Source organism: uncultured Mailhella sp., from assembly GCF_944324615.1.
Lineage (GTDB): Bacteria > Desulfobacterota > Desulfovibrionia > Desulfovibrionales > Desulfovibrionaceae > Mailhella.
The window spans coordinates 1-57,206 of the sequence record NZ_CALUWY010000009.1 but is presented as its reverse complement, the minus strand read 5'-3'; the positions used below and the strand labels follow the sequence as shown (position 1 = coordinate 57,206).

General features: G+C 57.4%; 52 protein-coding genes and 2 tRNA genes (1 of these 54 running past the window's edge). 34 read left to right on the top strand and 20 right to left on the bottom strand.

Annotated elements, in window-relative coordinates:
- On the bottom strand, positions 1-1,413 hold the 5' portion of the coding sequence (locus tag Q0K07_RS03945) for a hypothetical protein (protein WP_294556726.1). 219 nt of this gene lie to the left of the window's left edge; 1,413 of the gene's 1,632 nt are visible here — the first part of the coding sequence; the start codon lies at positions 1,411-1,413; its stop codon lies beyond the left edge, outside the window.
- A 703-nt stretch (positions 1,414-2,116) separates the two neighbouring features.
- Here Q0K07_RS03945 and Q0K07_RS03940 point away from each other — a divergent pair.
- Positions 2,117-2,599: a DUF1653 domain-containing protein gene (locus tag Q0K07_RS03940; RefSeq protein ID WP_294556723.1), complete on the top strand. Its 483-nt coding sequence runs from the start codon at positions 2,117-2,119 to the stop codon at positions 2,597-2,599.
- 244 nt (positions 2,600-2,843) lie between these two features.
- Positions 2,844-3,410 (top strand): Fic family protein, encoded by a 567-nt coding sequence (locus tag Q0K07_RS03935; protein ID WP_294556720.1) that lies wholly within the window; start codon positions 2,844-2,846, stop codon positions 3,408-3,410.
- Between the two features lie 50 nt (positions 3,411-3,460).
- Here Q0K07_RS03935 and Q0K07_RS03930 read toward each other — a convergent pair whose 3' ends face one another.
- From Q0K07_RS03930 to Q0K07_RS03915, 4 genes are all read right to left on the bottom strand, one after another.
- Positions 3,461-4,369, bottom strand: coding sequence for a hypothetical protein (locus Q0K07_RS03930; RefSeq protein ID WP_294556716.1), 909 nt, complete (start codon positions 4,367-4,369; stop codon positions 3,461-3,463).
- Between the two features lie 63 nt (positions 4,370-4,432).
- Positions 4,433-5,080, bottom strand: a complete 648-nt coding sequence (locus tag Q0K07_RS03925) for a GIY-YIG nuclease family protein (protein ID WP_294556713.1) — start codon at positions 5,078-5,080, stop codon at positions 4,433-4,435.
- Between the two features lie 913 nt (positions 5,081-5,993).
- Positions 5,994-7,460, bottom strand: coding sequence for a catalase (locus tag Q0K07_RS03920; protein ID WP_294556710.1), 1,467 nt, complete (start codon positions 7,458-7,460; stop codon positions 5,994-5,996).
- Positions 7,436-7,735, bottom strand: coding sequence for a hypothetical protein (locus tag Q0K07_RS03915; protein ID WP_294556708.1), 300 nt, complete (start codon positions 7,733-7,735; stop codon positions 7,436-7,438). The genes Q0K07_RS03920 and Q0K07_RS03915 overlap by 25 nt, the downstream gene beginning before the upstream one ends.
- A 345-nt stretch (positions 7,736-8,080) precedes the next feature.
- Here Q0K07_RS03915 and Q0K07_RS03910 point away from each other — a divergent pair, with 345 nt between their 5' ends.
- The 6 genes from Q0K07_RS03910 (at position 8,081) to Q0K07_RS03885 (ending at position 14,928) form a co-directional block, all read left to right on the top strand.
- Positions 8,081-8,647 carry an FRG domain-containing protein gene (locus Q0K07_RS03910; protein ID WP_294556705.1) on the top strand — a complete coding sequence of 189 codons (567 nt, stop codon included), beginning with the start codon at positions 8,081-8,083 and terminating at the stop codon, positions 8,645-8,647.
- A gap of 75 nt (positions 8,648-8,722) precedes the next feature.
- A complete protein-coding gene (locus Q0K07_RS03905) occupies positions 8,723-9,082 on the top strand; it encodes a hypothetical protein (RefSeq protein ID WP_294556703.1) in 360 nt (119 codons plus the stop codon).
- Between the two features lie 910 nt (positions 9,083-9,992).
- Positions 9,993-10,376: a type III secretion system chaperone gene (locus Q0K07_RS03900; RefSeq protein WP_294556701.1), complete on the top strand. Its 384-nt coding sequence runs from the start codon at positions 9,993-9,995 to the stop codon at positions 10,374-10,376.
- Between the two features lie 14 nt (positions 10,377-10,390).
- Complete coding sequence (locus tag Q0K07_RS03895) at positions 10,391-12,937, top strand: hypothetical protein (protein ID WP_294556698.1); 2,547 nt, start codon at positions 10,391-10,393, stop codon at positions 12,935-12,937.
- An 879-nt stretch (positions 12,938-13,816) separates the two neighbouring features.
- Positions 13,817-14,554 carry a sulfite exporter TauE/SafE family protein gene (locus Q0K07_RS03890; RefSeq protein ID WP_294556695.1) on the top strand — a complete coding sequence of 246 codons (738 nt, stop codon included), beginning with the start codon at positions 13,817-13,819 and terminating at the stop codon, positions 14,552-14,554.
- An 86-nt stretch (positions 14,555-14,640) separates the two neighbouring features.
- Positions 14,641-14,928 carry a DUF1653 domain-containing protein gene (locus tag Q0K07_RS03885; RefSeq protein WP_294556692.1) on the top strand — a complete coding sequence of 96 codons (288 nt, stop codon included), beginning with the start codon at positions 14,641-14,643 and terminating at the stop codon, positions 14,926-14,928.
- A 471-nt stretch (positions 14,929-15,399) separates the two neighbouring features.
- Here Q0K07_RS03885 and tsaA read toward each other — a convergent pair whose 3' ends face one another.
- A complete protein-coding gene (gene tsaA, locus Q0K07_RS03880; RefSeq protein ID WP_294556690.1) occupies positions 15,400-16,077 on the bottom strand; it encodes a tRNA (N6-threonylcarbamoyladenosine(37)-N6)-methyltransferase TrmO in 678 nt (225 codons plus the stop codon).
- Between the two features lie 156 nt (positions 16,078-16,233).
- On the opposite strand from tsaA, the gene Q0K07_RS03875 reads away from it, so the two are divergent.
- Both Q0K07_RS03875 and uraA read left to right on the top strand, forming a co-directional pair.
- Complete coding sequence (locus Q0K07_RS03875) at positions 16,234-16,881, top strand: flavodoxin family protein (RefSeq protein WP_294556688.1); 648 nt, start codon at positions 16,234-16,236, stop codon at positions 16,879-16,881.
- Between the two features lie 261 nt (positions 16,882-17,142).
- Positions 17,143-18,393 (top strand): uracil permease, encoded by a 1,251-nt coding sequence (uraA, locus tag Q0K07_RS03870; RefSeq protein WP_294556686.1) that lies wholly within the window; start codon positions 17,143-17,145, stop codon positions 18,391-18,393.
- A gap of 194 nt (positions 18,394-18,587) precedes the next feature.
- Here uraA and phoU read toward each other — a convergent pair whose 3' ends face one another.
- From phoU to Q0K07_RS03850, 4 genes are all read right to left on the bottom strand, one after another.
- Entirely contained in the window at positions 18,588-19,268 is a 681-nt protein-coding gene (gene phoU, locus Q0K07_RS03865) for a phosphate signaling complex protein PhoU (RefSeq protein ID WP_294556684.1), read from the bottom strand.
- A gap of 450 nt (positions 19,269-19,718) precedes the next feature.
- Positions 19,719-20,477, bottom strand: a complete 759-nt coding sequence (gene pstB, locus Q0K07_RS03860) for a phosphate ABC transporter ATP-binding protein PstB (protein ID WP_294556681.1) — start codon at positions 20,475-20,477, stop codon at positions 19,719-19,721.
- Between the two features lie 35 nt (positions 20,478-20,512).
- Positions 20,513-22,288 carry an ATP-binding protein gene (locus tag Q0K07_RS03855; RefSeq protein ID WP_294556678.1) on the bottom strand — a complete coding sequence of 592 codons (1,776 nt, stop codon included), beginning with the start codon at positions 22,286-22,288 and terminating at the stop codon, positions 20,513-20,515.
- Positions 22,289-22,290: 2 nt separating this feature from the next.
- Entirely contained in the window at positions 22,291-22,980 is a 690-nt protein-coding gene (locus Q0K07_RS03850) for a response regulator transcription factor (RefSeq protein WP_294556675.1), read from the bottom strand.
- 204 nt (positions 22,981-23,184) lie between these two features.
- On the opposite strand from Q0K07_RS03850, the gene Q0K07_RS03845 reads away from it, so the two are divergent.
- The 5 genes from Q0K07_RS03845 (at position 23,185) to Q0K07_RS03825 (ending at position 27,141) form a co-directional block, all read left to right on the top strand.
- On the top strand, positions 23,185-24,003 hold the full coding sequence (locus Q0K07_RS03845; protein WP_294556672.1) for a phosphate ABC transporter substrate-binding protein: 819 nt from the start codon (positions 23,185-23,187) through the stop codon (positions 24,001-24,003).
- Positions 24,004-24,178: 175 nt separating this feature from the next.
- Positions 24,179-25,057: a phosphate ABC transporter permease subunit PstC gene (gene pstC / locus Q0K07_RS03840; protein ID WP_294556669.1), complete on the top strand. Its 879-nt coding sequence runs from the start codon at positions 24,179-24,181 to the stop codon at positions 25,055-25,057.
- Positions 25,058-25,164: 107 nt separating this feature from the next.
- Entirely contained in the window at positions 25,165-26,037 is an 873-nt protein-coding gene (gene pstA / locus Q0K07_RS03835; protein ID WP_294556666.1) for a phosphate ABC transporter permease PstA, read from the top strand.
- A gap of 184 nt (positions 26,038-26,221) precedes the next feature.
- Positions 26,222-26,662 carry a MarR family transcriptional regulator gene (locus tag Q0K07_RS03830; RefSeq protein WP_294556664.1) on the top strand — a complete coding sequence of 147 codons (441 nt, stop codon included), beginning with the start codon at positions 26,222-26,224 and terminating at the stop codon, positions 26,660-26,662.
- Positions 26,663-26,760: 98 nt separating this feature from the next.
- Positions 26,761-27,141, top strand: coding sequence for a cupin domain-containing protein (locus Q0K07_RS03825; RefSeq protein ID WP_294556661.1), 381 nt, complete (start codon positions 26,761-26,763; stop codon positions 27,139-27,141).
- 395 nt (positions 27,142-27,536) lie between these two features.
- Here the strand turns inward: Q0K07_RS03825 and Q0K07_RS03820 are convergent.
- From Q0K07_RS03820 to Q0K07_RS03800, 5 genes are all read right to left on the bottom strand, one after another.
- A tRNA-Pro gene (locus Q0K07_RS03820) sits at positions 27,537-27,613 on the bottom strand.
- 172 nt (positions 27,614-27,785) lie between these two features.
- Positions 27,786-28,994, bottom strand: a complete 1,209-nt coding sequence (gene hydF, locus Q0K07_RS03815; RefSeq protein WP_294556658.1) for a [FeFe] hydrogenase H-cluster maturation GTPase HydF — start codon at positions 28,992-28,994, stop codon at positions 27,786-27,788.
- On the bottom strand, positions 28,987-30,261 hold the full coding sequence (gene hydE, locus Q0K07_RS03810) for a [FeFe] hydrogenase H-cluster radical SAM maturase HydE (protein WP_294556655.1): 1,275 nt from the start codon (positions 30,259-30,261) through the stop codon (positions 28,987-28,989). Before hydE ends, hydF begins: the two co-directional genes overlap by 8 nt.
- A 3-nt stretch (positions 30,262-30,264) precedes the next feature.
- The gene (locus Q0K07_RS03805) at positions 30,265-30,513 is read right to left on the bottom strand and encodes a TM1266 family iron-only hydrogenase system putative regulator (protein WP_294556652.1); all 249 of its coding nucleotides are present in this window, start codon (positions 30,511-30,513) and stop codon (positions 30,265-30,267) included.
- 270 nt (positions 30,514-30,783) lie between these two features.
- A complete protein-coding gene (locus Q0K07_RS03800) occupies positions 30,784-31,305 on the bottom strand; it encodes a nitroreductase (protein ID WP_294556650.1) in 522 nt (173 codons plus the stop codon).
- 305 nt (positions 31,306-31,610) lie between these two features.
- On the opposite strand from Q0K07_RS03800, the gene Q0K07_RS03795 reads away from it, so the two are divergent.
- The 4 genes from Q0K07_RS03795 to Q0K07_RS03780 all read left to right on the top strand — a co-directional run bounded on the left by Q0K07_RS03795 (position 31,611) and on the right by Q0K07_RS03780 (position 36,103).
- Positions 31,611-32,096, top strand: coding sequence for a CvpA family protein (locus tag Q0K07_RS03795; RefSeq protein WP_294556647.1), 486 nt, complete (start codon positions 31,611-31,613; stop codon positions 32,094-32,096).
- Between the two features lie 39 nt (positions 32,097-32,135).
- Entirely contained in the window at positions 32,136-32,987 is an 852-nt protein-coding gene (mazG, locus tag Q0K07_RS03790; protein WP_294556644.1) for a nucleoside triphosphate pyrophosphohydrolase, read from the top strand.
- 134 nt (positions 32,988-33,121) lie between these two features.
- Complete coding sequence (locus Q0K07_RS03785) at positions 33,122-34,645, top strand: dienelactone hydrolase family protein (protein ID WP_294556641.1); 1,524 nt, start codon at positions 33,122-33,124, stop codon at positions 34,643-34,645.
- A gap of 294 nt (positions 34,646-34,939) precedes the next feature.
- Positions 34,940-36,103 (top strand): MFS transporter, encoded by a 1,164-nt coding sequence (locus Q0K07_RS03780; protein ID WP_294556638.1) that lies wholly within the window; start codon positions 34,940-34,942, stop codon positions 36,101-36,103.
- Between the two features lie 139 nt (positions 36,104-36,242).
- Here the strand turns inward: Q0K07_RS03780 and Q0K07_RS03775 are convergent, their stop codons facing one another.
- Together Q0K07_RS03775 and Q0K07_RS03770 are read right to left on the bottom strand one after the other, a co-directional pair.
- Entirely contained in the window at positions 36,243-37,268 is a 1,026-nt protein-coding gene (locus Q0K07_RS03775) for an ADP-ribosylglycohydrolase family protein (RefSeq protein WP_294556635.1), read from the bottom strand.
- An 86-nt stretch (positions 37,269-37,354) separates the two neighbouring features.
- Positions 37,355-37,954 carry a hypothetical protein gene (locus tag Q0K07_RS03770; RefSeq protein WP_294556632.1) on the bottom strand — a complete coding sequence of 200 codons (600 nt, stop codon included), beginning with the start codon at positions 37,952-37,954 and terminating at the stop codon, positions 37,355-37,357.
- 164 nt (positions 37,955-38,118) lie between these two features.
- Between Q0K07_RS03770 and Q0K07_RS03765 the strand changes: the two genes are divergently transcribed.
- A complete protein-coding gene (locus Q0K07_RS03765) occupies positions 38,119-39,351 on the top strand; it encodes a peptidase U32 family protein (protein ID WP_294556629.1) in 1,233 nt (410 codons plus the stop codon).
- 51 nt (positions 39,352-39,402) lie between these two features.
- Here the strand turns inward: Q0K07_RS03765 and Q0K07_RS03760 are convergent, their stop codons facing one another.
- Positions 39,403-40,209: an ADP-ribosylglycohydrolase family protein gene (locus Q0K07_RS03760; protein WP_294556626.1), complete on the bottom strand. Its 807-nt coding sequence runs from the start codon at positions 40,207-40,209 to the stop codon at positions 39,403-39,405.
- A gap of 265 nt (positions 40,210-40,474) precedes the next feature.
- Here Q0K07_RS03760 and Q0K07_RS03755 point away from each other — a divergent pair, with 265 nt between their 5' ends.
- Positions 40,475-40,939 carry a pyridoxamine 5'-phosphate oxidase family protein gene (locus tag Q0K07_RS03755; RefSeq protein ID WP_294556623.1) on the top strand — a complete coding sequence of 155 codons (465 nt, stop codon included), beginning with the start codon at positions 40,475-40,477 and terminating at the stop codon, positions 40,937-40,939.
- A 182-nt stretch (positions 40,940-41,121) separates the two neighbouring features.
- Here Q0K07_RS03755 and Q0K07_RS03750 read toward each other — a convergent pair whose 3' ends face one another.
- Positions 41,122-41,670 carry an NADPH-dependent FMN reductase gene (locus Q0K07_RS03750; RefSeq protein WP_294556620.1) on the bottom strand — a complete coding sequence of 183 codons (549 nt, stop codon included), beginning with the start codon at positions 41,668-41,670 and terminating at the stop codon, positions 41,122-41,124.
- A 367-nt stretch (positions 41,671-42,037) separates the two neighbouring features.
- On the opposite strand from Q0K07_RS03750, the gene Q0K07_RS03745 reads away from it, so the two are divergent.
- From Q0K07_RS03745 to Q0K07_RS03695, 11 genes are all read left to right on the top strand, one after another.
- Positions 42,038-42,113, top strand: a tRNA-Ala gene (locus tag Q0K07_RS03745).
- 853 nt (positions 42,114-42,966) lie between these two features.
- Positions 42,967-44,754: a hypothetical protein gene (locus Q0K07_RS03740; RefSeq protein ID WP_294556617.1), complete on the top strand. Its 1,788-nt coding sequence runs from the start codon at positions 42,967-42,969 to the stop codon at positions 44,752-44,754.
- A gap of 25 nt (positions 44,755-44,779) precedes the next feature.
- Positions 44,780-45,235, top strand: coding sequence for a type III secretion system chaperone (locus tag Q0K07_RS03735; RefSeq protein WP_294556614.1), 456 nt, complete (start codon positions 44,780-44,782; stop codon positions 45,233-45,235).
- Between the two features lie 596 nt (positions 45,236-45,831).
- Positions 45,832-47,004: a metallophosphoesterase gene (locus Q0K07_RS03730; RefSeq protein ID WP_294556612.1), complete on the top strand. Its 1,173-nt coding sequence runs from the start codon at positions 45,832-45,834 to the stop codon at positions 47,002-47,004.
- Positions 47,005-47,403: 399 nt separating this feature from the next.
- A complete protein-coding gene (locus tag Q0K07_RS03725; protein WP_294556609.1) occupies positions 47,404-48,156 on the top strand; it encodes a GntR family transcriptional regulator in 753 nt (250 codons plus the stop codon).
- 43 nt (positions 48,157-48,199) lie between these two features.
- Entirely contained in the window at positions 48,200-49,159 is a 960-nt protein-coding gene (locus Q0K07_RS03720; RefSeq protein ID WP_294556606.1) for a tripartite tricarboxylate transporter substrate binding protein, read from the top strand.
- 54 nt (positions 49,160-49,213) lie between these two features.
- On the top strand, positions 49,214-49,645 hold the full coding sequence (locus Q0K07_RS03715) for a tripartite tricarboxylate transporter TctB family protein (protein WP_294556603.1): 432 nt from the start codon (positions 49,214-49,216) through the stop codon (positions 49,643-49,645).
- 143 nt (positions 49,646-49,788) lie between these two features.
- Positions 49,789-51,303: a tripartite tricarboxylate transporter permease gene (locus Q0K07_RS03710; protein ID WP_294556601.1), complete on the top strand. Its 1,515-nt coding sequence runs from the start codon at positions 49,789-49,791 to the stop codon at positions 51,301-51,303.
- Between the two features lie 13 nt (positions 51,304-51,316).
- Positions 51,317-52,969: an FAD-binding protein gene (locus Q0K07_RS03705; protein ID WP_294556598.1), complete on the top strand. Its 1,653-nt coding sequence runs from the start codon at positions 51,317-51,319 to the stop codon at positions 52,967-52,969.
- Positions 52,969-54,066 (top strand): NAD(P)-binding protein, encoded by a 1,098-nt coding sequence (locus Q0K07_RS03700; protein ID WP_294556595.1) that lies wholly within the window; start codon positions 52,969-52,971, stop codon positions 54,064-54,066. The genes Q0K07_RS03705 and Q0K07_RS03700 overlap by 1 nt, the downstream gene beginning before the upstream one ends.
- Positions 54,067-54,301: 235 nt before the next feature.
- Positions 54,302-54,718 (top strand): hypothetical protein, encoded by a 417-nt coding sequence (locus Q0K07_RS03695; protein WP_294556592.1) that lies wholly within the window; start codon positions 54,302-54,304, stop codon positions 54,716-54,718.
- Positions 54,719-54,804: 86 nt separating this feature from the next.
- Here Q0K07_RS03695 and Q0K07_RS03690 read toward each other — a convergent pair whose 3' ends face one another.
- Positions 54,805-55,047, bottom strand: a complete 243-nt coding sequence (locus tag Q0K07_RS03690) for a hypothetical protein (protein ID WP_294556589.1) — start codon at positions 55,045-55,047, stop codon at positions 54,805-54,807.
- Between the two features lie 109 nt (positions 55,048-55,156).
- Between Q0K07_RS03690 and Q0K07_RS03685 the strand changes: the two genes are divergently transcribed.
- Both Q0K07_RS03685 and Q0K07_RS03680 read left to right on the top strand, forming a co-directional pair.
- Positions 55,157-56,332 carry a M20/M25/M40 family metallo-hydrolase gene (locus Q0K07_RS03685; RefSeq protein WP_294556739.1) on the top strand — a complete coding sequence of 392 codons (1,176 nt, stop codon included), beginning with the start codon at positions 55,157-55,159 and terminating at the stop codon, positions 56,330-56,332.
- Positions 56,333-56,405: 73 nt separating this feature from the next.
- A partial coding sequence (locus Q0K07_RS03680) for a hypothetical protein (RefSeq protein ID WP_294556586.1) occupies positions 56,406-57,206 on the top strand: 801 nt, incomplete at its 3' end.

Sequence of the window (57,206 nt, the reverse complement as noted above, 5' to 3'; positions counted from 1 at the left end):
GTCGCTTTTCGGCTGCTCCCTGCCTTCCGTACTCTCCCCTGTCTGACCGGGACGGACGAAGACGATGGTCCGCATGGAGTCCAACCCCTGAAAGATGGTCAACGTCTGACCCATGCCCGCTTTCAGCTCCAGGACTTCCCCGCCTTTCAGCGTATACCGTTCCGTCAGCGGTGAATCCTCACTTTTCAGCCACACCTCGCCGTCGAACGGTCCCCGTACATAAAGCAGCGTTCCGGGCCGGACGCCTTCCAGCAGGTCGCCTTTCAGTTCGTTTCCCTTATGATCCGTCACTGTCACCCCGGGAGGGGAAGTCGCCCGATCAAGGGGCTGCCGGATAAAGTAGTCATAGCGCAGGACATGTGAAAAGCGCCCTAGTTGAAGAAGAGGCGCATCCGAAGTGCCCGAAACCAGCTGTTTCCGTATTCCGCAGGCAAAGCGGATAAGGCGTGCCGAGTCCCGATGGACGATCTCCGGCAACGGCACCCGAGGAAAAGACTGTACACTTACGTTTTCCCCTTCAAGAAAGATGAAAAGCTCGTCGGCATTGTGATAAATAAGGTGCGGCGTGCGAATGACGACGGGCCACAGAGGAAAAATAAGCGGCGCCTGTCTCTTGAGGTTCGCCCTGAGACGAAGAAAAAAGCTCGCCGCCTCCCGGCTGAAAGACAGGGTCTTCACCCGGTATACATCACAGTTGAACCAGCCGTGTACCGATCGGGGTATCAGGGTGACGCGCACATTAAAGCAGTATCCGGGATCAAAACGTTCACGAAAGACCGCAATATATTCCCTGTTTACCTGAACATCAGGAAAAAAGGGCAGACGACGCCCGGTCTCGGCCTCAAACAGTGTCACATCGGCCAGTCCGTCTGCAGATTGAGGCCAGAGAGACGGCAACGCGGAGTGATCGTCGAGGGAAAGTCGGAAAATTTTTGAAGGATAATCCCCCGCATCAAGCCATGTCAGCCGATCGGGCTGGAGACGGTCCTTCAGGTTGTACCGGTATGTTTCCCCCCTGTCATTCTCAATGCAGAGCAGTTTTCGGGTACATCCCTCCAAAACGGCTTTCTGAAGTGCCAGCAGGCCAAGTTCCAGCCGCCAGCGCCCCGGTCCTTCTGTCCTCAGTCGAAGAGGCAGCGTACATATCCGTGCAGAAAAAGAAGAAAACGGCAGGTTATATCCGTATGTCTGGGAACGATCCTCGCAATCCTTATTCTGAGCTGCCTGGTCATGACGGAAATGTCGGATGCGTTCTCTCCCGGCAGTGAATGTTACACCCTGTCCGCAAATACCGCAGACAAAAATCTTGCTTCGTGCAGAAACAGTGTACGGGCAGTCCCTCGCTGCATCATACTCCGTTACCGGTTGATACCCATACTTATCCGACCACATGAGAACATGGGAAAGTGACATCTTACATCCTGAAAAGCTGTGTATCGTTTGAGATTAAACTATCAATACTATATTCCATTCCAAATTTCCATATTTACCAGTTCCTCCTTAGTAACTCTCCATTTTTAATATTTTTATTTAGTGAATTTAGATAGTTAACCGCCATACCCAGCCTAATATATAAGTGACTTTACTATTTCACTATTTCCACAATGATTTTACAGTAAAATATAATTATCCTGTTATATCAATTCTATACTAAAAAAATAGTACTATATGTAATATAAAAAGTATCATATATATTTTGATATTTCAATATAATTTATTTTAACAAATATTTATTTAATCAATATATTTGTTATAGTTAAAAATATATTTTTTCTTATATTGTTTATACACAACAACATAGCTTTTAACTAATATATCGTCATCATTAATTTAAAAAGATACCTCCCACAATAACACAAAAATAAATAATTATGCTAACATATCGACATATTAAGAAAAATTTCATAAAATACGCTTTAATTGATTACAACAGATACTTCCATCTTGTCGACTATCTGCTTTCCATTTAAAAATTGGGTCAGAGGTAACTCGCTATATTCGAACTTAAATATGTATATCCTGATCAGTTTCCATGCAGAACTCCGATAAAAGACTAAAAGTTCAAACAAAAACATAGGATGTCGTGTGCATATACTACTGCCATAAATCTATAACCATGGTCATTCTTCAAAAAAGTGTCCCCCTTTCAAAATTTAAAGGTCAAAATAAAGTTTCACCTCTTGGAGCTCATCTCCCGCGCTTGTCAATCAATTTTTCCCCTGCTATCCCAAAAGAAAAATATACTCCGATCCTGCCAACAGTCATTACCCTCATGATCGAAGCACTTTCTTTTTTAGGAGCCTCTCAGTCAGAGTCAGACCAGCGTTTCCCCTTCAAACCAGGCGACATCGTTCGGCATTTCAAGCATGAACACTACCCTGCCGATTCTCCCATGTACACCTACAAAATCCTGGGATATGCAACTCACTCCGAGACCAGAGAAACTCTCGTCATCTATGAGGCGCTCTACGACCTGCACGATGGAGATACACTCAAGGTATTCGCAAGACCGCTCGATATGTTCATGTCAAAGGTGGACAAAAAGAAGTATCCCGACATCCGGCAGGAATACCGCTTCGAGCTTCTGAGCAGAGCGTAACGGGAAACTTCCTTTCTTGCCTGCACATGTTCCCTCTGCTATTTCTGAGCAGAACATACAGGCGGAGCATCTCATGTCACTGACGGAATCACTCTCTCGAATCGACGATCTTCAGGAGCAGATCAAAAGTCTGCCTCCCCTGAGAGATGCATAAATTACCTCTCTGCGCGCATATTACAAAGTCAAGCTAACTTACAGCAGCAATGCTCTGGAAGGAAATACGCTAACGGAGTCGGAAACCAAGGTGGTTCTGGAAGACGGGCTCATCATCGGTGGACGGCCTTTACGTGATCACCTCGAAGCCGTCGGCCATGCCACCGCCTTTGACTACATATACTCGCTCCAGCGCGGCACGGGACTCTCCGAACTGGATATCCTCACCCTGCACAAACTGTTCTTCAGCAAGATTCAGGAAGAACAGGCCGGTGTCTACAGAAAAAGCCGCATCTTCGTGACGGGGGCTGCCCACAAGTTTCCGAACCCCGAAGAAGTTCCAGCTCTCATGAAGGAATTCGTGGAGCAGGTTCCGCGATGGAAGGAACAATACCATCCGGTCGAATACGCAGCTCGCCTTCATCAGCGGCTTGTGGCCATCCATCCTTTTGTTGACGGCAACGGCCGAGTAGCAAGGCTGCTCATGAATCTGGCCCTACTCCAGAGCGGCCATCAGGTCACTGTTATCCCTCCCGTTCTCCGCTTGGAATACATTGGGACTCTGGAAACGTCCCATCGACACATGATGCCTTTCATTCTGTTCATCTGCTGCCAGATTGAAGCTCAAAACGAATACCTGCGGTTGCTGAAGGACTAACCTTCGTTAAAATTTCAGAAAGTTTAGTAATGCAATAAAACACACTTAATTTACACCAAATGATGCGGGACTCCAGAAGCAGAGCTTGTAATTTTTCTTTTTTCGGTATCACGAATTTTATCAGCTATTTTTTGAATTTTATTCGTTATCCACATATATGCTGTAGTTCCCTCAGAATAATCAGCTTCTGCATACATATCAACTCGACCATCTTCACGCATTTGTTCTACTTGCTGCATTGCTTTCAAGTCACCTTTTGGATATATAGCAAATGTTGCACCACCATTTTTCTTTATTACAGAAAAAGCTGGAATATCACTTGGACCATCAGCAATATAAATCATATTTTCAAAGTGAACTCTTCTATTTACTTCTGGAATTTTAGAATTAACATCAATACCATCAATCTTACCAATCCCTTTATTAATTTCAAAAATAGCTCTTGTTTTTGTAGTATTATCAATTGCATAAAGTACTTCATTTATAATAGGTTTTCCCTCTGCATCAGGAGCGTCCAACAGTTCACATCCCCAAATTCCATCGACAAAAGGCATTAATTTTGAACCACGAATAACTTCTGCAAATCCAGTGCTAACAATATAATGTTCAACCTGAATACCATATTCTGCATAAGTTTTATCATTATCTAACATACTCTTAGTTTTTTCAAATATATCAGGAATTCCATTATAGAATTTTTGCTGTTCACCATATTGACGAAGTTTTTGATTATTTAATCCTCTAAATTTACCTTCATGGGCACATTTAATAAAATAATTTAAATAATATGTATCTTTATTAATACGAATATTTTGTTCTTCATATTGTTTTGGAATTGTATTAACTTGCTCCCAAAAATATGAAGGTGAAATTTCATATTCTTTAAAAATTGGATCTTGCATATATCCATCTATTAATGTTTTATCACAATCCCAAATTATAGCTATAATATTAGCCATATGACTACTCCTTTTTATACATTAAAATAAAAATTTATCATATTTTAAAGTAATTTTACACACTTATTTTTTACGAATGTCATTCAACCATTTTCCCTTATATTTAAAATATTTTGGACCTGCAATATGTTTTTGACCAGTAAGTAGCTTTGCCAGTGCTGTAAGCGTCATTGTTTTACCCTCAAATTCAACTTTATTATCACTTACAACTGTAGCTTTAATATTTGAATTTTTTCCATATTCAATTTGCTCGCCTATAGCAATTCTACATTTAGAAAACGAAAAATTTGAAGCTCTTTCTTTCTGTATATCATCAACCTCTCGTGCATTTTTTTCTTCCTGTTCTTCTTCTATAGTTGCAGGAATACGCCTAAGTCTATCTTTAGTATTATGTATTTCTGCCATTGCTTCAAGAATTTGGTAAGCATCTTCTGGTGACACAGCATAAAATTCACGTTTTCTTTGCTTTCCATTATAAAGTTCAACAGATCTAAGATCTGGATTTAATTTATCTATGATGCTATGTAAATTTTGATCAGATAGGCATGAATCAACTCCATATAATGCATATACACGAAATGCATATGGTGTACACTCACTACTATTAAGTTTTTTAAGACGTGTGTTGATATCCTTAGCGTAACCAATTTTAATATAATTAGGAAATGATGGATTAGTAAGTATGTAAATTACTCCTTCAGACTTATCCATAACGATCTCCACTACCATATCTTTTTGATGAAATAGCGTATTACAAAAAAATAAATTATGCAAGCAGTACGCAGATTCTTCTTCAACTTATTATAAGCATCATCCATCCCCCTACTCCGTTTTTCAATAAAAAACGTACTCATCATCGCGGAAAAACATATTGCCACGGCCTCAGATTTAGGCTACTGATGAAGCACGAACGAGTTGCAGCGGTAAAATAAATCTAAATATTTGGCATAGTTAGGATAAAATCTCTTCCTCTCCGCCAGATATTTCCAAGGGGTTGCATTGAAAAATGCGACCCCCTTTTTCGTTAATGAATATTCATGACTGGTGATTTTCGTAGTGATGCGGACAAGTGTGCTTATGAAAGACGCCTGGGACTGCATGCAAGCGCAGGATTGAGGAGTCGCAGAGCAACGAAAACAATGCCTTAAAAAGTCACACAGAGCATAATTTTGACACAACAAATGTCTGCCCTTCTCTGTGTCCGGTGCCGTTCCTGCTTTCCGTCCGGCATGCCACAACTTTTGAGCGCTGGCACAGTTCCATCGCCCGGCACCCGCTCCCGACACTTTCGGACTGATTCCGAAAGACACAGCTTTTCAACCGGTTCCTTTTCGTCCGGACTATGGACTGCTCACTCCCCGGGCAGCTCTTCTTATGGATACAGAGGAAAAAAGCTCAGAAAGGCACCCATACGGAAATTCCGGAAAACGTACACCTCTGCCATGCCCCCCATCCTTACGGAATCTGTCCATCGTGCACCAAGAGACAAAAAACAGGCATGCCCCATTGCGGAGCATACCTGCTTTTTATTCAGATCTTCCACATCATCGCATGGCAGGAAGATCCGTCCGGCTATCAGGACAGACTTACCGCCTGCCATCACCGTGTTAACAACAATACCTCTTTATTCCTCACCCATTTCACTCAGCGGGATGCCGCACGCGCGGGCCACGCCTGCACCATACGCAGGATCAGCCTTGGCACAGTGGCGGATATGACGCAGCTTGATTTCCCGGGGAGCATCGCCCAGGGATCTGGCCGTATTGCCGAACAGCGCCTCCTTCTGTTCAGGACTCATCAGACGGAAAAGCTTGCCGGGCTGCTCGAAGTAATCTGCATCATCGCACGGGTAGTCCCAGCGGGCCGCATCTCCGCTGATCTTCAAAGGCGGTTCCGCAAAATCCGGCTGTTCCTTCCAGGCACCCATGCTGTTGGGCTCATAGCTGGTATAACTGCCGTAGTTGCCGTCTACGCGCATGGCGCCGTCACGATGGAAGCTGTGATACGGACAGCGAGGCCGGTTGACCGGAATCATGTTATGGTTGACCCCCAGCCGATAGCGCTGGGCATCGCCATAGGAGAACAGCCGCCCCTGCAGCATCTTATCGGGGGAAACGCCGATACCGGGAACCAGATTGGCGGGGTTGAAGGCCGCCTGCTCCACTTCGGCAAAGTAGTTTTCAGGATTACGGTTTAATTCCAGCACGCCCACCTCAATCATCGGGCAGTCCTTGTGATACCAGACCTTGGTCAGATCAAACGGATGATAGGGAAGTTTTTCCGCATCTTCCTCGGGCATCACCTGGAAATATAAGGTCCAGCGGGGGAAATCCCCTTTTTCAATATGCTCGTACAGGTCCCTCTGGTGACTGTCCCTGTCCCGCCCGATAAGCTCCTGCGCTTCGGCATCCGTCAGATTTCTGATTCCCTGCTGAGTCTTGAAGTGAAACTTGACCCAGAAACGTTTGTTCTCCGCATTGATGAGGCTGTAGGTGTGACTGCCGAAACCGTGCATGTGCCGGTACGAGGCCGGAATCCCCCGATCACTCATGAGCACCGTAATCTGATGCAGCGCCTCGGGCAGAAGCGTCCAGAAGTCCCAGTTGTCTGCAGCGCTGTGCATATTGGTGCGCGGATTACGTTTGACCACATGGTTCAGATCGGGGAACTTAAGCGGATCACGCAGGAAAAACACCGGCGTATTGTTGCCCACCATGTCCCAGTTGCCCTGATCCGTGTAGAATTTGACGGCAAATCCACGGATGTCGCGTTCCGCATCTGCGGCACCACGCTCACCCGCCACAGTGGAGAAGCGGACAAAGACCTCCGTCTTTTTCCCTACTTCGGCAAAAAGCGATGCCCGGGTGTACCGGGTAACATCATGGGTCACGGTAAACGTTCCGTACGCTCCGGAACCCTTGGCGTGCATACGCCTCTCGGGAATGACTTCCCTGTCAAAATGAGCCAGTTTCTCCTGAAACCAGACATCCTGCATCAGCATGGGGCCGCGCGGACCGGCGGTCAGCGCATGGTTGTTGTCGGCTACCGGGGCACCGGCACTGGTCGTCAGACGATCGTTTTTATCAGCCATATGCGTTCTCCAGGTTTGCGCACCGACGGGTGCAGTGAGTAAACCTTCCCAGAAGGGAACACCTGAGAGAACCATGGCATACTCTTTGCTTTCTGTAAATAGTAAAAGTTATTATTATTATTTAATTTCTGACAGTCTGGGCAGACAAGCAGCTTCAACGAAGCGGCACCGCGCCCCTCTGCCCTTCCCTGATCTTCCCGGGCGGAACAAAGCGTCTGCCCTGCCGTACTGCCCTGTATCGGGCCGGTGCGGATAAAATGAGACAGGCTGATCATACTTTTGCTGCATTCAGACACAGGCAAGCGCATCCGTCTCACAGGATGGCACCGCCCAGCCCACCATGAGTCCACCATAAACGCTCCGGAAACTGTTCCGTTTTACCCCGGATGCCTCAGCCCAGGAAGGACGACGCTAAGGAAGACTCCACTCAAGTTCTGAACTCCACGGATTACGCCTTATTCAAGCATAAAAGATAAGAAAGTCATCATAAAACGCTGCTGGGAGTGAATGGACAGATTTTGTATCCTCGGTATAATTCTAAAAAATTTTATTTCACACAAAACAGACTAGAAAAATTTATTAAAATAGTTTATAATTACATAAATTTTGGAGTATAGTCTATGAATATTGAATTTGAATCGCAATTTATCAAAAAATATTATTTTGATAAAATAGAAGAGTTTTATACATATATTCAATTTAACTGCTATTCAAATAATAGCAATATAAATTTATTAAGAGATTGTATTTTTAGAGGTATAGGACGCACAGACTATACACTAACACCAACAATTCTTAGAAATCTTCCTCAAAATTTCACTTTTGAAAATCAATTTTTAAAAGAAACATCTTATCTTCATTTTTTTTGTAAATATTGCAATGAAAACGGACTACCCATTCCATATGAGTTAGACATTTCAGACATCTATTTTACTGATATTACAGATACAAAACGATGGCACCGCCAAGACCAAAGAAATGAAGACATACAATGGGGTATATCTCGATCAGAAATATGGCCACCTAAAAATATTATGAATCTTTTAGCGTTAGCACAACATTATGGATTACCGACAAGACTTCTTGATTGGACACAAGATATTTTTGTAGCCATGTATTTTGCAACAATGAGTGCAATTAATAATTCATCAAAAAAAGATAATAATTGTAATAGATTTTCTATATGAGCTTTTAATGTAAAACAGTTTCAATTAATTAATAAAGGAATAAATAATCAAATACCACTTAGAGTATTTGTTCCTATGTATGCTGACAACCCCAATACTAAAGCACAAAAAGGAGTATTAACAACATGGATTATTAATTTAACAAATTTATACAACTTAGGTAAATGGAAATCTATTTACCCTGAGGAAGATAGAGATACAGAAAAATTTTTAATTCACTACTTAGAAGGAATTTCTCCAAAAGATGCCGTAGGAACTATATTATTTAAATTTGATTTACCATATAGTGAAATAACTAAATCCATCTCTATACTTTTGGATCATAATTACTACACTTCTAGAATTTTTCCTAGTTATGATGGCGTTGTAAGACAAATAAAAGATTATAATATATCAATACATAATAATTTAACAAATAGTACATTCAATTTATAATATAGTGTAAAAAATATATAAACTACATAATAACTAAAATTAATAAAATATATAATATTTATATCATATATGATATAAATAAAAATACTGCATACAATATGTAACATTAATGTTCTTTTACCATGATGTCTGACCTCTTTTACGCTTTTTCATGTCTTTATAGATGTAAAAAACATAAAAAATATGAGACAAAATCACTGAATTTTTGATATTGAAGACATTGCACAAAAAAACTCACCTGGATATTCCGCAAGGGAAGAGCACCTCACGCTGCACGGGAGGTATCACACTCCGTCATGAAAACAGTTCTGGTTCAGCTGAAAATGCCCTGCCGTTTTTAAATAGACAACAATCTTTTCACCCGCGTTCAGCTTTTCCAGCTTATTGTGCGCCGCACTCGCTCCGTATAGATCATGGATGGAAAAATCATCATGTTCGATGACTTTTCCGCCATGCAGGACCGGGTCGAAATGGTGCGTCCCATGGGAAACAGTCTGTATTGGAAAGACTGGATCCGATATTCTTCCCGCCAGAAATCTGCAGCTCGAAGGCCTTTCAGGCCTCATTCGCCATCATGGAGGCATGACGGCTTTTTTTGTCTTTTCTTTTGCAGGCCGAACAGTTGAACATCGGCGCAGACAAGTTTCAATCTCGGTGAAATACGCTTCGACCGGATACAGGATGCACTTTCTGAGCGCACGACAAGAAAACACTCCGGACAGCGACCATGGATTCTCAGTGTTCTGAAGCGGACTTCAAAAGCTGACCGGACCGGCGGGGTTCCACAACAGAAAACATCCTTTTCGTTTTCCTGAAAAAACGATATCTTCTTTTTGCAACATGCAGGAAAGCAACATTTCATTTCCCCATGGCCGGTCTGAACCCCTGGGGATATACAGGAGAAAGAATCATGACACAGCATGAAGCCATGGAAGCCCTGTCTCGTCAGACGGGAATGCGACTGGCATTCAACGACAACGGTCTGTGCCGCCTTCGCTTCGATGGTCGTTTCATTGTGGATATGGAAGTAGCGGATGATGAAACGGCCATCTATCTGTATTCGCGTCTCGGGCAGCTCCCCGCTGCAGAGCACGGCAGAGAGCTGATGCTCCGTATGATGCGTGCCCACTGTCTGGGCCGTGAAAGCGGCAGAACCATGTTCGGCCTGGATGGTGACGATGTTCTGGCCTTTTCCCGTGTGGAGCTGGCCTGTGCCGATGAAAACACCCTCTACAACGCGCTGGAAGATTTTCTGGATGTTCTGGCCGTCTGGATCGACGAACTGCAGAAATAACTCAAGGAGAAAACATGGCCGATCCCTTACAGGCGACATCTTCTCGCTTTATCAGTCTTGATACCGATTTCGGCTACGATGCTCTGGGCGGCATAGGTCGCCTGGGTTCGCATCGCATGGAAGTGCTCCAGCCGGGCATGCGGCAGACGAACCGCATACCGGGCCCGCCTCACACCGTGGGGCGCTGGTTCTCCAGGCTGCTTGACTATCTCACCCCTGCAAGCTGGCGCGCCCAGGGGAAATTCCAGCGCGGACTGGAAGATTTCAGCGCACAGACCGGCAGACTGCTGGGATATCTGCATGAAGCCAGTCAGTGCTCCCCCCTCAGCATGGAACGAGAAAAGGCTCTGACATCTGCCCTCCGCGAACTGGCACAGCTGCGGGATGCCGCCACCCCCATGACACGCAGAGGCGCAGACTACGCGGAGCTGCTGCAGACCCGCGTAAGGCGCAACATGGCCATTCTGCGGGACGAGCAGCCGCAGCTTGTGCAGGCCATGCGGGCGCTGAAGACAGGCGGTCTGCTGGATACTGTCATCTCCCGCCTTTCTCTCAACAGTCAGGGAGAAATGATTGAAGATCTGACCCTGATCCGTGATGCCATTTATGCCGATGAAGATGCCGTGCTCACTCAGGTGAAAGAGCGGGCAGAGGAACTGAAGACGAGTCAGGAAGTACAGGTAACGGAGAGTCCGGCAAAACCTCAGCCCTATCATTCCCGCTTCAGCCTTGATTCGCTCCGTTCCTTCTTTCTGGAAGGCAACCCTTTCAAAGCACACACCCGGAAAATTCTGCAGGAACGGGAAGCCGCCCTTTCCCAGTTCAGCGGCGAGGCCCGGAACACGCTCCTGTCCGCACTTGACACCGTCAATGACGCCTTGAAGGACAGACTGACCGCAGACGCGAAAAGTTTTGCTCAGGCTCAGGCGCTGGTGGATGAAAAAATGAACAAAGCCATCCGCTGTGCCATGAACGATGTCTGCGAATTCGCCCTGAGCCACCTGGATACGCAGGAAAGCACGGGGCGGGATGGGCAGGACTTTCAGCGTATCGAGGCCGACTTCGTACGCGAGGAACTGCGCGCGCTGAACGGGCGCAGAAATATGGAAGAAACAGACGCGGCAACGCCGCAGGATGCCCCCGACGACGCCCGGAAGAATCCAGCTCTGCACGCCATCCGTACAGCACGGCAGCAGATCCGGGACATCTCAACCCTCTACGGTGAACTTACGGAAGGCATCGGTGAACTGGAACGGCGGGACAGCCGCTATCGCTGCAGCCTGCTGCTTCACGATCTGGCCCAGACCAGACTTCCGGAAAGCATTGATCCGCAGGATTTCGGCGAAGCCTGCGACACGCTCATTGCGGCACTGCAGGATGAGGTGCCCGATGACTGGGCCGTGAAGCAGAGTCTGGCCCTTCTGGAACGCGCGATGGGCAGCCCAGCCATGCCTGAAGAGATGCGCGCCCGTTTCAACGCGGCCCGGCCCGAGCTTATGCGGAACTTCACCCCTCAGGCTCCCCTGACCTTTCAGCTGCCCGGCGCGCTGCAGTACGACGATGGACTGAGCGATCTGGAACACTCGCGCAAGATGCATCAGGCCGTAGGACATGCAGGCGCCATTCTGCAGCGTTCCCGCCTGCCGCAGGCAGACAGCCTCGTCGCTCAGGGTCTTCAGATAAGTCGCCTGGCCATGCGCCTGCGCACGGCGGAGTGGCGCGAAGCGGAAAAAAAGGAACAGACCACGGCGGAACTGCGCTCAGCCATAGGGCGTTTCATGGCCAATCTGACGCTGGCGCAGATGCAGATCCTCAATCCCAACGTGCGGAGCGCCCAGCCCGAAGCAAAGGAACTCGACCAGAAAACCGCTCAGGAAGGCATTGCCCTGCTCCAGCAGAGCGTAGAGATGGTTATTTCCTTCCTGAAAGCCTCCCAGAGCGGCGTAGTGGCACGGGCAGCCCTGAACGACGGACGACGCCTGCTGGAAAAGGGCGTAGCCGCGGCACGGGCATGCGACAAACTGAACGCCAATCTCATATACACGGAAAAAGCCATGACAGAACAGCTTGCCGTCTGTCTGGAATCGGGCAGGGACGACTCCGAGGCAACATTGCGGAGCATGCTGGAAGGAAGCCGGTGGAACAGAGGCAAGCACAGCGAAGCCCGGAAGGCCGTATACGATCTTCTGGACGCTCTGCGTCCTGTACGGGCATGCCGTGACCAGAGCCAGCTTCTGCGTTTTCTCTCCAACAGGCTGTTGCAGGCCTTCACTCCTCATGACGTTTACATGGGCTTTGACGGCAACATACATATGCTGATCGATACGGACCGGCAGGGCCTTCTGGACAGCAAAAAAGTTCAGGGCACACGCTGGATCATACTGCCGCCGCCGGAAAGCCTGAAACCCGGTGTTTCCACCGGCGTGCAGCGGCTGGACAACCTTCTGAGCGCAGGGAACAACCGTGAGAGGTTCTACCCGGAAATGTACCGCATGCTGAAGAACTATTTTTCCGGCAAACCCTATAATTTCAGCCTGCCGGGAGATCAGTCCCGCCCGTGATCCCGCATCCTTAATTAATGGGACTCTTCAGCCGGACTCTTCCGCACAGGAACCAGCCCGACAGTGAAGAGGTCCCTGTACAAAATACGCCTCAGGGCCGGATTCAGCTATGCTGAATCCGGCCTTCTTTACAGCGCAGCTCCCTCAGAAACGGCGCGCTCCGCTCTTTCCGGCGAAAAGCAACGAAGCGCCGGTGCCCTCTTACCGGCGCTGCTTCAGAGCAGACCTGCGCTGCCGAAAAACACAGAACCCCGGTCAGTTTCCCCTGAAACAATGTTTTCTTCTGTGCCTCACCGCAGCAGAAGAGCAAAAACTGCGCCAGCTGCAGAACCGGCTCCCGCAGCTGGCCCTGCCCTGCCGTAAAAGCAGGCGGTTTTTTGCTCGTTCCGTGGCCCGGAGCGATGTTTCAAGGCAGAAACACATGGACACGAAACAACAAAACAAAAAAATTCCCTTCTGCACCACAGCAGGAACCCTGCCTGTGCAGGCCACCTTCTTACCTGAAAAAACGCATGTCCGATCTCTCCGGTCCTTCCCTCCCCATGTCTCTCATCCTTCTGGAAAAAGGAAGGCTCTTCTGCCTTCCGCAGCCATGTTCAGGCTCCGGGGATGAGCATTTTCCCAGAAAGCTCTTTTCCGGCAATGTCCAGGTCGTTCCCAAGCGCTGAGGACGGCGAAAAGCCCCTTTGCCCCCCGCATCCACCTCATGCCGGAAGCACGGAACAAGGGAGGAAAGATCCGGCATTCCCTTCCCGCCGCGCCAGCGGATATTTCCTAACAAGGCGTAGAAACAGCATCTTTTCAATGCGGAAAAAATATTCTAAAGTCGGATCCGCATGTTTCAAGGTTGTGTTCGGCACCTGTTCCGGAGGCCTGCAAATGTTTACTGCAACCTGCGCCTATATTTTTTTCGGCTGGCTTTTCGGCGGACTTGTGAGCGGTATCGCGGGAATCGGAGGGATGATGGTGGCTCTGCCCATCATCCTCCTCGGCATGCCCGTGACGGATGCCATACTGACCTGCTGCATCATCGGTGCACCCGGCTGTACTCAGCTGGCCTGGCTGTATCGCAAAAACGTTATCTGGTCGGATGTGCTGTGGCTCTGGGCAAGCTGTGTTCCGGGATGCCTCCTGGGAGCACTCGCACTTAAAATCGTTCCCATTCAGTGGCTGCAGATAGGCATAAGCCTTATGATCGCCTGCTTTGTCGTACTTCAGATCATAAAGAAAAACAAAGCATTACACATGAAAGATTCCGTAATATCGCTCATTGTCACAGGCCTTGCCAGCGGTTTTGCCAATTCCTCCGTATCCGTCGGCGGCGTACCCATGGGAATTTTCCTTCTCCTCAAGGGCTGGGGGCCGGACAGAGCCAGAAGCACCATGACCATGCTGTTTCTCATGAGCGGCTGGGCCACGCTGATCAGTCAGTGGGCAGCAGGACTTTACCGCCTGGAATTCTTCCAGCTTGCCGTTGCAGGCATTGTGGCGGCCTTCATCGGGCAGAAGCTGGGCTATATCATAGGAAGATATCTGAACCAGCGCATATTTACCGTGCTGCTTCTCGCCTTTCTCAGCCTGTCGGCCGTGATGCTCTTTTATAAGGCTGTGGTCTGAGCGTCCGCCTGCCTCCCGACCCGGCGCAGGTCTCTGCGCGGGCTCCGGTTCTTCGCTGCCTGTACCTGTTCCTTCAGGAGATAGCCATGCCCGAATCCCATGACCGCCCTTGCTTCAAGGCCGGTGACATCGTCCGCCATTTCAAGCACGAGCTTTACCCCGCAGACTCCCCCATGTACACCTACAGAATACTCGGCCTTGCCGTGCATTCCGAAACCAGGGAAACCCTTGTGATCTACGAGGCTCTCTATGACCTGAAGGAGGGAGAAAGCATCAAGGTGTTCGCAAGGCCGCTTGATATGTTCATGTCCCGAGTGGACAAGGAAAAATATCCGGACATCAGACAGGAATACCGCTTCGAGCTCATGTCCTGAGCACAGGGGAACCTTCCTTTTTTTCACCTCGCCCTTCCGGCAGGCATCTTTTTTGCCTGTGCCCCGGATTCAGCTGCCGTGCCGCATGCCGCAGCTTCTCTGCCTATGCAGTCCAGGCGGCAAAAGGCCTCTGCCGGGCGGAAGCCCCGGCACATACTCTGCAAAAAATGAAAACTTCCGCAAGGATGCTGCGTTAAAACAGCCGCAGGCAGCCCCTTCCTCATGCGGGAAAAAGACTCCGGCATATCCGCAGCGTCCCCCACGGCCCTTCCTGCGTGCATCAGCAGGAAAGCAGCGCCGTTCTCTGCCGGGAAGCAGGAAATCATGAAAAAGCTATGGCCCCGTGCAGGAAGGCATACTGCATGAAGGGCTCGGAATGCACGCCCTTTCGGCAGCCGGCACGAGAAAGTGACTCCTGCGCCGCCCGGACAGAGGCCGGGCCTTTTCGCAGAACGGCGAAGTCCCCCGGGGTCAGGCCTCAAGCGTTACCACGTCCACCACTTCCGCCACGCCGTCCTGCACGCGGAAGCGTATGTCGTACCCGGCAAAAGGCATGCCGTACACCCTGCCCGGATCACGATGATAATGAGGACGCGGGTCGCGCGACAGAATCCCCACAACGGCGGCCTGCTGCTTTTCACTGAACAACGCACGCCACGTTTCGGGAAACACCACCTGCAGCGTGACATCGGCAAGCGTCGTGGTAAAGCCGCCCGTGGCCTCGGGGTGACAGTCGGCATAGGGCACATAGGGCTTGATGTCGAAAATGGGCGTGCCGTCCATGAGATCTATGCCGGAAACATGAAGCTCCGGCCCTTCTTCCCCGTGCAGAAGCACCTTTTCCAGGCGCACGCAGGAAAGCCCCATGCTGTTCGGACGGAAGGGCGAACGTGTGGCGAACACCCCGAGCCTGACATTGCCGCCGAGGCGCGGCGGACGTACCGTAGGCGACCACTGCTCGCACCGGGCGCGGGAAAACTCCCAGATGAGCCAGATATGGGAAAAATCCTCCAGGCCGCGCAGAGCCTCGGGGTCTCTGAACTTCGGCATGAACACAATGCGCCCTTTGAGTTCTTTCACAAGGCCGCTCTGGCGGGGCACGCCGAATTTCGACGGCAGATCGGTATGTATGCAGGCAATGACTTCCATGCCCGAACCATACCGGAAGCTTCCGCCGCAGGCAAGGCGCCTCCGCCGGGAAGGGATGATTTGAACTTGCAAGAGAACATGTTCCGCTTTAGTTTTATGAGAATGCTTTCAGAAAGGCATGCTGTCCTTTCCCTCCACCCCTACAGGAGAGCTTCCATGATACTTGCGTTCAACGGCAGCCCCAGAGCCCACGGCAACACCGCAACCATGCTGCAGGCCGCTCTGGACGGCGCAACTTCCGCAGGAGCGAAAACACGCCTTGTTCAGCTTTACCCCTTGAAGGCAAAAGGATGCGTCAGCTGCTTTTCCTGCAAGCTCAAGACAGGAAGGCACGGATACTGCGCCCTGAAGGACGAGCTTTCCCCCATTCTGGAAATGATGGAAGAGGCCGACGGGCTGATTTTCGGCTCCCCCATTTACTACAACAACATCACGCCCGAACTTCTTGCCCTGGAACACCGCTTTCTGTTCAGTCACATGCTCTACAACAAGGAAAACCGCTGGGTGTTCCCCCGCAGGATACCCTCCGCCTTCATCTACACCTTCGGCATGACGGCGGAACATACGGATTCCATCATCGGCCAGTTTTCCGCCGTGCACAACCGCATGGGCGAGATGCTGGGCGTGAAGAGCGAAATCTGCTGCAGCGCCAACGCGTGGCAGTTCAGCGACTACAGCCTTTACGAGGCCGACCGCTACGATCCTGCGGAAAAAAAGAAATACCATGACGAAGTTTTTCCCGAGGACTGCCGGAAGGCCTATGAAATGGGCCGCAGGCTCGCCCTCATGAAGGAACAGGCCTGAAGGCATGCCGCCTCATGATCTGAAGCGGCCTGCGCGGGGGCTTTCCCTTCTGGTTTCCCCCGGCTCCGCTGAAGATCTGCCTGAAAACGCCGCAACATTTCCCGGAAACAGTCGGAATGTTCCGGGCAGTCTCCCGCCGCGGGCCCTGCGGCGGAGACCTCTGGCCGGAATTACTGCCCTGAAAAGCGCATAACTTACGGATCCGACACTTCGGAGCCCTCCGAAGCGTGCCTCCCACAACTTTCCAGCGAGGATACCATCGTGGAACATCGAGTCATCCAGGTTGAGGAGCGCCCGCCGCTCCTTCTGAACATTCCCCTGAGTCTCCAGCACCTCTTCGCCATGTTCGGCTCCACCGTGCTCGTGCCCTTCCTGTTCAAGGTGAACCCCACCACCTGCCTGTTCATGAACGGCATAGGCACCCTGCTCTACCTTTTCCTCACCAGGGGCAAGATTCCCTCCTACCTCGGTTCCAGCTTCGCCTTCATTTCGCCCGTGCTGGCCATCATGGCGGCAAGCAGCTACTCCTCCGCTCAGGCGGGCTTCATCGTGTTCGGTCTGCTCTTCATTCTGTTCTCGGTCATCATCCGGACCGTGGGCACGAAATGGATCGACGTCATCTTCCCGCCTGCGGCCATGGGTTCCATCATCGCCGTCATCGGCCTTGAACTGGCCCCCACCGCCGCCTCCATGGCCGGACTCACGGGGGAAAGCATCAACATGGACAACGTGATGGTTTCCATGTTCACGCTGGCCATCACCGTGATCGGTTCCGTGGCCTTCCGCGGCTTCCTCGCCATCATTCCCGTTCTGTTCGGCGTCATCTGCGGCTATGTGTTCGCCTTCTTCATGGGCATGGTGGACCTCACGCCCGTGAAGGAAGCGCCCTGGTTCCAGCTGCCGCAGTTCTACGCCCCCACCTTCGACCTCAACGCCATTCTCATCATCGCTCCGGCGGCGCTGGTGGTGCTTGCCGAACATATCGGGCACCTTCTTGTGACCGGCAACGTCGTGGGCCGCGACCTCATCAAGGACCCGGGACTTTCCCGCTCCCTGTTTGCCGACGGCTGCTCCAACGTGCTCTCCGGCTTCTTCGGCGCGACCCCCAACACCACCTACGGAGAAAACATCGGCGTCATGGCCATTACCCGCGTCTACAGCGTATGGGTGCTCGGCGGCGCGGCGCTCATGGCCATTCTGCTTTCCTTTGTGGGCAAGCTTGCCGAACTCATCCGCGGCATCCCCGTTCCGGTCATGGGCGGCGTCTGCCTGCTGCTGTTCGGCGTCATCGCCGCTTCGGGCCTGCGCGTGCTGGTGGAACGCAAGGTGGATTACAGCAAGTCTTCCAACCTCGTCATGACCTCCGTCATCATGATCATCGGCCTGAGCGGAGCGAAGCTCACCTTCGGTTCCATCACCATTCAGGGCATGGTGCTTGCCACCATCATCGCCATCATCATGAGCCTGGCCTTCAAGCTCTTCGACAAGTTCAACCTGCTGCGCAAGGACTAGCCGCCCCTGCCGACATCCCGGCACGGAGACGGGCGCATCCGTATTCTGCCGGGCTTTCATGAACCGTGCACCGGCCTGAAGAGGGCGTTCCTTCCGAAAACAACCGGTATGCCTGCGGGCCCCCGGACCACAACAAAGCCTCCCGGCATGAGGGATACCCCATGCCGGGAGGCTTTGTTCACGGCTTTCTGTATCTACGCTTCCATGCCGGAAAGCTTCACGCGGTGCTTCACGGTAATGCCGTCACACATGAAGCACAGATGTTCCACGATATTTTCCGAACGGCGGCAGATGCGGTCCACGGAACGTACCACGAGAATGAGCGGCACGGCGGCGGAAGGATCGACCACGGAAGCGCGCACATCCACCATGAGTTTTTCATACATGGCAAGAAGAAGCTGCACGCTTTCCTCCGAATGCTGGAACACCTTCATGCCCAGGGGCACGTCTTCCCTGCGGAAGGCTTCCAGCGCCGTGTCCAGCATATCAAAGGCCAGCTGAAGATAACGGGCAAGATCCTGCTCCAGCTCATGGGAAAACGCTTCCGGGAGCCTGGGAATCTGGCGGCCTATGGTCACGGATTCGTCGGCAATGCGCTCAAGGTCGAGCACCATGCGGACGACGGTGAGAATGAAGCGCAGATCCCTGGCCACGGGCTGGGTCCTCGCTATGACGCTGGTGCACTTTTCGTCCAGCTCAAGTTCCATCTCGTCGATGGCGTCATCGCCTTGCACCACCTCTTCGGCGGCTGCGGCATCGCGGAGCAAAAGGGCGGTGCGGGCCTTGCTGTAGGCCATCTGCACAAGACTGCCCATGGTGAGCAGTTCCGTTCTCAGCCCGCGAAGCACGGGAGATGCGTACATCTGATCCTTCATGATCCTACCTCTTGCAGGCCGCAGCCGTCCCGCACGCAGAAGGTTCCGCGTTCATGACATGCCGTGCGGCCCGATGTGTTGTGGACAGAATGTTCCCCTGAAGCCGGAAGCGAGATATGCCCAGCGCACATGCCTGAAGGCGTATCCTGCGCAAGGCTCTCCCGGTCTCAGAGGATGTTTCCAGTCAGTGCCGGAGAGAAAGACTCCTCCGCTCACTCTCAAATGCCGCCCCGTTTCCGTGCGGCGGGCATACAGGGGCTTCTGCAGAGTGCGCCGCCCTGAAAGAGACACCCGGGAAGATTCCCCTGCGCCCGGAAGCCTGCCGGAGGCTTCATCCCTCCGGATCAGGCGGAACACGCAGCACAGCTGCCGGAGAAGGCACCGCTCTGCAGGCAGGCCGCCTTTCCAGACACCGGGCATTCCCGCGAACCTCTGACGCGGAACGAATGCCTAGCCGAAGCGCCCCGTGATGTAGTCTTCCGTCTGCTTCAGGCGGGGACGGGTGAACATCATGTCGGTTTCCCCGGATTCTATGAGATCGCCCATGTAGAAGAAGGCCGTATAATCCGAAACACGGGCCGCCTGCTGCATGTTGTGCGTGACGATGATGACGGTCAGCTGTTCCTTGAGCTGGCCTATGCCTTCCTCTATCTGCTGCGTGGCAATGGGGTCCAGCGCGGAGGTGGGCTCGTCCATGAGCAGGATTTCCGGTTCCACCGCCAGGGCGCGGGCGATGCAGAGCCTCTGCTGCTGGCCGCCGGAAAGCGCCAGGGCGGAATCGGAAAGACGATCCTTCACCTCGCTCCACAGGGCCGCCCTTTTCAGGCTCTCCTCCACCTTTGCGGCGATGACGGATTCCGACTTCTCGCCGTTCACGCGCAGGCCGTAGGCCACATTTTCAAAAATGCTCTTGGGGAAGGAAGTGGGGCGCTGGAACACCATGCCCACCCTGCGGCGCAGGGAAACCACATCGCATTCACGGGTGTTGATGTCCGTTCCGTCCAGCAGAATGGCCCCTTCGGCCCTGCTGCCGGCGACAAGATCGTTCATGCGGTTCAGGCAGCGCAGATAGGTGCTCTTGCCGCAGCCGGAAGGGCCGATGAGCGCCGTTACCTTTTTTTCGGGAAAACGGAGACTGATATTCTTCAGCGCCTGCTTCGCTCCGTAGAAGAAGTTCAGCGACACCGTCTCCATCTTGACATGCTGCATGGGGAGAAACTCCTTGAAAAAGACTAATGGATGGTTCAGGCAAGGGGAATGGTGAAGCGCATGATGCAGCCGGGACCGTCTTCGACGCCGATGCACCCGCCGTGCCTTTCCACGACATGCTTGCAGATGGCGAGACCAAGGCCGGTGGAAACCTGCCCGCCTCTGTGCTTTTCCACCCGGTAAAAGCGTTCAAAAACCCTCACGCGAAGTTCCGGAGGTATGCCCGGCCCGCTGTCGGCCACACGGAATACGGCCATGCCCGATTCCCTGTCGGGTTCTGCGGAAACGATGATGCGGGAACCTTCGGGGGCGTAACGGCAGGCGTTTTCCAGCAGATTGCGGACCACTCGCGTCAGATATTCCGCATCGGCATTGACGGAGAAATCGCCTTCCTTGAGTTCTTCCTGAAATTCCAATTTCTTGGCTTCCGCCGAGGTTCTGCACAGATCCATGCCGCCATGAATGATGGTGGAGGCGGAAATAGGCTTGGTATCCATGGGAATGGAACCGTTTTCTATGCTGGAAAGCTGCAGCAGATCCTTGACCATGGTGGCCATGTACTGGGAATTGCGGTCGATGACCTCCAGGAAATGGAGCGCCCGCTGTTCCGTGACATAGCGCTTCAGGCTTTCGGCATAGCCCATGATGGCGGTGAGCGGCGTGCGCAGTTCGTGGGAGACATTGGCCACAAAATCCCTGCGCATATCCATGAGTACGGACATTTCCGTAATGTCGTGGAACACGGCCACGGCCATGAGAAGCTTGCTTTCCCCCACGATGGGGCAGATGAGCACCTGCAGCTTGCGGCCGGACATATTGTCCATTTCAAACTGCACGGGCTTTTCCGGCACCTCATGCTTGAGGGATTCTATGCCCTTCTGCAGTTCGGGGGAGGGAATGACCTCCACAGGCTGCAGGCCTTCGGCGTGCGCGGCGCGGGGGAACAGGCGTACCAGCGTGGCGTTGACGCTCCGTACGCAGCCTTCATGATCCACCACAAGAACGCCCTCGGCGATACTGTTGAGCACGGCGTCGAGCTGAGCCTTCTGGGCAAGAATATGATTTACCTGCACTTCCATGCGCTGTGCCATGGAATTGACCGCCGCCGCCAGGGGCGCGAACTCGTCGCCGGGAAGCGCACGCAGGCTGATGCGGCCGCTGCGGCTGCCCGGAGTGGCCAGATTTTCCACCGAAGTGATCATGAGCTGGAGGGAACGCCGGAAGCGCATGGACATGAATGCCGCAAAGCCCACGGCAAAGACGAGAGCCGCCACGGCACCCGCCATCAGGGCCCGGCTCCGGTCCGAGGCATGGTTTTCCACAAGGGAAAGCGGAGCCGCCACACGGATGACATTGATGGCCGTGCCCGGTATGGAGACGCGCCTTGCGGCGTAGACGAAGGGCGTGTCGAGGCTGGCACTCAGCCTTACGCTGGAACCTTCGCCCCTGGCAAAGGCAAGCGCCACTTCCTCATGATAGCGGTGATTTTCCAGTTCCGCGACGTTTTTTGCAAAAGAGTCGTACAGAACGACGCCCTCGGCATCAATGAGCGTCACGCGGTGTTCCCCGCCGGAATAAAACGTCTTCAGCATTTCCGGCAGAATGCTTTTCGGAGAGCCGCCCGCCTTCTTCACTTCGTCCAGAATGCAGGTCTGAACAAAGGAGACTTCGCGGAACGCCTCCTCCCGCGTGAGGTCAATGCTTTCCTCCTTGATGCTGTGCAGAAAATACCCGCAGGGCACCAGCACGGAAAACAGAATGACGACACAGAAACAGAAAAATATCTTAATGGAAAACGTGGTGTTCTTCATGGCTATTCCTTATAGCGATAGCCCATGCCGCGTACCGTTTCCAGGTACTGGGCGGCGTCTCCCAGCTTGCGGCGCAAGCGGGCGATGTGCACGTCGACCGTGCGTTCATACCCTTCGAACTGATACCCCCACACGGAGGAAAGCAGTTCCTCTCTCGTACGGATGCGGCCGGCATTGAGGAAGAAATCCTCAAAAATGCGGTACTCCAGCGCGGTAAGTTCCAGCGTCCGGCCGTCGATGGACACGCGGCGGCCCTGTTGATCCAGACTGACGCCGTGCCTGCTGACGATCTTCTTGCCGGTATCCATGCTGCGGCGGCGCAGAATGGCCTTGACGCGCAGCATCAGTTCACGGATGTTAAAAGGTTTGACCACATAATCGTCGGCCCCGTACTCGAAACCGATGATGCGGTCCATCTCTTCCCCTCTCGCCGTCAGCCTGAGAATGGGGCAGGGCATGCTTTCCGCCGCGTGTCTGTTGAGTTCGCGGCACACGGAAAGACCGTCCCGGCCGGGCAGCATGAGATCAAGGATGATGAGGTCCGGTTTGAGCGTTTCGGCCATTTCCTGCCCGCGGAGACCGTCGGCGGCCTGCTCCACATGGTACCCTTCCTCTTCCAGAGAAAAAGCCACCAGCTCACGGATATCGTCGTCGTCTTCCACTACCAGTATGACAGGCTGTTTGGTATCCACAATATTTCCCCTTTCGGTTTCTGATCTGTGTAGCTTTCCTGTATGACGCCAGTGTTACGTTCCTATAAAAATATCATGAAAGGCCGGGGCGTTGAAGCGACACAAAAAGTTAATATCCGGGATATACTGCCGCAACAATACCTTTCTAGTTTCCATGCTGTCCGGCGGGATGATCCGCCGAAAAAAAAACAAGGAGTCTGATCCATGAAAATCAAAAGTATCGTCATGAGCGCCCTGCTCGCCCTCTGTGCGGCTTCTCCCGCCGCCGCGGCCGAATCCATCACCATCAACGGTTCCACCACCGTTCTGCCCATCATCCAGAAGGCCTCCGAACACTTCATGTCGAGCTACCCCGACATTTCCATCGTCCTTTCCGGCGGCGGCTCCGGCACGGGCATCAAGTCCCTGCTTGACGGCATCACCGACGTGGCCATGTCTTCCCGCGACGTCAAGTCCAGCGAAGTCAAGCTCGCCGCCGACAAGAAGATGGAGCTCATCCGCACCGTCATCGGCGTGGACGCCCTGGTGCCCATCGTCAACACCAAGAACCCCGTCAAGGATCTTTCCATCGAACAGCTCCGCAACATCTTTGCCGGAAAGATCACCAACTGGAAGGAAGTGGGCGGCAACGACGCCGTCATCGTGGTCGTCAACCGCGACAACTCCTCCGGCACCTATGAATGCTGGAAGGAACTCGTGATGAAGGATACCAGGGTCATGCCCAAGGCCCTCACCCAGGCCAGCAACGGCGGCGTCGCCCAGAACGTGGCCACCAATCCCAACGCCATCGGTTATATCGGTATGGGTTATCTGAACGACAACGTCAAGGGCCTGACCATCGGCGGCATCGTGGCCAATGCGGAAACCGCCCTTGCCAAGAAGTGGCCCCTCTCCCGCGAACTGTACCTCTTCACCAACGGCAAGCCTGCCGGCAACACCGCCAAGTTCATGGACTTCATGCTTGATCCCAAGCTTGGCCAGCAGGATGTCCTGAAGGCGGGCTATATCCCGCTCGGAAAGTAACATCCTCCTTTCGGCGCGGCGATCAGGCGGGCAAAAGCGCCCCGCCGCGTACGGAGGTTGTCACGAGATCGGGCTCCCCAGAAGCTCCGCCGGAGGCTGAAAGTCCGGCGGACGCTTCCTGGAAGCCGACAACACGGGGGATTTCCCCCTTTTTTCGTATTCCACGGATAACGGCATGAACACTCGCAAGGAACGACTCATTCAATGGCTGCTGGCCGGCATATCGACGCTTTCCATTCTTTCCATGGCGGGCATCGTTCTCTTCCTGCTGCTGGACGGCCTCCCCTTCTTCAAGGATTATCCCCTCTTCGACTTCCTGTTCGGCCTGGGCTGGTACCCCACCGACGAGCCCATGGAATTCGGCATTCTGCCTCTGATCGCCGGTTCCTTCACCGTTATGGCGCTGGCCACCGTGATCGCGGTTCCCCTCGGCGTGGCCACGGCCATCTATCTTGCAGAAGTGGCCAAGCCCGGCATGAGGCGCATCGTGAAGCCTTTCGTGGAGCTGCTCGCCGCCCTGCCCTCCGTGGTCATCGGCTTTTTCGGCATGGTGGTCGTGGCACCTTTTCTGCAGAACTTCTTCGGAGCCTCCTCGGGCCTCAACCTGCTCAACGCGGGCCTCATGCTGGCCTTCATGAGCGTGCCCATCATCTGCTCCGTGGCGGAAGACGCCATCTACTCCGTTCCCCGCGAACTGCGCGAAGCCTCGCTCTCCCTGGGCGCCACCAAGTGGGAAACGCTCACCCGCGTGGTGCTTCCCGCGGCAAGTTCCGGCATCGGCACGGCCGTCATGCTGGGCATGTCGCGTTCCATCGGTGAAACCATGGTCGTGCTCATGGTGGCCGGCGGTGCGGCCGTCATCCCCACATCGCTCTTCGATTCCGTACGCCCCATTCCCGCATCCATTGCGGCGGAAATGGCGGAGGCCCCCTTCCACAGCGAACACTATTTCGCCCTGTTCGCCACCGGCATCGTGCTCATCATCTTCACGCTCATCTTCAACGCCACCGCCTTCCGCATCGCGGAAAAGCGCAACTCCGGCATAGGCTGCTGATGTCCACGCTGCTTTCCCGACGTACGGCAACCATACGGCCTTTCGCAGAACAAGCCCCGGCCGCCCATCCGGCCGCAGGGCCTGCTTCATTCCTTTCAGGAGATTCCATGAACAGCGCTACACGCAACAAATACCGCCTGCGCTTCCAGCATCTGATGTTCGGCCTGCTCCACGCCTCGGCCGCCATCAATGTTCTGGCGCTTTCCGGCGTATGCCTCTACCTCGCCATCCACGGGCTTTCCTCCCTTTCCTGGGAATTTCTCACCGCCTATCCCAAAAACATGATGACGGAAGGCGGCATCATGCCCTGCATCGTGGGAACCTTCCTGCTGGCCTTCGGTTCCATGATCCTCGTCTTTCCCATAGGCGTGGCCACGGCCGTGTATCTGCATGAGTACAGCAGGCACTCGCGCCTCACCTATTACATACGCTTCGGCATCAACAACCTGGCCGGCGTGCCTTCCATCGTCTTCGGCCTGTTCGGACTTTCCTTCTTCGTCACCTTCCTGGGGCTGGGCGTCAGCCTGCTTTCCGGCATACTCACCCTGTCCATTCTCACCCTGCCCATCATCATCAATACCGCCGAAGAATCCCTGCGCCGGGTGCCCGATTCCTGGCGCGAGGCCTCCTTCGCCATGGGCGCCACCAAGGTGCAGACCATACTGCGAGTGGTCATCCCCGCCGCCTTCCCCGGCATGCTCACCGGCTGCATCCTGGGACTCGCCCGAGCCGCAGGCGAAACCGGGGCCATCATGTTCACGGCCGCCGTCTACTTCACCCCGCACATGCCCGATTCCATCCTGAGCCCCGTCATGTCGCTGCCGTATCACATGTACATCCTCGCCACCTCCGGCACCGACATCGAAAAAACGCTGCCTCTGCAGTACGGCACGGCGCTCATGCTCATCTTCCTCGTGGTGGGCATGAACCTTCTGGCCATCATCCTGCGCGACAGGCTGCAGAACCGGAACAAGCAGTAAGAATCCGGCGGAATGTCTGAAAAAACGTCTTTCCCGGCTCTTCTTCAGCAGCTGCTCCCTGCCGGAAGACGTTCACAACACGGCGACTGCCCCTCCTCGCAGCACGCCGCTCCGATCACGGCCGGAACCACGCGCCGTGATCTTTTTCTTGACAAAAATTCGATATCAAACTAAATACCGGTGCATGAAGCACCTTGCCATTTTCAATTACGCCAGCCGACTGCGTGAAATCGGCAATACGTTCATTCTTGCCGAGCTGGAAAAAGCCGGCCTGCGCGACATCGCGCCCAGTCACGGCGACGTGCTGGGGCAGCTTCTCACCTGCGATTCCCGCAACATGAGCGAACTTGCCCTGCACGCCCACCGTACCAAGTCGACCATCACGGCTCTGGTGACCAAACTGGAAAAAAACGGTTATGTGGAGCGCATCCCCGACCCCGACGACTCGCGGGGGGTCAAGGTGCGCCTCACGGAAAAAGGTCGCGCCCTGAAGCCCGCCTTCGACGCCATTTCCGACGGGCTGCAGGCCATGATCTCCGAACGGCTCAGTGAAGACGAGGCCCGGAACCTGGAATCGCTCCTGGCCATGTGCGTGGAGCACAAGGCGCCGCCGAAAACGCGCTGAGCTTTCCTTACAGCAACCCCTGCGCCTGCCGGAATGTCCGCATGCGCAGATATTGCACCCATTAGTTCGATAACGAACTAAAAAACAAGGAGTACCTTATGTCGAACTACACCCTTTCCCACATGGATCTTTCCGCTCCCCGCAGCGAACTGCACGACCTGCTCAAGCTCACCGGAGCGGAAATTTCCTGCAACAACCTGCCCGCCGGGGTATCCGTCCCCTTTGTGCATTCCCACACCCTGAATGAGGAAATCTACATCGTGCTGGAAGGCGCGGGCATGCTGTACATCGACGGCGAGGAACTGCCGCTGAAGGCAGGCGACTGCTTCCGCATCGCTCCCGAAGGGGAACGCTGCGTCTGCGCCGGAAAAGACAGCCCCATCCGCTTTCTCTGCATACAGGTCCGGACCGACAGTCTGGAAGGCTTCACCATGGGTGACGGCGTGATTTCGGAAAAGAAACCTTCCTGGCTGTCATAGTCTCTTCCACGGAACAGCGTTTCCGCGCAGAGCGCGGGAAGAGGCAGAAGTCATTCCGCCTCTCCGGAGCCCGGGCATGCCGCACCATACGGCGGCAGAACGCCAGGCACGGAACACAGACAAGGCGCACGATCACGGGAAAAGCCTTCCCGCGGCCGTGCGCCTTGTCTGTCTGCAAAAAATACTCATCCCGCAGGGCCGCATCGGGCATCCGTCAGGGCCATGGGGCTTTTCTCCCGTACCGGTATCTGCTGCTTCATGCCGTTCACGGCAACAGATACCGGAACCTTCGCCGGGATGCAGGTTCATGGACATCACGGCAGGACATGAGACAGAGGATAAAAATAAAGCCTCATAAGGCGTTATTCCTTATGAGGCTTTATGCTTTCATAAAATGGTCGGGATGGCAGGATTTGAACCAGCGACCCCAGCGTCCCGAACGCTGTACTCTACCAAACTGAGCCACATCCCGACAACGAAAGGCACTATAGCCGGACGCTTCCTAAAAGGCAAGCGTTTTCTGCCCTCTTTTTTGGGAAAAGATGCAACTTCCCCCGGAAAAAGAAAAGGATCCCTCACAAAAGGCGCCTGTCGGCCTTCCGGCCCGGCGGGACAAGACTTCCGGCCGCGCCCTGCGCGCAGAATCAGGCGTGTTCCACCTTGTCGAGAATACCGGTAAGTTTGGCCAGCGCCACGCCGTAATTGCACATGGGCACGCCCTGCTCCCGGGCCTTTTTAATGCGCGACATCATATAGGTACGGTTGAACATGCACGCCCCGCAGTGGATGATGAGATCGTACGGGGTGAGGTCGGCGGGAAAATCCGTGCCGCTCACCATGGTGATGTCCAGACTTTCACCGAAGCGGGCACGCAGGCGACGGGGAATTTTCACCCTGCCGATATCCTCGGCAAGGGGCGTATGGGTGCAGGCCTCGGCAATGAGCACACGCGAATGCGGCGTCAGGCGGTCGATGGCTTCCGCCCCTCTGATGAATTCCTCGATATCGCCCTTCCACCCCGCCATGAGAATGGAAAACGAGGTCAGTCTGCTTTCTTCCGGCTTGAGCTTCCAGACTTCTCCGAACACCTGGGAATCGGTGATGATGAGCCGGGGCGGACGGGACAGCGCTTCCAGAGTCTGCGCTATCTTGTCGGCCGTGCAGCTTGCAATGATGCACTTCTTGTCCAAGAGTTCGCGCGTCACCTGCACCTGGGGAAGGATGAGTCTGCCCTGCGGGGCCTGTATGTCCTGCGGCATGACCAGCATGACGAGATCCCCCTCACCGCACAGCTTTCCGGTGATTTCCATCCTGCCCCAGTCCGCGGGAACCATGCGCAGCATGGCCTCGCGCAGGCGGTCCAGATGCAGGCCCTGAGATGCGCTCACCACCACGGGCTCACGCCCGAGTTCCCGGACGATGAAGGCGGAACGCTCCTGAAGCTGCGCCTCATCCAGCGTATCGCTTTTGTTGAGCACGATGAGGAACGGCTTTTTTCCGGCCTTGAAGGCCTCCACCCAGTCCTTTTCCCGGGAAAGCTCTCCCTCGCCGGTGACCACAAGCAGCGCGATATCCGTTTTTTCCAGGGCAAGGCGCGTTTTTTCCACGCGCAGTTCCCCCATGGGGCCGACATCGTCGAAACCGGCGGTATCAATGAGCACGCAGGGGCCGAGTCCGTGAATTTCCATGGACTTGTACACGGGGTCGGTGGTGGTTCCGGCGTTTTCGGAAACAATGGCCGTCTCATGCCCGGTCATGGCGTTGATGAGGGAAGACTTGCCCGCGTTGCGCCTGCCGTAGATGCCTATGTGCAGGCGGCCGGAACGCGGGGTATCGTTGATGGTATCAGCCATGAAAAACATCTCCTTCTGAAGCGGGAAACTCCGTCTGCGCCGCGTCTGCACAAGGGGCGCCTTCCTCCTGGCAGGGCGTTTCCCCGCCCCGGCAGAAATCTCCCCTGTCGACCACTATCTCGTACCCTGTGGCGCGGATGCGTTCCCTGAGTTCCGCCACATTGTCGGCGCATTCCGCGCCCTCGGAAAGCTTGTTGTCGTACAGGCGGTAACGGGCGCGGGCCTCCCTGGGGGAAAGGTTGGGCATGAGCACGTTGGCCCCGGCCAGAATGCCGCGTTCCCGCCCGTCGCCCGCCGCCGTGCCCAGCGCCGTGGTGGCAGGAAGAAGAGAGAACGGCAGAAGCAGGCGGATCATGGCCACCATGACCAGCGTCCGTTCCACACTGCCTGCGGGAAAATGAGCGAAGGGCGTATCGGCATGGGGAATGAAGGGGCCTATGCCCACCATTTCCGGCTGCAGACGGCATAAAAAGCGCACATCCTTTTCAAGGCAGTCCGTCGTCTGCCAGGGGGACCCCACCATGAAGCCCGCCCCCGTCTGATAGCCGCAGGCCTTGAGCGCTTCAAGGCAGGCCATGCGGTTCTTCCATGTCTGCCTTGCGGGGTGCAGTTTGGCATAGTGCACGGGATCGGCGGTTTCGTGCCGCAGAAGGAAGCGGTCGGCCCCGGCGCGGCGGAGCAGTCGGTACGATTCAAGCGGCCTTTCCCCCACGGAGAGCGTCACCGCACAGTCGGGCCAGGAAGCCTTGATGCTCCCCACGATGCCTGCAAGGCGCTCATCGGTGAACCAGATATCTTCCCCGCCCTGCAGCACGAAGGTGCGGAAGCCGAGTTCATACCCGTGTGCGCAGCACGCCAGAATCTCCGCAGGCGAAAGGCGGTAGCGCTGCGCCCCGGCATTGGCCGCGCGTATGCCGCAGTAGCGGCAGTTCTGCCGACAGATGTTGGAAATTTCAATAAGGCCGCGCACATAAATTCTGTTGCCGAAGTGTTCGAGCGCTTTTTTCCGAGCGCGCTCAAAAAGCGCAGCGCGTATTGCCGCCGCGTCCTCTTCGGGCAGAGGCTCCCCGGGCACATAGGATGCCTGAGAAGGCGCAAGCCCGGCTTCGGCCAGATATCCGGCCTCCATGTCCGGGGCCTCTTCAGGCACCGGGCCGGAAAAAGCCTCCGGTGCACAGGCATCGATGAAGGAGGAAATCGCCCCTTCTTCGGGCAGGCGGCCCTCGCTCAGCATGTCGAGCATGTCAAGGCAATGCTGCATATCCATGGTTCACCGCCTGGAAATGGCGGCCTTCACCGACACGCCCTGAATTTTGCCTATCTTCCCCGTCATGCCGGAAATGGCGTCCATGCTGCCGTCCACGGCAAGCGCGATGATGGAAACACCCCGGCTGCGGTAGGGAATGCCCAGTCTGCCGACGATGATGTCGGCATAGTCGTGAAGGATGGCATTGATTTCGGCGGTAACTTTCGGGTCATCCACCACTATGCCCACCGTGCCTATGCGTGATTCGCCCATAATTCCTCCATACGTCCATCCGCAGGATTCTCCCGGCGGAAAGAGGCCTGTCCCCCGCGGCTGAAAAAGGGGGGAGTACCTGCAAAAGATTCATCCTCCCGGCGGATTGTCAACGCCCTTTTCTTTTGAAAAAGCAGCGCCGACTCTCAACGCCTGTCATGAACCCGGCAGCACCGGAAGCCCCGTCTGTGCTTTCTTCCGGCAGGAAAAACCGGCGGAACCGCGTCCCTGCCGCGTGTTCCGCCGGGAAAACCTCATGCAATACTTGAACTATACGCGGATGACGTAGTTTTCCTTGCGCGCCTTGGCCGGCGCTTCGCCCTGTTCGGCGGCATAGCCCAGCACACAGTGGCCCACGCCCGCATAATCGCCTTCAATGCCCCAGCTCTTCAGCAGGGCCTTGCCTTCTTCGCTGTCGAAGACTTCGCGGGCGCGGTGAATCCAGCAGGAAGCAACGCCCACGGCATGGGCGGCAAGCATGAGGGTGCCCATGACCAGGGAACCGTCCTCCAGATAGGTGGGACGCGACCTGTCGGCCAGCACGACCACCACCGTGGGAGCGCCGTAGAAAGGATCGCCCGCGGTGCCGAGGACGGCGGCATTCATTCTGGACAGTCTGGCGATGGTTTCCTTGTCCTGCACCACCACCATGACGGGAGACTGCGCGCCGCGGCCCGTGGGGGCCCAGGTGCCGGCTTCGAGAATGGCCTGCAGATCCTCCTCGCTTACCTGACGGGGCTGGAACTTGCGGCAGCTGCGACGTGTCCTGATATCCTGCAAGGTTTCTTTCATGGCATGTTCTCCTTATGGTGATAATGATTGCTTTACGAAAAGACGCCGGTCTTCTCCGCCCGGCAGAAGACAGATTCGCCCCTTTTCGCCCTTTATGCAAGTATGCGGAAAAACGCTTCTGTCTGAACGCTGTGTCTGTGCGGCAGGCAGGCGGCGCCCGCGCCTTTCTTCCGAGACCATCCTCTGCGGACGGGACGTTTTCCCCTCTTTTTCCCGCCCGCAGAGCAGGCCCGCTTTTTCTTGACACTCCCGCCTGTTCCTCTACAATACCGCCACATCTTCCCTTGCGGAACCATTGAGGTCCTATGTTTCAAATCAACCTGCTCGATACCGCCCTTCTGATCATCCTGCTCTTTTTCAGCGTCAAAGGTCTGATCCGGGGGCTTGTCCAGGAAGTGGCCGGGCTGCTCGGCGTGGCTGCAGGCATTGTGCTGGCACGGACGTTCAGCGCCCAGTTCGCACCCGTGCTTTCCCAGTACGGCGTTTCCCCCGGCTTTGCGCCCATGCTTTCCATGGCCCTCCTCTTTCTGGCGGGCATTCTTGCGGTGGGGCTTGTGGCCCATGCCCTGCACCGCATGCTGGAATCCGCCTTCGCAGGCGGCATCGACCGCATGCTCGGCCTTCTGGCCGGTCTGGCCAAGGGGCTTCTTTTCGCGGGAGTCATCGGCTATATCGCCGTGCGCCTGCTGCCCGACGTGCAGGTGGTGAGAGAATCGCAGATTCTTCCCCCGCTCATGCGCTTCATCCAGAGCCTTGCCGGCTCCCTCGATCTGCACCTTCCCCCCATGTAATCACGAGCGCACCGCGCTCCTTATGCTCAGGAGTCCATCATGAACGAGCAGGAACAGCTTCTTCGTTTTCAGAATGTCGTCAATCAGCTTATCGACCCGGAAAAGGGCTGCCCGTGGGACAGGGAACAGACGCCCCTGTCCATGTGCGAATATCTTATAGAGGAATGCCACGAACTGGTGGACGCCATCCGTTCCGGCAAGCCCGGCCATGCCTGCGACGAAATGGGCGACCTGCTTTTCGTCCTTCTGCTCATGGCGCGCCGCTTTGAACTCGCCGGACAGTTCTCCCTGGGCGACGCTCTGAAGATGGGCGCGGACAAGATGACGCGCCGTCACCCCCATGTTTTCGGCGACGCCGGCTGTGAGAGCATCGACCAGCTCATGAAGAACTGGGCCGCCATCAAGAAGGCGGAAAAGGAACAGGAAGCCGGAGAACCCAAGGGTACGCTTTCTTCCGTCCCCTCCGGCCTGCCGCCGCTCACCAAGGCCTATCGCCTGCATGCCAAGGCCGCCGGAGCCGGCTTCACCTGGGACGACGACGAGGAAGTGGAACGGCAGGTGGAAGCGGAATGGCTGGAACTTCTGGACGCCCGCGCCTCCGGCAGCGACGAAGCGAAGGAGCATGAACTCGGCGACATGATCTTCACCCTGGTGGAACTCGGCCGCCGCATGGGCGTGAAGGCCGGTGCCGCGGTGGATTTCGCCGCCAACCGTTTCCGTTCCCGCTTCGACGCCATGGAAGCCCTGGCCCGGGAACGCGGACTGGACTTCAAGGCCCTCAGCCTCGACGAAAAGGACGAGCTCTGGAACGAAGTCAAGGCCGCCGAACCCAAAGTGGAAAGCGGCGCGGCCGTGGATTTCGCCGCCCCGCGCGAAAACCCGGAAGCCTGACAGCATGCCCCGCATCGGCGGGGCATGACGCGCTTTTTCTGCGCCGAACTCACCGGAATCCTGCCTCCGGCCCGCCCCTCTGCCCTGAAAAACCTGCGGCAGAAGCATTCCGGGCCGGAGGACCGTGCAAAAATATGGCCGAACCTATTCCTTCCCTTCACCTCTTCCGCCTGCGCGCGCTGCTCGGCGCGTTTCTTGTTCTCATGCTCTCGCTCACGCTGTCCGTCCCCTGCGCCGGAGCACGGCAGAGCAAGCAGAACGTCTATGCCGGCTACCGCACCCTTTCCTCCAGTCTGCCCGCCCAGCGCCTCATGATACACATGGGCGTATGGTATCCCACGCGCCGCAAGGCAGGCAACGTGAAGGTGGGCGACTGGACCTTCCGTGCCGCGCGCAACGCGCCCATTATGCAGGGACCGTGGCCGGTCATCATCCTTTCCCACGATGTCACAGGTTCCGCATGGACCCATCACGACATCGCCGCGGCTCTGGCCGCGCGGGGCTTCATCGTGGCCGCGCCCACGCACGATCACGACAACGGCGAAGACATGGCCCTGCTCTTCTCCGACAGGGAACTGCCGGTGCGTGCCCTTCAGCTCAGGGCCGCGCTGGACCTTGTGCTGGAACATGCCCAGATAGGCAAGGAAGCCGACCGCTCGCGCATAGGATTTCTGGGCTTCGGCATGCCCGCCTCCGCAGGGCTTCTCCTTGCAGGAGGCGAGCTTACGCCGGATGCATGGGCTTCCTTCTGCAAGGGAAGGGAAGAAACCCCGCCGACGGAAGCTCTGCCGGAACCTCCGGCCCCGGCGGAGGAGGAATCCCTGCCCGAAGCCGTGGAACGCGATGTCCGGCCCGACGGTTCCGTGCCGCCCATTTCCCTCCCCCAGGCCGTGCCGCCCAGACCCGTGGCGGAAGTACCGGCCGCCCCGCACGCCCCTTCCGGCACCTTTCTGCAGAACTTTCTCGTGACTTCCGCCTATGCCGACGAAGAACTGTCGCCGGAAGTGCGCGCCCTGCTCCGTCCTACCGACAGCCCGTGGTGTTCCCCCTACCTTTCCACAAAAATGGATGACCTGGTGGAAAGCATGCGGCACCGCACGCTGGAGCGGGAGGAAAAAACGGCCATGATGCACACCGCCGTGGAGGCACGGCGTCAGCTTTTCCGCCGACTGTCGGATTCCGTGTCCCGCAGTCACCATCGTCAGCTGCGCATTGCCCGTTCCGACGCGCTGCCCACGCCTCCGGTGGCGCTGCCGCTTCTGCCCCCTCTTTCCCACAACAGCCCCGTGGCCGACGCCCGTTTCAAGGCCATGGTGTTCATCTCCCCCGGCTTCTCCATGCTGTTCAGCAAAGAAAGTCTGGCCGCCGTGCATACCCCCTCTCTGTTCATCGGTGCGGAAAAGGACACCTGGAACAGACCGTCGGAACAGGCGGCACGCTTTGTGGACATGATGGACCACAGGCCGGAATACATGCTCCTGAATCACGCCGACGCGCCCTCTCTTCAGGCTCCCTGCCCCTCGTCCGATCCTGCGGGACCGCTTGCCTCCCTCTGCGCCAGCGTGGACCCGGAAACGCGCGAGGCCATACACGCCCGCCTGGTTTCCGTGCTGCAGGAGTTCTTCAACAGAGTGCTGGGGAGAGAAAATACGCAGTAACCCTCTAAAAAACATGTAGAAACAGCTTCCGGAAGGTGCCCGGTCTCTTTCCGGCGCACGGCGCGTTTCCGGCAGAAAAGCCTCCGCATTGCCTGCCGTATTGTCTGAGGCGAAGAAGCCCTTCCCCTGCGCCTTTTTATCTCCCGACGGATCAGAGAGCATCTCAAGGATCATAAGCCCGGGAACTGATGTTCCCTCTGCCCTGCGGCACAAGCCAGAGGCAGACGCTTTTCACGCCCCGGGGACGGCTGCGGCACCTTTTTCCCTTTTTTCCGCTCCCGAGAGGAGCCTGTCATGAAGATACGCTATCCAGTTTTCAAAAGTCTGCTGGCCCTTTCCCTCGGCACCTTCGGCGTGTGCATGTCGGAATTTTCCATGATGGCCGTTCTGCCCGAAGTGGCCGAAAGCCTCTCGGTGAGCATTCCCGAGGCGGGACACTTCATTTCCGCCTACGCTCTGGGGGTATGCGTGGGCGCGCCCCTTACCGTGATGACGGCACGCTCGCGCCCGCTGAGAGCCATACTGCTGGCGCTCATGGTGCTGTTCATTGCGGGCAACGCCCTGACGGCGCTGGCAACGCACCCCCTCATGATGACGGCTGCGCGCTTCATTGCCGGCCTGCCCCACGGAGCCTATTTCGGCGTGGCCGCCATCGTCGCGGACAAACTCGTGGAAAAGGCGTTTTCCGTTCTGGCCGTGTCCATCGTCATTGCAGGCGCAACCTTCGCCAACCTCGGCGGCGTTCCCTGTTCCACGCTCCTTGCCCATCTCCTGTCATGGCGCATGGCCTACGCCCTTGTGGCCGGCACCGGCGTGATCGTCATTGTCTGCGTGCTCATCTTTGTTCCGAAGCTTCCGGGACTCAGGCCCACCGGCTTTCTCGAACAGTTCCGTTTTCTCGGCCGCGCGCAGCCGTGGATCATCTTTCTGGCCATCACCCTGGGAAACGGCGGCATGTTCTGCTGGTACAGCTATGTTTCTCCGTTCCTGACGGATGTTTCCGGCCTGAATCCGGGAAAGATGACCCTGGTCATGGCCTTTGCCGGCGCAGGCATGGTGCTCGGCAACACCCTGAGCGGAAAGCTTTCCGTGCGCTTCAGCCCGGCGGCCATAGCGGCGGGCATGCAGGGCGTTCTTGCCGCAAGTCTTCTGGCGCTTTTCCTGACGGGGGAAAGCCTCACGGCGGCGCTCTTTTTTCTCTTTCTCTGTACGGCCTGCCTGTTCGGCGTATCCGCACCGCAGCAGATGCTCCTGCTCCAGAACGCCCGGGGCGGTGAAATGCTCGGCTCCGCCATGGCGCAGGTGGGCTTCAACATCGGAAACGCGCTGGGAGCCTTCTTCGGCGGGCTGTCCATCAATGCGGGCTTCGGCTATGCCGGTACGGCATGCCTGGGCGCGGCAGGTGCGGCGGCGGGCTTTCTTCTGCTTCTTATCTACGCCCGGCGCGAAAAACGCTGAACGCCCCTGCGACAAAAAAGGCGGCGCTTTTGAAAGCGCCGCCTTTTCCTTTCCGGGCATGATCCACAAGGGGCATGCCCGGAACAACATTTTCTCCCTGCCGCATCATGGCATGCTTCGGCGGGATGATTCAAAAACGTCAGCCCAGAAGCCTTTCCGCCAGCAGCATGAAATCCATGGGCCAGCAGGATTCCGGCCGCGGACGGGCGACCCGCCCTTCCTTCGGCATGCAGGCAAGCACGGCATCCGCCCACTGATGGGGGAAGGAGTCGATATCCAGCGCCGCGCCGAGCAGCGCACCCGCCACCGCACCGTTGGCCGCGGCATCGCCGCCGCACATGACCGTTTCACGCACGCCCTCGCCCGCGTTTGCGGCGTGCAGAAGCTGCCGGAAACCGTTCTGCAGCGTAATGAGCACATGGCTCATGTTTTCCTGATACTCCAAAGGCTCCGACGACTTCGCCCTTTCAAGGCAGTCACGCACGCGCGACGCCTCAGCGGCGGGAATATCGCTCCACAAAGGCAGCTCTCCGGCCACAACATGCGCCGCCTGCCACATGATCAGAGGCGAGCCGCTCCTTATGCCGCAGGCCAGGGCCGATACATACACGGCGTTCGCAGCGCGGCACAGCGGATGCGGATTCGTGAGCGCGGCCTCCTCCATGGCCAGAAGGGCCAGCTTCCTCATCCCCGCATCACCGGCAGGAAAGCTCATGTCCGGCGCGGCGCCGTCATCGCAGGGAAGCACCGTATCCGGCACAAAGCGCACGCCGAATATGCCGAGGGGGCTCACCCGCATCAGGGCGCAGTTTGCCTCGCTGCGCGCATCGACCTTGCCGTGAAGGGCACGAAAAACCGTATGGGCGAAATCCACGGGATGGCTGCCCAGCCACGCCTTGTAGGCCGCAAGCACCTTTTCCGCACGAAAGGCCCCCTCTCCGGCAAGACTGCGGGCCAGGGCAAGCGCCATTTCCGAATCGTCGGTGGGCTGACCGGGAAGCGTTCCGTAAAGTCCGCTTCCTTCCAGATCGTCCATACCCGCGGGGTACATGGCGCGCACCGTTTCCTCATCCTTGAATTCCACCTGACTGCCCAGGGAATCCCCGGCGATCTGACCGAGCAGGCAGCCCCATGCGCGGCGTATTTCAGCTGAGCTTCTTTCCATCCCTTTTCCTTTCACCCAAAAAGTTGCGCCGGCGCTCTGCCGGAAGAACCGCCCCGCAGGACGGGCACAAGACAGCTTCCGAAGGCCTACGGCTGCACGGCGGCCTGTTCCTTCTGATCCGCCAGGTCGCTGATGGCGGGGTAATCCTGATTTTCCATGTACAGCGTGCAGTAGGAGGCCTTTTTGCCCGCATCCGTTTCCGAACCGGCAAGGAACACATACACCGCACCGGGCTTTTCCGTATCGGAGGCGGAGAAGGTCCATTCCAGCACCTCCATGCCGCCCTCATCCACAAGATAGGCCAGAAGGTCGCTCCCGGCGTCCTCTACATCCTCCACATTGAGCGAAGGTTCCCCGTATCGGGCGACAAGCTCATCCTTCAGACTGTGGAGCACTTCCAGCGTGGATGCACCGTCGGCACTCGAATCATCGGAAGACGAAGCCATGATGCGTATGATCCGCCCCTGGAAGGTATCCACCGCATAGGTGTCGAAACGGGCATCGGGCGAGGGAGGCGTCACCTCGTACATCTTCATTTCCCACCTCTCGGAAACCGGCTGCGCCCCATGGCCGTAACGGTCGATCTCACTTCCCAGTTCCAGGCCGAAAACGCCCGCTCCCAGGGCGCACGCCGCCTTGCAGAAAAAAAAGACGGCAACAAAAAAGGCCAGTTGCATATATTTCATGGATAACTCCCTTGCCGCCACGGCGGCAAGCCATCATTAAACGCAAGGGCCGTCTTTGTCCAGTACGGGAGCCTTGTCTTTCCCCTCAAGGCGGGCTAGACCTTTGTTGTCCGCGCGCCGCACAAAGCACGCAGCGCGCCTTCCCCTTTTACCCTCTCTCTGCCATGAAGGAACACACTCTCCCGGAACTTCTCGCCCCGGCCGGAGGCCGGGAACAGCTGGAAGCCGCCATTCTTTACGGAGCCGACGCCGTCTATCTCGGCGGAAGCGCCCTTTCCCTGCGGGCCAAATGCCGGGGCTTCGACGGAAAGGAGCTGGAAGATGCCGTGCGCCTTGCTCACGCTTCCGGCGTCAAGGTCTATTACTGCCTCAACGCGCTCCCTTTCGATGAACACCTGCCCCTCGTCAGGGAACAGCTCGCCATGCTGCCCGATCTCGGCGTGGACGGACTCATCGCCGCCGACCCCGGCGTCATACACCTTTCCCGCCGCCTCTGCCCGGATGTGGAGCTGCACCTTTCCACACAGGCCCATTCCGTCAATGCCGCCGCCGTGGAATTCTGGAGCGAACTCGGCGTCAGGCGCATCAATCTTGCCCGGGAACTGGGCAGGGATGCCATGGAACGGCTCATCAGCAGCTTTCCCCATATGGACTTTGAAGTCTTCGTCCACGGGGCCATGTGCCTTTCCCTTTCCGGCCACTGCCTCATTTCCGCATGGGTGAACGGGCGTCCGGCCAATCTCGGGCTGTGCACCCAGCCCTGCCGCTTCGAGTACCGGGGCCTCACCCTTACGGTGGAGGAAAATCTCCGCCGCAACGGTCCCTTCCTCGACATCGTGCAGGGGGAAGACTTCAGCGCCATCTGGGCGCCCATGGATCTGTGCCTGGTGCGCCGGATCGGCGACATCGTACGCATGGGCCCCGCCGCGCTCAAGCTGGAAGGCCGCACCAAAAGCGGCGGCTACGTCGCGCAGGTTACCGATGTGTACCGCACGGCCCTCACCCTTGCCGGAAGCACGCCCCTCTCCCCCGCCGCGGAAGACGCCTTTGTGGAAGAACTCATGCACACCGCCTCACGGCCGCTCTGCTCCGGCTTTTTCCTGCCGGAACGCACGGTGGAAAAGGTGCCGGAAGGCTTTGTTCCCCGGCCCGTGGTGGCCCGCGTCATCGAACCCGCTCCCCATGGCGGATGGCTGGTGGATGTACGCTCCCCCTGGAATGCCGACGCCGACGCTTCTCTTCTTCTGCCCGGCATGCGCCGCCCGCTGCTCCATGCGGGACAGTACAGCCTGGAAAACCACAAGGAAGAAAAAACGGATCGCCTCAACTCCGGCATGCGCGGAACGCTGTATGCCGACGTGCCGGACATACGGCCGGGCATCTACATCCGGGCATGACGAAAAGGGTCTTCCGGCGGCAGGCTCCGCCCGGAAGGCCTGCGCGCCATGTCAGCTTCTGCCCCCGGGCACGGGAGGAAAGCGCGCCTCAAAACGCTCCAGCACTTCACGAAGCTCTCCGGGCAGGAAAGGCATGACGCGCTCCCTCAGCGACCGGGGGACGCCGTAGCAGGCCTCCGCAATACTGCCCGCCATGGCGGCGATGGTGTCGCTGTCCCCGCCCAGAGAAACGGCGTTGCGCACGGCGTCCTCGAAATCCGCCGCTTCCAGAAAAGCTTCCAGTGCCTGCGGCACGGAACCCTGACAGCTGACATTGAAGCTGTAGCTGCCGCGTATCTCATCCAGCGTGAAATCCAGCCTGTACCAGCCCTTCTCCACCCTTCGGCGTATTTCTTCCGGCCCCTCTCCCTGCCGGGCGAACCAGATGGCCGCGGTGACGGCCTCGGCTCCGCGTATGCCTTCCGGGTGATCATGCGTCACCATGGTGACGCGCCTTGCCATGTCCAGCGCATCTTCCAGAGAGTTCGCCGCCCAGGCGCAGGCGCTCACGCGCATGGCCGCCCCGTTGCCGAAACTGCCGTACGGCGCGGGATTCTCGTCCACAAGCCAGCGGGAAAAACGTCCCCCGTAGCAGCCCCTTGCAAAACGACGGCCGAAATCCCGCATGGCAGCCACGGCCGCGTCACCGAGCCTCTCCCTCTCCTTTTCGCATTCCAGTACGGCGCGGGCCACGGCAAACGTCATCACGCTGTCGTCCGTGATGCGGCAGGAAGGCGTCAGCAGCTCGAATTCCTTACTTTTTATGTTTTTCCATTCAAAACGCGACCCGACGATGTCGCCGATGACGGCTCCCAGCATGATATCCTCCGAAGTTCAGGCATCACATTAACTATGGCCGGACTCTCCCGCCGTATTCTCCGCGCGGCAGGCCCCGAAAACCGGCGCATGTTCGCCACGCAGAGCCGGCTGTGGCCACGATCACGGAAAAAGCGTTGACAGCGCCTTATACCCGGTGAAAAGCTTCTGCCATGCAGAAACGGGCGCCCGGCCTGTCCATGCCACGGTTTTAACACGGATGCTTCCGCAAGAGAAAGCACCCCCGGCCCGAAAACAAGGAGAAAACATGCGCCGCAAAGAAAGGGAATGCAACGATCCGGCCTTTTTCACCAGCCTGTTTGAGCAGGCAGACGTCATCACCCTGGCCTTTCAGGCCGAAGAAGCCCCCTATGTCATTCCCGTCAACTTCGTTTTTATGGACGGCGCGCTGTACTTCCACTGTGCACGGGAAGGGCGCAAGCTGGACTGCCTGAGGCGCGCCCCGGGCGTGGGATTTTCCGTCCATGAACTGCTCTCCATCGACAGGGAAAAGGCCACCACGCTCTACAGGAGCCTGTGCGGTACGGGAAAGGCGGCCTGCGTGACGGATTTCGAGGAAAAAGGCCGCGCTCTGGAAAAACTGGCGCACAAGTACCGGAGCAGGTGCACGCTCCCCGTACCGCAGAAAACGCTGCAGGCTACGGAAGTGGTGAAAATCACCATCACCACGCTGAGCGGAAAAAGCAATCCTCCGCAGGCCCCCCGGGCCTGAGTTCCGCCCGAAGCTCCCCTCATGACGTTGCCTCGCGTGAAGCACGGCAGCCGCAGCCGTGCCCGCGATGGAGGCCGCATCCGGTCTTGTCCGGAAGGAGAAGGAGCCGGCACTCCCGCCGCACACCGGGAGGCGGGGCCTCAGGCTCCGCCTCCTTGATGAGCATCGTCAGGGCATGCCCTTCACGCCCCGCGGACACGCTCGTCCAGAGCCTTCATAAGCGCGGCCACCTTTTCCCTCAGTCTGCGCCCTTCCGGGCTGTCCGACACGTCGCCCTCTGCGGTGAAGGCGTCGGAAAAGGCGTTGGCGAACACTTCCGGCCGGTTCAGCACCCGCATGTCAAGGTACACGCAGCTCTGGCGCAGATGGTACTGCGCCCGCGAGGTGCCCATACCTCCGCCCGCGCCCATCATGGCCGCAGGCTTTCCGGCAAGAATATCCCCCGGCTCACGGGAAAGCCAGTCCAGAGCATTCTTCAGCGCCGGAGCCACGGAATAGTTGTATTCCGGCACCGCCAGCACAAGAGCATCCGCCGCTCTGACGCCGTCGGCAAGCACCCTGACGGCTTCCGGCGTTTCCCTCCCTTCCCTGTAGAAAGGAATGTCGAGAATATCGGCGATATGAAGTACCGCGCCTTCGGGCATTTCTTCCTGCGCACAGCGGAGAAGCCCGCTGTTGCGGGAAGACGCGCGCAGGCTCCCGCATATTCCAAGATACGTTCTTTCCGTCATGTTTCCTCCGTGTTGTCCCCTGGGGACGAGCCCCTGATGATGCCATGCCGCCTGATGCGACGCCCCTTTCTCCCTGCGCAAGATGCGCCTTCCCCCCTCTTCCTGAAAAACACTGTAGCCCCTGAAGTGCGGCAGACACAATGAGCCTTTCTGCGTCCGCGCCCCTTCTTATGCAGAATATGCTCCCGTCTCCATGAAACTGCTTTTTCTTCCGAAGGCGTACCCTGCCCGGTGCAGCCCGCCTTCCCTGCAGAAACCATGACGCTCCGGCCCCGCCATACATTTCCCGCCGCAAAGTTGAAGATAACGCTTGACATTCCCGGCAGGCTTCTCTAAAGTCCATCCCGTTGACGCAAGGTCAGCCTGTGGGGATGTAGCTCAGCTGGGAGAGCATTGCCTTCGCAAGGCAGGGGTCGAGAGTTCAAATCTCTTCATCTCCACCACAAGGAATGCAGGAGGTCAGGTTGAAGAACCTGACCTCTTTTTTTATGCATGCCGACATGTATGCAGGTAATGCCCCGCCGCAAAAGCGTACTGCCTGCCTTCCGTGAGCGATCATCCCTGAGATGCGGGAAGCCGGCCGTCCTTCCTTAAAAAAGCTTGCGGCTCCGCCTTCCGTCAGCACCATTGTTCCGGCTCTCCCGTTTTTTCCTGCTGCGGGAGTGACATGGGGCGCGGTGCACGGGCACGGCGGAGCATACGGATTCTCCCGGAGGCCCGCCTGCTCATGGCGCTGTTCTGCCGCCTCGGGCATATTGACAGTTTCCGCGTTCTGTCCCATCAGAAGGAGGCCTTTTCCCTGCGGCAATCCCGTACGGGAAACACATCCCCGCCCGGGGAAGGGATATCCCTCCCTGATGCGGGGCGTCTGAGCGGACAGCATGCTTCCCGCATTCCTGCAAACCTGCATCCCGCCGGTGCAGAGTGCATGTTCCGCAGCTGTCCGAAACTTTCCGACGCACAGGGGCGCCCCTGTGCTCCACAGCCCCGGATCCCTGTTCCAGGGCCATACCTGCCCATATTTCTGGCAAACGTTTCGGTAATGTCAGCATTGTTGGCAAAAATATGTCCCAGGCAGTCATCGTCCGCAGCTTCTGTTCCGGCCTTTTCCGCTTTCTTCGCCGCACAGCATGCGGGATTCCGGCTTTTTTCATCGTTTCCGAACCATAATCCCATTTCTGGCACGTTCTTTGCATAATATTTGACAAAGACCAGGCCGTCCGCGCACCGACTTCCACCTTGCGCATCGGCATATTCCATGTAATTCTGCGTAAAAGATCTGCCGGAGGTATTTTCATGGCACATCCCATCAGTCTGACTTTTGGAAATCTCACTCATCTGGCCAACACCCTGGGAGACGACACGAGTATCGTCGTCAAGAACGGAGGTTTTGAAACCAGAGGAAAGATTGGCACCTTCTTCACCCGCAAGGCCACCAACCGCCATGCAGGCAACGTACTGTTCGCTGCCGTACGGCAGCAGTACGGCGATACCGTGGCCGACGCCCTCGCTCCCCGTATGCGCTCCATCAGAGTAGAGGGCAAGCCCCTCAGCGCCAGAATCGCGCGTGACATTCTGGCGGATGCCGCAGCAATGCACCAGGGCATAGGCCGCATCAATACCGACATGGCCCGTCATTTCGTGCTGGGCAATACCGGGCAGGGCGACTCCCGCAATCTGGACACCGCTCTGGATGCATTCTGCGCCGGACGCGGTATCAGCGATGCCGAACGCCAGGAGCTGAAGAACAAGTTCGGAGAGGCCATGCTCAGGATCGCGAAGAACGAAACGCAGAAGATACTGAGCTACCAGGATATGAGCGATATGGTACGCACGGCTGGCCAGCCCGCCATCATGAAGGCCTGGAACGGCGTTCTGGCGGACCGGTTCATGAACGATCCCGCCCATGGTGCGGGGGCCGCGCTGGACGCCTGCGCCGCCCGCATGAATCTGGACCCGGCCCAGAAGCAGGAACTGCGGAAGCTGATAGGCATGGCCGTCCGGCACGAGGCGGAAATAATGGCGGAAAAGGGCGTTGAGTTCAACGCCGAACAGATATTCCGCAATGTTGCCGACGGCAATCTGCCCGCCCTGAAGAGCTTTGCCTATACCTGCGGCAAGGGGGATGCTCCCAACAGCGTGGCGCAGTCCATGCTGGCGTGGGCCACCCCGGCAACCGCCGCGGATCTTTCCATGCTGAGCGTTCAGATCGCGAACTTCGGCGGCATCGCGGCCGGAGCACTGGCTTCGCAGCGTCTGGAAGAAATACGCAATCTGCAGCCCGAAGGCCTTATCAGCCGGGAAACGCTGTGGCAGGGCTGTTTTCATGAGGCCATGCCCGACAAGTTGAAGGACGTCGACTTCCGGGGCTTCAACGACGCCGTGTTCGACCGGCTCGGCGAAATGTTCCAGCAGACGCGCCCGGACAGCGCCACCGTGTCTTCCGAAGGCATGACGACGCTTGCCGCGGGCCTCAGCCTGGAAAAGACCGTGGAAAGCCTGCTCCATCCCGTGGCGGTCACGCTGGATGACTTCGTGAACCGCCCCACCCTGACGCCGCCTTCGGAACTGAAGTCCCTGCAGGAAGTGGAAGCATCCCTGGCAAAGGACATCAACCGCCGCGGTACGCACAGCTCTCTGCCGGGTTATATGCCGACCATCAGTTTCGGCGCGGCCGGCGGAAACGTGGAAACCGTGCGTATTCAGGATACCTCCGGCATAACCGAGGATGAGAAGGAACAGTTCAGGCAGGGGCATCCTTCTCCTATCAGCAGAAGCCTGGTCGATCACGCCCTGCGGCTCTGCGGAGACAACGAAATCCAGGCCCGGCAGCTCATCCAGAGCATGGGCCAGAGCGGCGCCTTCCTCGTGCGTACCGGAAGCCCGGTCACCGGCATTGCGGAATCCGAACACTCTCCGCTGGACATCGACATCCGTCGGGAGGAAAACGGCAACGTCACCATGCGTTTCCACAAGCCCGACGCGTCTCCGCTGGACATCGACTACACCTTCACCATCACATCCGACGGGCAGAGCACGCTGACGGCCTGCCGTATGCAGGCCCGCAGACCCGCCGACGCCTGATCCGTACATCTGAGAGGTCATCATCATGTCTGAAATCTTTACGTCTCTTCTCCATGCGCTGGCGCCCGCCCTGGGCCTGCCGGAGATCACCGTTCAGGAGGAGGACTCCTCCTGCCTGCTGGTCATCGACGATTTCGAGGTAAGCCTGCGCTACCTGCCCGGTTCCGACATCGTCATGATGTTCACCGTCGTGTCCCCTCTGCCGGAACAGGGCAGAGAAGCACTGTACGCCGCGCTTCTGGACGCGAACACCTTCTTCCACGAGACGCAGGGCTTTACGCTGGCCGCAAGGGAAGACACCGGCGTGACGCTTCAGGGCGTCATGCCCATGCGTGTACTGGACGCCGGCAATATCGCCACCTGGGTGCAGAACTTCGTCGACATCGCGGACATGTGGCAGAGCTTCTGCCTGCGCGGAGAAACGGAGGCCACCCCGGCCGCTTCTCCCGACGATTTCCCGCAGGACATGCTGCGGGTGTGATCTCCCTTCCGCCGGAAGGCTGAAGCTCCCGGCGGAAGAGTCCGCGGCAGATCCGGCCCTTCCGCCAGCCTCTGCCTGCAGCAATCCCTGCCGGAAGAACAGAATATCCCATGCCGCACCCGTGCCCCGTCTGCACGGGCGGCATGGGATGTTTGTATTCTGCGGCAGAAAACGCCGCGCTCCGCACCTCTGTGCCCGGGTGGGCACAATCTGAGGTTCCACAGGCGCCTGTGCTCTCAGCGCGCCGGGGGGGCAGAAAACAGAAGCCCTTTGCGCTCATGCCTTTTCTCCTCCGCCCCGATACCGGGAAAAGCGGGCGGACCAACTCTTCCGTCTCCTTTCCGTCCGCCGGAAGCCGCAGTTTCCCCCATGGCCGTTCACGCGTCGCGGGCACCGCGGGAGGCCTTCAAACGCCGCGGCGGCGCGAACCTGCAAGCCCCTTCCTGCGACGCATACGCGAAAAGACGACATCATTTCTTCATGCCTTCTTCATACCCGCGTTATTCTCCCTCCCTATAGTCGCCCCCGTAAACGCCCTTTTCAACACAAGGCATTTTCCGCCGAACAGACGAATGAGGCATAAAGGAGGCACATCCATGCTCGAAGTCCGAAACAAAGTCCGCCGTACACAGGTGGCCGTGACCCTTGTCACCGCCCTGCTCTGCGGCTCCCTGTGGAGCAGTTCCGCCAGTGCGGAGGTCATACAGATCGTCTACACCTCCGATCAGCACTACGGCATTTCCCGCAAGAGCTTCCGGGGAGAGAAAAAGGTGCCCGCCGCCACGGTCAACGCCGCCATGGTGGAAGCCATCAACGACCTGCCCGGTCTTACCCTGCCGCCGGATGACGGCGTCATGGCCGAAAAGCCCGTGGGCTGGATAGACTATGTCATCTCCACCGGCGACATCGCCAACCGTATGGAAGGTACCCCGGAAAAGGCCCCCATGACGGCGACGGCCTGCTTTGAACTCTTCATGGACCAGTACGGCAAGGGCCTGAAGGTCAAAGACAAGGAAGGACACCCGGCGGAACTTCTCGCCGTGCCCGGCAACCACGACATGACCAACGCCGTGGGCTTCTTCCGCCCCATGTACCCGGCCAGGGATGACGGCGCCATGCGTACCATGACGGAAATGGCCACCGGGAAAAAGCCCGGGAAGGACTTCGATCCCTATGCCCGTCCCATAACCCTCGACAGGGAAAAGGGCGGGCTGCACCTTCTGCTCATGGGCATCTGGCCCGACAAGGCCAGCCGCGCCTGGATGGAAGAAAAACTCTCCGCCATGCCGGAAGGGGAACCAGTGCTGCTCTTTACACACATGCCGCCGGACCTTACGGCCAACCGCCTGACCAACCCCAACGGCGACCACGGCCTCAATCCCAGAGACGGCTTTGAAAACCTGACGCCGGATGTGGCGAGCGTGAACACCACGGTGCAGCGCCCCCTGCGCGAACACAGGGAACTTGCGGCCTTTCTGAAGGATCACCCCGCCATACGCGCCTATTTCCACGGCCACGAAAACTACAACGAATTCTACGACTGGCAGGGCCCGGACTACACCATTTCCCTGCCCACCTTCCGCGTGGATTCTCCCATGAAGGGCGATGTCTCCGCAGGCAATGAAACGGAACTCTCCTTCCTGCTGATTTCGGCCGACACCGACAAAGGCTCCATGACCGTGCGGGAAGTGCTGTGGAACACCGATGCCTCCGACACCATCTCCTGGGGACAGACGCGCACCGTTTCCCTGAAGGGTGCAGAGAAATAAGCAGCACAGGCAGGCGCAGCGCCTGATGCCGCTTCTCTCCCATGCCAAAGCGCCGGGTTTTCCCGGCGCTTTTTTGTCCTCACCTTTTCTTGTCGGACATTCCTGTAAAAACTTCCCTTTTCTTCTCTGAAACGTGCCTGACGGGAAAAATACCTCCCTCCATGCGGGCACAGACAGGCGGGGAAAACACGGATGAAGAAACGGCCACGACAGAACGGCCGCCGATGTCCCGGCTGTGGGACATTTTTTGTAAAAAACGCGCTTTCTGTGAAAAAACGCGCTATTAGCGGACAGCCATGCTGCGCGCGGGCACCGCGCAGGGCCATATTTTCCCGAAATGTGCCTTGACGCGCATAATGCTCTAGTTCTATATAGCAATAAACATTTTTGGAAATTTTTATGACGCCAGACACTTTTTCCTCCTCCCCCGCCTATTTCCGACTTCAGCAGGAACTCGCCCTGAAGATCAACGCCGGACAGTGGAAACCCGGGGAGCAGCTTCCGCCGGAACGCACCCTTGCCAAAGAGTACTCTCTCAGCGTGGGCACGGTACGCAAGGCCATGGAAAAGCTCGTCCAGGCCGGATACTGCTACCGTGTGCAGGGCAAGGGCACCTTTGTGACCGACTACCCCACCGACAGGGCCGTGTTCTACCGCATGCGCACCTCCTTTGCCGGCCGTGACGCCGTACTCATTCCCTTCAACATCAGTCGCACGGAAACTTCCGCCGACCAGGAAACGGCCTCCGCGCTGAACCTTGCCGCGGGAGCCCCCTGCATACGCATCTGCCGCTGTCTGAACGGGCGCGACGAAAAGGGGCAGTTCACCCTCGGCTGGACAAGCTCCTGCTTTTCCCTGCCGATGTGCAGCGGCCTCATGCGGACGCCGATGGCGGATTTTCAGAAATATTCCCTGTACCACCTTGCGGAACGCGACTGCCGCATTCCCTCCTTCTTCTGCGATGAAATCCTGCATCTGTGCATGGGGCTCCCCCCGGAAATACATGCCGCCCTGGGGTTGAGAGAACATGCTCCCTGTTTTGAGATGCACATGATTTCCTACACCTATGGAAACATTCCCTTCGAGTATCGCATAAGTTATGTGCTCGGAGGTCAAAGGGGTCTCATGCGCAAGCATGATTTTCGTCTGTAACCGGGGGAACACGCCCTCACTCAGCCGTTGTTGGGAGGATCATATGAACAAGCTGCTGTCGGTACTGCTGGCCGGTACGGTGTCTTTGTTCTGCATGGGGCAGGCTCAGGCCGCCTTTCCCGAAAAACCGATCAATGTCATTGTCGCCTACGCTCCCGGCGGTACCGGCGACATCAGCGTGCGCATGCTCGCCAAGAAGCTGGAAAGCATACTCGGACAGCCTCTTGTCATCACCAACAAGGGCGGCGGCGCAGGCGTGCCCGGCTTTGAATATGTGATGAAGGCCAGACCCGACGGATACACCATTTCCGCGCCGGCCACCCCCGCCTTTTCCGCTTCCATCTTCCTGAGGAAGAAGGCCTACGATCTCAACGACATGAGCTTTGTCGCCACCTACATGATCAACGACCGCATCCTGCTTGCCCGCACCGACAGGCCCTACAAGACCTGGGAAGAATTCAAGGCCTACATCAAGGCCAACCCCGGCAAGGTGTCCATAGGCAGCGGCGCCTCCCAGGAGGCGGTGGAAGTGCTGCGCTCCGTGGCCATCAAGGAAGGGCTCGACGTCAACTTCGTCATGTACAAGAGCGGCGGCGAAGCTTCGGCCGACCTCATCGGCGGCCATATCGACGCCTGTGAACTCGGCGTGGGTACCGCAGGCTATCAGGCGGCTCGCAAGGGCGACCTCAACATTCTGCTCAACCTCGGCGCAGGCGAAGTGCCCGATTTCCCGAATCTGCCCAAGCTCCATGCGGATCTCGGCCACCCCTTCTACACCTCCGCTCCCTATGCCTTCATTCTTCCCAAGGGCACGCCTGAAGACATCCGCGCCACCTGGGAAAACGCCATCAAGGTCGCGCTTCAGGATCCGGAACTTCAGAATGCCATGCTGAAGGCCGGCTTCAGCCCGAAGTTCATGACCGGAGAAGAGAGCAAGGCCTTCTGTCAGGAAAGCGTGAACCTCATCCCCGCCATGCTGGAATTCAACAAAAAGGCTGAATAACGCCCCCAAGAGAAAGGCGGCTCTCCGGGCACGGAGAGCCGCCACGGAGTTTCCATGCATACCGACAGACTTACCGGACTCGGCTTTCTTGTGTTCAGCGCGCTCTTGTGGTTCGTCGTCATCCCGAATCAGACGGAAGGCCCCGAAGAGGCCTTCGTTCCGCGCCTGGCCGTTCTGGTCATCGCCATTCCGGCCCTCATCATGCTGCTGCGCACCCCGGGGAAACAACTCCCCGCAACGTTCGAGCCCGCGCTCTTTCTGCGCGTTTCCGTGCCGACCATAGCGCTCTTTCTGGTTTATCTCATCTCCATTTCCTATATAGGATTCTTCATTCCGAGCTTTGTCTTCCTGCTCTGCTCCCTGCTTCTGTTCGGTGAGCGCCGCAAAAAAGTCTTTCTGTTCACGCCGCTTGTATGCCTCGGCGGCATTTATGTCATCATCGTGCACTTTCTTCAGTTTACCCTGCCCCGGGGAATACTTTTCTGACACCCCGGAAAAGTGCTTCGCGCGTGCCTGCGGAACATTCCGCTCACGCGGCAGGGGCGCCCCGCATCTGAAGCAACACACGGTGCCCCCGGCGGCTTTCCGCTTTTTCCACCGCTTCCGGCTCGTCCAAAAAGGCGTCTGCTATGTTTGAAAGTTTAATGACCGCGCTCGGCATGGTGCTGGACTGGCAGAATTTCTTCTGGTCCCTGTTCGGCGTGACCTTCGGCATCATCGTGGGGGCCATTCCCGGCCTCAGCGACACCATGGCCATTGTTCTGCTTCTGCCCTTCACCTACTACCTCGGCCCCATTCCCAGCATCGCCATGCTCATGGGCCTTTCCAAGGGTGGAAACTTCGGCGGCTCCATCCCCGCCATTCTCTTCAATATTCCCGGCACGCCGCAGGCCATGATCACCACCTTCGACGGCTACCCCCTCGCAAAGCAGGGAAAAAGCGGCAAGGCGCTCAAGACCGCGCTCTTCGCCTCGGTGACGGCCGATACGGCGAGCGACCTTGTGCTCATCTTCCTCGCCGCGCCCGTGGCCATGGTGGCTCTCCGCATAGGCCCGCCGGAATACAGCATGATTCTCTTCTTCTCGCTCATCATCATCAGCCTCGCGGCTTCGGGAAGCCCCTGCCGCGGCCTCATTTCCACGGGCATAGGCCTGCTGCTCGCCACTGTGGGATGCGACCCGGAAACCGGCACCCTCCGCTTCAACTTCGGCTTCATCGAGCTTGCCGACGGCATCAGCATCATGCCCATGGCCATAGGCCTGCTGGCCTTTTCGGAAGTGCTGCTTCAGGCGGAACGCTGGTACAAGGAACGCAACAGGAACAGGACGGAGGCAGTACGCCTTTCCCGCCCCGGCACCGACGACGACCGCCTCACCCCTGCGGAAATGAAGCTGTGCCTGCCCACCATAGCCCGTTCCACCCTCATCGGCTCCTTTGTGGGCATCGTGCCCGGCATCGGCACCACGGTGGGCGCCTACCTCAGCTATATATGGAGCAGAAAGAAATCCCCCTACCCTGAAAAATTCGGCAACGGCGCACTGGAAGGCATCGCCGCTTCCGAAGCGGGCAACAACGCGGTGAACGGCCCGAACCTCGTGCCGCTGCTCACCCTGGGCATTCCCGGCAACCTGGCGGCGGCCCTCATTCTGGGCGGCTTCATGATCAAGGGCCTCGTGCCCGGCCCGCAGTTCATGGAAAGCAACGCCCCCATGCTGTACGCACTCTTTGCCGTGCTGCTCATCAGCAACCTCTATACCCTCATCGTGGGCGGCATCTTCGTGCATTACGCCCGCAAGCTGACCAACATCCCCAAAACCGTGCTGTTCAGCTGCGTGATGCTCTTTTCCTTCCTGGGTTCCTATGTGAACAACAGCAGCCTGTTCGACGTGGCCGTCATGTTCGTGTTCGGCCTGGTGGGCTACCTCTTCTCCAAGCTCAGACTCAGCCTGCCCACCATGATCGTGGCCTTCTTCCTGGGTTCTCTGCTGGAACACAAGATCCGCCAGAGCCTGACCATTTCCCGGGGAGACTGGACCATATTCATCGACAGGCCCATCGCCTGCTGCTTCTTTGTCCTGACCGTGTTCATCACGCTCTTCTACATCGTACGCCTTACCCGCGGCCGCAAAGCCGCCCGGCCGTAATCAGGAGGATTCCATGCAGATACTGGAAAGTGATTTTCTCATCATCGGAGGCGGAAGCGCGGGCTGCATCGCAGCCATGCGGGCCCTTCAGGTCGCTCCCGATCTGCGCGTGACCATTTTTGAAAAAAGCGACATCGTCTACGGCGGCTCCATCGCCCGGGGCATGGACGCGCTGAACATCGTGGCCATTCCCGGCAAAACCACGGCAGAGCTCTACCTTGAGGCCGTGCGCGCCGGAGCCGCAGGTATTGTGGACGCAGGCCCGAGCTATGTCATGGCCGAACGCTCCTACGCGCTGCTCAAGGAAATGGAAGGCTGGGGCGTCACCTTCCCCAAGGATGAGAACGGCCAGTACAAGACCTTGAAGTATCACGTGAAAGGGGAATTTCAGACGGCCATGGACGAGCCGGAGCTCAAATCCATGCTGGTCAAGCGCGCCCTTGATCTCGGCGCGCGCCCCGTCAACCGCGTCATGGGCCTGCGCCTGCTCACCGACAACGGCAGAGTTGCCGGCGCCGTGGGGCTGAACGTGCGTACCGGCCAGCTTGTGGTCTGCCGCGCCAAGGCCGTACTCATCGCTTCCGGCGGCGTCAGCCGTCTCACGCTTCCCAACTCCGGCTACCTGTACGGCGTGTACGACTACCCCGGCAACACCGGGGACGGCTTCGTCATGGCCCTGCGTGCCGGGGCCGGCGTCACGGGCATGGAATTCACGCAGCGCACCATGCTCATCAAGGATTCCAACATGCCTCTGCTTGCCATCTGCGTCACGCGCGGCGGCAAGGTGCTCGACTGCAACGGCACCGTGATCATGGAAGGCGAAGTCAACAACATCAACGCCATGAACGAGGCCTTCACCGAGGGCCGCGGCCCGGTGCACATCCAGCTCAGCCATCTGCCCGAAGAAAAGATCCGGGAAATCGAACATATTCTGTTCACCACGGAACGCCCGGTGAACGAACGCTTCTTCGGGGGCAGGCACATCGACTTCCGCAAGCAGGATATCGAACTGTGGCCCACGGAATACCTGCTCTGCGGCGGGCACGGTCTGGCGGGCATCCGCGTCAACGAACGTGCCGAAACGGCGGTGCCCGGTCTCTACGCTGCGGGCGACGTGGCGAGCGTGGCCAAGCAGCACCTGACCGGCGCCTTCATTTTCGGGGAAATCGCCGCCGAACAGGCCGCCGGATACATTGCCTCCGCGCCCGACACCCATATCCATGAAGACGATGTCGCCGCCGTGCGCGAAGAACTCGCGGAGCGCTTCAGCGCCAAAGACCGCGACATCGACGTGCGCGAACTCGAACACAAGGTGCGCCGCGTGGTGGGCGACTATCTCGTGGCTCCCAAGAATGCCCACAAGTTTGAACTGTGGAAGTACTGGTCCGATACCTTCCGCGAAGATTTCAAGCACGTGGCCATCCATAACGGACATGAGCTTTCCAAGCTCTATGAAGTGGAAAACATCCTGCTCTGCGCCGACTGTTCCGCCCTTGCCGGGGACTTCCGCAAGGAAAGCCGCTGGGGTGAATGCCACCGCCGCAGCGATTATCCCCTGCAGGACGACGCCAACTGGCACTGCCATGTGGTCATTAAAATGAAAGACAATCATCTGAACGCGGAAAAGGTCCGCATTTCCGAACTGGGCGAGGAGGTTTCCCTGTGATGAACGACAGCAATATCGCCATTGACACCACGCTCTGTCTGGCCTGCGGCAACTGTGTCGACCGCTGCATCATGGACAACCTGCGCCTTTCCCTGCCTCCCTGCCGTCAGACCTCTCCCCTCGGCGTGAACTATCAGGGCATTGCCAGGCTCCTTGCTTCCGGCAAGGAAGAAGACGCCGCCCGTGAACTTCGGCGCGCCACGCCCTTCGGGGGCATACTCGCCGTGCTGGGCGATCCCTACGCGGAAAAAACCTGTTCGCGCGGGCAGGCCGGAGGCGCCCTGCGCTTTACCGATCTTCTGCGCTATCTTGTCGCCGCACAGCCCGGCATCGTCTACGGTCAGGAGCCGCGCAGACTGCCCGCCTCCACCAAAAAGGCCGCCGTCATCGGGGCCGGTCCTGCGGGACTGCAGGCCGCATGGGCCCTGCGCATGAGCGGCGCCGCGGTCACCGTGTTCGAGGCCGCGCCTGAAGCAGGCATGACGCTCACCCGCACTCCTGCCGGAGAAGACGGCGGAAACGAGGCCCTGCCCGCCGTGCCCGCCGAAGTCATGGAAAAGACCCTGGCCATGCTGCGCGAAGCGGGCATCCGCTTCCTCACCTCTACTCCCAAGGGGCAGGCGGATCTCGACAGTCTGTGCGCGGAATACGACGCAGTGCTCTGCGCCTGCGGCAGGGGCGCGGTTCTGCCCGCCGACAAGAACGGCTATGTGAAGGACAACCTCTTTGCGGCAGGAAGCTGCGTGAAGAACCAGAAAAGCCTGACGCCCCTTCAGGCCATGGCCTCTGCGGCAAAAGCCGCCCATGCCGCGCGCAACCTGCTGGAAGGCTTCGATATCGACTATGAGAGCGACGAGCGCACGGCCCGGGGCCTGGAACGCTTCGCCGGACTCGGCGACCGGGAAATCGACGACCTCGCCCCCGTGGCTCCCGCAGGCGGAACCTACACCGGCGAAGAAGCCCGCGAAGAGGCCTCCCGCTGCCTGGGCTGCGGGCGTCCCTATGAACGGAACAAGACCTGCTGGTACTGCCTGCCCTGCGAAGTGGTCTGCCCCACGCAGGCCCTGCATGTGCGCATCCCGTATCTGATCCGCTGATACGCTCCTTCGCACGACACTCCCGGCGCTCCGGGCCTTCCGCGCTTTTCCTGAAAAGACGTGCGGACAGACCCGGGGCGCCTTCTTTTCCCCAAAAACGCGCAGAATTCTGCGCAGCAGGCCGCAGACGCCGCTTCGGGCAAAAGGATTGTAAGGTACCCGCCCTTTGCGTTATAGGTAATGCGCAACCCGGCATGTTACCCCGACCCTCACTCCCCCCCAAGGAGATTTCATCATGAAAAACATCGCTCTGGCGCTTGCCCTCAGCCTGCTCATAAGCGGTACGGCCTTTGCCCATGACTTCAGCAAGTTCAGCATGGACATTCCGAAGGACTGGCACGCCATGGAAGAAAACGGCGTTGTCGCCGTCACCGCCCCCGGAAACGAAGCGGCCATTTCCATCGCCGCGGAAAAAATGGAAAAAGCAAACATCGACGTTGTGGCAAAGGCTTTTTCCCAGAAACTGGAAGGTACGGAACCCAAGGCGGATGACAAAGGCGTCTACAGCTTCAGCTTCACCCGCGACGGTGTGAAAAGCACCTGCTTCTGTTCCCTTGAAGACGGCGAATTTCTCCTCATCACCGTGACCGATCCCACGGGAAGACATATTGCCGCCATCAGAAACATGCTCACCACCCTGAAAAAACGATAAGACTCCGGGCAGGGGCGCCCCTGTTCCCTGCTGCAGCCACTGCCTGGCAGGCACGGCCTTTTCGCCGCGCCTGCCTTTTTCTTTTCTCACAACAGCAAGGCGGAGAACGCCTCTTTTCTTTCCCGGATACCTGCCCATGTTCCGGACAAGGGCCCGGCATCCGCCGCGTTCCGCGTCTTCCGGAACAAATATGTATCATCGCCCTGCAAAAACGTATCTTTGAAAAAAAATGCTCTTTTTTTCCGGAAGGAATCTGTATGTCTCCCGCACTTCAAAAAAAGCGCGCCCCAAAACACGCCTTCCGGCACAGCATGCAGGCTCCGGCTCATGTTTTTTCCTTGTCTGCCGGGCGGCTTCGGAGAGAAGACATGCGCTCTTGCCTATTTTGTCCGATACGGATAGGCTGACACATCTTTTCTGCAACCAAGAGTATCCGTGATGAAAAACAACGCACAGTGGCTCAGGGCCATGGAATATCTCGACGGCAGACAGGCGGAGATGTTCCAGCTTTTAAAGAATCTTGTGGAAATGGAAACCCCCTCCGCCGATAAAGAGGCCGTAAGCCGCCTTGCCGGCCACCTCGACACCTACTGCGACGCCATGGGCATGTCGTGCCGGAAGGAGCATTACGCCCACGCCGGGGACGCCCTTGCCGCGCACACCGCTCCCGGGGAGAAAAAGCCCGTGGCGCTTCTCGCCCACCTCGATACCGTGCACCCTGCGGGGAGCTGGCCCGTCCTGCTCCGCCAGGAAGGCGACCGCCTGTACGGCCCCGGCGTGTTCGACTGCAAGGGCGGCATCGTCATTGCACTTTTCGCCATCAAGGCCCTCATGGCCTGCGATTACAGGGAACGGCAGATCCGGCTGGTGCTCTCCAGCGATGAAGAAACGGCGCACATGCTCTCCGAGGGACTCGGAGGCAGTCTTTTCACCAGAGAATGCGCAGACTGCATTGCCGCCTTCAACTGCGAAAGCGGTTCCCCCGACAATGAAGTCGTGACGAAACGCCGCGGCGGTGCGGTGATGCGCATCCATGTCTCGGGCATTGCCGCCCACGCAGGGCGCACCCCGGAAAAGGGCGCAAGCGCCATACGCACGGCCGCGCGGCTTGTGGAGCATATCGAGGCGCTCACCGATCTTTCCGGCAATCTGTTCAACTGCGGGAAAATCACGGGCGGCACGGGGGCCAACGTCATTGCCGATGCCTGCGACATCACCCTCGGCCTGCGCTATCACAGCAATGCCGACTACGACAGGGCCCTCCGCACTCTGGAGACGCTGTGCCATGACCTGCCCGTGCCCGGCACATCGGCAACCCTTTCCCTGCTCAGCCGCTACCCGGCCATGGAGGAAACGCCCGGCACGCAGAAGCTCCTTGACCTGTACGACGCCGCCTCCCGGCTGCTCGATCTGGGTCCGGTGAAGCCCCTTGCGGCAGGCGGCTGTTCCGACAGTGCCTTTGTCACCCAGATGGGCATTCCCACGCTCTGTTCTCTGGGCATAGGCGGCGCCAACCCCCATACTAGGGAGGAATACGCCCTGCTTTCCACCATGCTGCCCCAGTGCAGGAAGCTGGTGACCACCATTCTTTCCCTTTCCGGGGATGAGGCATAGGATCGGCTGATCCGCTCGTTTTTCCGCAGACGCAGGAAACCGTTCTCCACTCCCCTCAGATCAAAGGCCTTCCATGAGCGCACAAGCAAAAAAATTCCAGTTTCCCAATTCCCTGGTCATCGTTTTCGCCATGATGGTGCTGGCCGCCGTGCTGACGCACATCATCCCCGCCGGAATGTACGACCTCATTCCCGGCACGAAGCTCCTCGATCCTGCAACCTATCACGGCATTGCGCAGCAGGGTGTTTCTCCCTGGGGCCTTGTCGACGCGGTGTTCGCAGGCATGGTCAAGGCCGGGCCCATCATCGTGTTCACCTTTCTGGTGGGCGGCTATTTTCAGGTGCTCATCGCAAGCAATGCCGTGGATGCCTTCATCAGCCGCCTGGTGCAGGCCCTGGGTTCCCGTTCCTTCCTCATCCTGCCTTCTCTTGCCCTCATCATGAGCGTGCTCGGTGCATCCGGCGTCATGGCCAACCCCGTGGTGGCCACCATTCCCATAGGCGTCATTCTCGCCCGCAAGCTCGGAGCCGACAGGGTGACGGGTGTGGCCGTCATGTTCCTTGCCGCCTACGGCGGTTACGCCACAAGCCCCGTATGCGCCATGACGGTGCAGATAGCCCAGCAGATTTCCGGCCTGCCCATGCTTTCCGGCTTCGGCTTCCGCTGCGTCGTGTGGCTGGTCTTCTTCCTGCCCACGGTCGCCTTCATCGTGCGCTACGCCGCCAGAGTACGGCAGAATCCCCGGGCCGGAGTGCTGGCGGAGGAAACGGAACCTGCGGTGGCGGAAAGCGCCGCCGTACCCTTCAATGCCCGCCACGCTCTGGCGCTTCTCGGCCTTGCGGCGGGGCTTGCCGTGTATGTCTGGGGTTCGCTC

What these genes read in the sequence shown, in the direction of transcription:
- Q0K07_RS03800 (WP_294556650.1), bottom strand. Translation starts at nt 31,305, where the DNA reads ATGAAAGAAACCTTGCAGGATATCAGGACACGTCGCAGCTGCCGCAAG.
- Q0K07_RS03725 (WP_294556609.1), top strand. Translation starts at nt 47,404, where the DNA reads ATGACGCCAGACACTTTTTCCTCCTCCCCCGCCTATTTCCGACTTCAG.
- pstA (WP_294556666.1), top strand. Translation starts at nt 25,165, where the DNA reads ATGAACAGCGCTACACGCAACAAATACCGCCTGCGCTTCCAGCATCTG.
- Q0K07_RS03930 (WP_294556716.1), bottom strand. Translation starts at nt 4,369, where the DNA reads ATGGCTAATATTATAGCTATAATTTGGGATTGTGATAAAACATTAATA.
- Q0K07_RS03830 (WP_294556664.1), top strand. Translation starts at nt 26,222, where the DNA reads ATGAAGCACCTTGCCATTTTCAATTACGCCAGCCGACTGCGTGAAATC.
- Q0K07_RS03795 (WP_294556647.1), top strand. Translation starts at nt 31,611, where the DNA reads ATGTTTCAAATCAACCTGCTCGATACCGCCCTTCTGATCATCCTGCTC.
- Q0K07_RS03770 (WP_294556632.1), bottom strand. Translation starts at nt 37,954, where the DNA reads ATGAAATATATGCAACTGGCCTTTTTTGTTGCCGTCTTTTTTTTCTGC.
- Q0K07_RS03920 (WP_294556710.1), bottom strand. Translation starts at nt 7,460, where the DNA reads ATGGCTGATAAAAACGATCGTCTGACGACCAGTGCCGGTGCCCCGGTA.
- Q0K07_RS03775 (WP_294556635.1), bottom strand. Translation starts at nt 37,268, where the DNA reads ATGGAAAGAAGCTCAGCTGAAATACGCCGCGCATGGGGCTGCCTGCTC.
- Q0K07_RS03900 (WP_294556701.1), top strand. Translation starts at nt 9,993, where the DNA reads ATGACACAGCATGAAGCCATGGAAGCCCTGTCTCGTCAGACGGGAATG.
- Q0K07_RS03740 (WP_294556617.1), top strand. Translation starts at nt 42,967, where the DNA reads ATGGCACATCCCATCAGTCTGACTTTTGGAAATCTCACTCATCTGGCC.
- Q0K07_RS03755 (WP_294556623.1), top strand. Translation starts at nt 40,475, where the DNA reads ATGCGCCGCAAAGAAAGGGAATGCAACGATCCGGCCTTTTTCACCAGC.
- Q0K07_RS03785 (WP_294556641.1), top strand. Translation starts at nt 33,122, where the DNA reads ATGGCCGAACCTATTCCTTCCCTTCACCTCTTCCGCCTGCGCGCGCTG.
- pstB (WP_294556681.1), bottom strand. Translation starts at nt 20,477, where the DNA reads ATGCAGCATGTCAAGATGGAGACGGTGTCGCTGAACTTCTTCTACGGA.
- Q0K07_RS03925 (WP_294556713.1), bottom strand. Translation starts at nt 5,080, where the DNA reads ATGGATAAGTCTGAAGGAGTAATTTACATACTTACTAATCCATCATTT.
- tsaA (WP_294556690.1), bottom strand. Translation starts at nt 16,077, where the DNA reads ATGGAAGTCATTGCCTGCATACATACCGATCTGCCGTCGAAATTCGGC.
- Q0K07_RS03825 (WP_294556661.1), top strand. Translation starts at nt 26,761, where the DNA reads ATGTCGAACTACACCCTTTCCCACATGGATCTTTCCGCTCCCCGCAGC.
- Q0K07_RS03910 (WP_294556705.1), top strand. Translation starts at nt 8,081, where the DNA reads ATGAATATTGAATTTGAATCGCAATTTATCAAAAAATATTATTTTGAT.
- Q0K07_RS03845 (WP_294556672.1), top strand. Translation starts at nt 23,185, where the DNA reads ATGAAAATCAAAAGTATCGTCATGAGCGCCCTGCTCGCCCTCTGTGCG.
- Q0K07_RS03780 (WP_294556638.1), top strand. Translation starts at nt 34,940, where the DNA reads ATGAAGATACGCTATCCAGTTTTCAAAAGTCTGCTGGCCCTTTCCCTC.
- Q0K07_RS03940 (WP_294556723.1), top strand. Translation starts at nt 2,117, where the DNA reads ATGGTCATTCTTCAAAAAAGTGTCCCCCTTTCAAAATTTAAAGGTCAA.
- Q0K07_RS03695 (WP_294556592.1), top strand. Translation starts at nt 54,302, where the DNA reads ATGAAAAACATCGCTCTGGCGCTTGCCCTCAGCCTGCTCATAAGCGGT.
- hydE (WP_294556655.1), bottom strand. Translation starts at nt 30,261, where the DNA reads ATGGATATGCAGCATTGCCTTGACATGCTCGACATGCTGAGCGAGGGC.
- Q0K07_RS03855 (WP_294556678.1), bottom strand. Translation starts at nt 22,288, where the DNA reads ATGAAGAACACCACGTTTTCCATTAAGATATTTTTCTGTTTCTGTGTC.
- Q0K07_RS03690 (WP_294556589.1), bottom strand. Translation starts at nt 55,047, where the DNA reads ATGAGCCGGAGCCTGCATGCTGTGCCGGAAGGCGTGTTTTGGGGCGCG.
- Q0K07_RS03875 (WP_294556688.1), top strand. Translation starts at nt 16,234, where the DNA reads ATGATACTTGCGTTCAACGGCAGCCCCAGAGCCCACGGCAACACCGCA.
- Q0K07_RS03890 (WP_294556695.1), top strand. Translation starts at nt 13,817, where the DNA reads ATGTTTACTGCAACCTGCGCCTATATTTTTTTCGGCTGGCTTTTCGGC.
- Q0K07_RS03685 (WP_294556739.1), top strand. Translation starts at nt 55,157, where the DNA reads ATGAAAAACAACGCACAGTGGCTCAGGGCCATGGAATATCTCGACGGC.
- phoU (WP_294556684.1), bottom strand. Translation starts at nt 19,268, where the DNA reads ATGAAGGATCAGATGTACGCATCTCCCGTGCTTCGCGGGCTGAGAACG.
- mazG (WP_294556644.1), top strand. Translation starts at nt 32,136, where the DNA reads ATGAACGAGCAGGAACAGCTTCTTCGTTTTCAGAATGTCGTCAATCAG.
- Q0K07_RS03750 (WP_294556620.1), bottom strand. Translation starts at nt 41,670, where the DNA reads ATGACGGAAAGAACGTATCTTGGAATATGCGGGAGCCTGCGCGCGTCT.
- Q0K07_RS03700 (WP_294556595.1), top strand. Translation starts at nt 52,969, where the DNA reads ATGAACGACAGCAATATCGCCATTGACACCACGCTCTGTCTGGCCTGC.
- Q0K07_RS03735 (WP_294556614.1), top strand. Translation starts at nt 44,780, where the DNA reads ATGTCTGAAATCTTTACGTCTCTTCTCCATGCGCTGGCGCCCGCCCTG.
- Q0K07_RS03915 (WP_294556708.1), bottom strand. Translation starts at nt 7,735, where the DNA reads ATGATCAGCCTGTCTCATTTTATCCGCACCGGCCCGATACAGGGCAGT.
- Q0K07_RS03895 (WP_294556698.1), top strand. Translation starts at nt 10,391, where the DNA reads ATGGCCGATCCCTTACAGGCGACATCTTCTCGCTTTATCAGTCTTGAT.
- Q0K07_RS03730 (WP_294556612.1), top strand. Translation starts at nt 45,832, where the DNA reads ATGCTCGAAGTCCGAAACAAAGTCCGCCGTACACAGGTGGCCGTGACC.
- Q0K07_RS03905 (WP_294556703.1), top strand. Translation starts at nt 8,723, where the DNA reads ATGTATGCTGACAACCCCAATACTAAAGCACAAAAAGGAGTATTAACA.
- Q0K07_RS03760 (WP_294556626.1), bottom strand. Translation starts at nt 40,209, where the DNA reads ATGCTGGGAGCCGTCATCGGCGACATCGTCGGGTCGCGTTTTGAATGG.
- Q0K07_RS03720 (WP_294556606.1), top strand. Translation starts at nt 48,200, where the DNA reads ATGAACAAGCTGCTGTCGGTACTGCTGGCCGGTACGGTGTCTTTGTTC.
- pstC (WP_294556669.1), top strand. Translation starts at nt 24,179, where the DNA reads ATGAACACTCGCAAGGAACGACTCATTCAATGGCTGCTGGCCGGCATA.
- Q0K07_RS03805 (WP_294556652.1), bottom strand. Translation starts at nt 30,513, where the DNA reads ATGGGCGAATCACGCATAGGCACGGTGGGCATAGTGGTGGATGACCCG.
- hydF (WP_294556658.1), bottom strand. Translation starts at nt 28,994, where the DNA reads ATGGCTGATACCATCAACGATACCCCGCGTTCCGGCCGCCTGCACATA.
- Q0K07_RS03710 (WP_294556601.1), top strand. Translation starts at nt 49,789, where the DNA reads ATGTTTGAAAGTTTAATGACCGCGCTCGGCATGGTGCTGGACTGGCAG.
- Q0K07_RS03705 (WP_294556598.1), top strand. Translation starts at nt 51,317, where the DNA reads ATGCAGATACTGGAAAGTGATTTTCTCATCATCGGAGGCGGAAGCGCG.
- Q0K07_RS03765 (WP_294556629.1), top strand. Translation starts at nt 38,119, where the DNA reads ATGAAGGAACACACTCTCCCGGAACTTCTCGCCCCGGCCGGAGGCCGG.
- Q0K07_RS03885 (WP_294556692.1), top strand. Translation starts at nt 14,641, where the DNA reads ATGCCCGAATCCCATGACCGCCCTTGCTTCAAGGCCGGTGACATCGTC.
- Q0K07_RS03715 (WP_294556603.1), top strand. Translation starts at nt 49,214, where the DNA reads ATGCATACCGACAGACTTACCGGACTCGGCTTTCTTGTGTTCAGCGCG.